General features: G+C 64.6%; 36 protein-coding genes. 13 read left to right on the top strand and 23 right to left on the bottom strand.

The window, feature by feature from the left end; genetic code table 11:
* Positions 1-1,265 (top strand): hypothetical protein (locus tag GXY33_14505; GenBank protein NLX06346.1); only part of this gene is annotated, 1,265 nt, incomplete at its 5' end.
* 93 nt (positions 1,266-1,358) lie between these two features.
* Here GXY33_14505 and GXY33_14510 read toward each other — a convergent pair.
* The 10 genes from GXY33_14510 to GXY33_14555 form a co-directional block, all read right to left on the bottom strand.
* Positions 1,359-4,238, bottom strand: coding sequence for a hypothetical protein (locus GXY33_14510; protein NLX06347.1), 2,880 nt, complete (start codon positions 4,236-4,238; stop codon positions 1,359-1,361).
* A gap of 28 nt (positions 4,239-4,266) precedes the next feature.
* Positions 4,267-4,914, bottom strand: a complete 648-nt coding sequence (locus GXY33_14515; protein ID NLX06348.1) for a prepilin-type N-terminal cleavage/methylation domain-containing protein — start codon at positions 4,912-4,914, stop codon at positions 4,267-4,269.
* Positions 4,915-4,931: 17 nt separating this feature from the next.
* Entirely contained in the window at positions 4,932-6,041 is a 1,110-nt protein-coding gene (locus GXY33_14520; GenBank protein ID NLX06349.1) for a substrate-binding domain-containing protein, read from the bottom strand.
* Between the two features lie 124 nt (positions 6,042-6,165).
* A complete protein-coding gene (locus GXY33_14525) occupies positions 6,166-8,364 on the bottom strand; it encodes a DUF1565 domain-containing protein (protein NLX06350.1) in 2,199 nt (732 codons plus the stop codon).
* A 37-nt stretch (positions 8,365-8,401) separates the two neighbouring features.
* The gene (locus GXY33_14530; protein NLX06351.1) at positions 8,402-9,145 is read right to left on the bottom strand and encodes a prepilin-type N-terminal cleavage/methylation domain-containing protein; all 744 of its coding nucleotides are present in this window, start codon (positions 9,143-9,145) and stop codon (positions 8,402-8,404) included.
* Complete coding sequence (locus GXY33_14535; protein ID NLX06352.1) at positions 9,142-10,251, bottom strand: LacI family transcriptional regulator; 1,110 nt, start codon at positions 10,249-10,251, stop codon at positions 9,142-9,144. The genes GXY33_14530 and GXY33_14535 overlap by 4 nt, the downstream gene beginning before the upstream one ends.
* Before the next feature lie 334 nt (positions 10,252-10,585).
* Positions 10,586-11,209 carry a hypothetical protein gene (locus tag GXY33_14540; protein NLX06353.1) on the bottom strand — a complete coding sequence of 208 codons (624 nt, stop codon included), beginning with the start codon at positions 11,207-11,209 and terminating at the stop codon, positions 10,586-10,588.
* Positions 11,210-11,212: 3 nt separating this feature from the next.
* Positions 11,213-11,863 (bottom strand): hypothetical protein, encoded by a 651-nt coding sequence (locus GXY33_14545; GenBank protein NLX06354.1) that lies wholly within the window; start codon positions 11,861-11,863, stop codon positions 11,213-11,215.
* A gap of 6 nt (positions 11,864-11,869) precedes the next feature.
* Positions 11,870-12,319 (bottom strand): DUF2752 domain-containing protein, encoded by a 450-nt coding sequence (locus GXY33_14550; GenBank protein NLX06355.1) that lies wholly within the window; start codon positions 12,317-12,319, stop codon positions 11,870-11,872.
* Positions 12,320-12,327: 8 nt separating this feature from the next.
* The gene (locus GXY33_14555) at positions 12,328-13,290 is read right to left on the bottom strand and encodes a radical SAM protein (GenBank protein NLX06356.1); all 963 of its coding nucleotides are present in this window, start codon (positions 13,288-13,290) and stop codon (positions 12,328-12,330) included.
* A gap of 383 nt (positions 13,291-13,673) precedes the next feature.
* On the opposite strand from GXY33_14555, the gene rpsD reads away from it, so the two are divergent.
* Together rpsD and hflX are read left to right on the top strand one after the other, a co-directional pair.
* Positions 13,674-14,282 carry a 30S ribosomal protein S4 gene (gene rpsD, locus GXY33_14560; protein ID NLX06357.1) on the top strand — a complete coding sequence of 203 codons (609 nt, stop codon included), beginning with the start codon at positions 13,674-13,676 and terminating at the stop codon, positions 14,280-14,282.
* 119 nt (positions 14,283-14,401) lie between these two features.
* Complete coding sequence (hflX, locus tag GXY33_14565) at positions 14,402-15,766, top strand: GTPase HflX (GenBank protein ID NLX06358.1); 1,365 nt, start codon at positions 14,402-14,404, stop codon at positions 15,764-15,766.
* A 46-nt stretch (positions 15,767-15,812) separates the two neighbouring features.
* Here the strand turns inward: hflX and GXY33_14570 are convergent, their stop codons facing one another.
* From GXY33_14570 to GXY33_14605, 8 genes are all read right to left on the bottom strand, one after another.
* Positions 15,813-16,169 (bottom strand): hypothetical protein, encoded by a 357-nt coding sequence (locus GXY33_14570; protein ID NLX06359.1) that lies wholly within the window; start codon positions 16,167-16,169, stop codon positions 15,813-15,815.
* A 253-nt stretch (positions 16,170-16,422) separates the two neighbouring features.
* Entirely contained in the window at positions 16,423-18,108 is a 1,686-nt protein-coding gene (locus tag GXY33_14575) for a diguanylate cyclase (GenBank protein NLX06360.1), read from the bottom strand.
* Positions 18,109-18,298: 190 nt separating this feature from the next.
* Positions 18,299-19,417: an iron-containing alcohol dehydrogenase gene (locus tag GXY33_14580; protein ID NLX06361.1), complete on the bottom strand. Its 1,119-nt coding sequence runs from the start codon at positions 19,415-19,417 to the stop codon at positions 18,299-18,301.
* A 16-nt stretch (positions 19,418-19,433) separates the two neighbouring features.
* A complete protein-coding gene (locus GXY33_14585; GenBank protein NLX06362.1) occupies positions 19,434-20,777 on the bottom strand; it encodes a 3-isopropylmalate dehydratase large subunit in 1,344 nt (447 codons plus the stop codon).
* A 6-nt stretch (positions 20,778-20,783) separates the two neighbouring features.
* Positions 20,784-21,704 (bottom strand): phosphoribosylaminoimidazolesuccinocarboxamide synthase, encoded by a 921-nt coding sequence (locus tag GXY33_14590; GenBank protein ID NLX06363.1) that lies wholly within the window; start codon positions 21,702-21,704, stop codon positions 20,784-20,786.
* A gap of 207 nt (positions 21,705-21,911) precedes the next feature.
* Positions 21,912-22,772, bottom strand: coding sequence for a sulfite exporter TauE/SafE family protein (locus GXY33_14595; GenBank protein NLX06364.1), 861 nt, complete (start codon positions 22,770-22,772; stop codon positions 21,912-21,914).
* A 323-nt stretch (positions 22,773-23,095) separates the two neighbouring features.
* Complete coding sequence (gnd, locus tag GXY33_14600) at positions 23,096-24,553, bottom strand: decarboxylating NADP(+)-dependent phosphogluconate dehydrogenase (GenBank protein ID NLX06365.1); 1,458 nt, start codon at positions 24,551-24,553, stop codon at positions 23,096-23,098.
* Between the two features lie 216 nt (positions 24,554-24,769).
* Entirely contained in the window at positions 24,770-25,462 is a 693-nt protein-coding gene (locus GXY33_14605; protein NLX06366.1) for a hypothetical protein, read from the bottom strand.
* A 557-nt stretch (positions 25,463-26,019) separates the two neighbouring features.
* On the opposite strand from GXY33_14605, the gene GXY33_14610 reads away from it, so the two are divergent.
* From GXY33_14610 to GXY33_14650, 9 genes are all read left to right on the top strand, one after another.
* Complete coding sequence (locus tag GXY33_14610) at positions 26,020-26,592, top strand: hypothetical protein (protein NLX06367.1); 573 nt, start codon at positions 26,020-26,022, stop codon at positions 26,590-26,592.
* An 80-nt stretch (positions 26,593-26,672) separates the two neighbouring features.
* Positions 26,673-26,963, top strand: coding sequence for a hypothetical protein (locus tag GXY33_14615; GenBank protein NLX06368.1), 291 nt, complete (start codon positions 26,673-26,675; stop codon positions 26,961-26,963).
* 24 nt (positions 26,964-26,987) lie between these two features.
* The gene (gene purH, locus GXY33_14620; protein ID NLX06369.1) at positions 26,988-28,637 is read left to right on the top strand and encodes a bifunctional phosphoribosylaminoimidazolecarboxamide formyltransferase/IMP cyclohydrolase; all 1,650 of its coding nucleotides are present in this window, start codon (positions 26,988-26,990) and stop codon (positions 28,635-28,637) included.
* Positions 28,638-28,809: 172 nt separating this feature from the next.
* A complete protein-coding gene (locus GXY33_14625; protein NLX06370.1) occupies positions 28,810-29,493 on the top strand; it encodes a GntR family transcriptional regulator in 684 nt (227 codons plus the stop codon).
* A 22-nt stretch (positions 29,494-29,515) separates the two neighbouring features.
* The gene (locus GXY33_14630) at positions 29,516-31,069 is read left to right on the top strand and encodes a hypothetical protein (protein ID NLX06371.1); all 1,554 of its coding nucleotides are present in this window, start codon (positions 29,516-29,518) and stop codon (positions 31,067-31,069) included.
* A gap of 47 nt (positions 31,070-31,116) precedes the next feature.
* A complete protein-coding gene (locus GXY33_14635) occupies positions 31,117-32,379 on the top strand; it encodes an FAD-dependent oxidoreductase (protein NLX06372.1) in 1,263 nt (420 codons plus the stop codon).
* A gap of 14 nt (positions 32,380-32,393) precedes the next feature.
* On the top strand, positions 32,394-33,848 hold the full coding sequence (locus GXY33_14640) for a hypothetical protein (GenBank protein NLX06373.1): 1,455 nt from the start codon (positions 32,394-32,396) through the stop codon (positions 33,846-33,848).
* A gap of 34 nt (positions 33,849-33,882) precedes the next feature.
* A complete protein-coding gene (locus GXY33_14645) occupies positions 33,883-34,980 on the top strand; it encodes a hypothetical protein (protein NLX06374.1) in 1,098 nt (365 codons plus the stop codon).
* Positions 34,977-35,345 (top strand): hypothetical protein, encoded by a 369-nt coding sequence (locus tag GXY33_14650; GenBank protein NLX06375.1) that lies wholly within the window; start codon positions 34,977-34,979, stop codon positions 35,343-35,345. The genes GXY33_14645 and GXY33_14650 overlap by 4 nt, the downstream gene beginning before the upstream one ends.
* A 374-nt stretch (positions 35,346-35,719) precedes the next feature.
* Here GXY33_14650 and GXY33_14655 read toward each other — a convergent pair whose 3' ends face one another.
* The 4 genes from GXY33_14655 to GXY33_14670 all read right to left on the bottom strand — a co-directional run bounded on the left by GXY33_14655 (position 35,720) and on the right by GXY33_14670 (position 42,652).
* A complete protein-coding gene (locus GXY33_14655; protein NLX06376.1) occupies positions 35,720-37,342 on the bottom strand; it encodes a glycoside hydrolase family 3 protein in 1,623 nt (540 codons plus the stop codon).
* Between the two features lie 54 nt (positions 37,343-37,396).
* A complete protein-coding gene (locus tag GXY33_14660) occupies positions 37,397-40,693 on the bottom strand; it encodes a hypothetical protein (GenBank protein NLX06377.1) in 3,297 nt (1,098 codons plus the stop codon).
* A gap of 3 nt (positions 40,694-40,696) precedes the next feature.
* The gene (locus GXY33_14665; GenBank protein ID NLX06378.1) at positions 40,697-41,434 is read right to left on the bottom strand and encodes a DUF1559 domain-containing protein; all 738 of its coding nucleotides are present in this window, start codon (positions 41,432-41,434) and stop codon (positions 40,697-40,699) included.
* A 78-nt stretch (positions 41,435-41,512) separates the two neighbouring features.
* A complete protein-coding gene (locus GXY33_14670; GenBank protein ID NLX06379.1) occupies positions 41,513-42,652 on the bottom strand; it encodes a substrate-binding domain-containing protein in 1,140 nt (379 codons plus the stop codon).
* A 217-nt stretch (positions 42,653-42,869) separates the two neighbouring features.
* Here GXY33_14670 and GXY33_14675 point away from each other — a divergent pair, with 217 nt between their 5' ends.
* Positions 42,870-44,006 carry a Gfo/Idh/MocA family oxidoreductase gene (locus GXY33_14675; GenBank protein NLX06380.1) on the top strand — a complete coding sequence of 379 codons (1,137 nt, stop codon included), beginning with the start codon at positions 42,870-42,872 and terminating at the stop codon, positions 44,004-44,006.
* Positions 44,007-44,052: 46 nt separating this feature from the next.
* On the opposite strand, the gene GXY33_14680 is transcribed toward GXY33_14675, so the two are convergent.
* Positions 44,053-45,414, bottom strand: coding sequence for a hypothetical protein (locus GXY33_14680; GenBank protein ID NLX06381.1), 1,362 nt, complete (start codon positions 45,412-45,414; stop codon positions 44,053-44,055).
* Positions 45,415-45,427: the final 13 nt, after the last annotated feature.

The raw sequence follows: 45,427 nt of genomic DNA on the forward strand, positions 1-45,427 counted from the left end.
ACGCGACCGTCGCCAAGCTGCTCGACGGGGCGACCCCGCTGCCGATCATCTCGGATTACGACATCAAGATCTACGCCTACAGGAAGGACGACCACGTCGTTCTCGCCGCGTGGGATTCGCTGGATGATGATACGCAGGACCCGCTGCGGGTCGAAGTCCCGCTGGCCGAGGCCGAGGTCTGGACGATGACCGGGGCGGCGGCGCCGCGCAAGCCCGGCGACGACGGCGTCGCTTTGATGACCATCAGCGCCAATCCATCCTACGCCATTCTCAATCCCGATGCGCTGCCTCGCCTGGTCGATCGGATCAACTCAGCCGTCATGAACCGCCGACCGGCGACGGTGGAGGTGGCGGCGCCAAGCCTGACCACGCTTTCGCTGTCGATCCGCAACCGCCTCAGCGCCCCGTACGACGGATCGGTGGACCTCTGGCTGACGACCGCCGACGGCCACCGGACCGATCTGGCCGCCGGTCTGCCGGTCCATATGCCGGCGGGCGGCAGCATGCCGCTGACGCTGACTCTTCAAGAGCCGCTGGGCCTTACCGGCAACGAGGTCGGAGTTGCGTTGACCGCGGCGGCGGGTGGATCTGCCGTCGAAATCCGAAAGCCCCTGGCCACGATCGCTCCCTGCCATCGCCGCCAAGCGACGCCGGGCGAATTCCTCGACGCGCCGCTGCCGCAAGACGCGGCCGACCTGATCGTCCTCGATCGTCGCGAACAGGTCCTCCCCGCCGACCCAACCATCGGCTGGAAATCGCCGGAAAACCTCAGCGCCCGCGCCCGCCTCTCGTGGGACGAGCAGTACCTCTACTTCGCCGCCGACGTGACCGACGACGTGCACGCCCAGCAGGCCGTCGATGGCGATATCTGGCGCGGCGACTCGGTTCAGCTCGCCATCGACACCCGCAACGACGCCCAGCCCGGCCGGAACTACGATAATAACGACTACGAATACGGCTTGGCCCTCGGGTCCGAGGGCCGGCCGATTGTCTGGTGTTGGCAAGCGCCTCCCGGTGCGGCTGCCGGTCCGATTGAGAACTGCCCCGTCAGGATCGAGCGGATTGACGACCGCACGGTGTATCGCGCGGCGCTGCCGTGGTCGCGCCTGGCTCCGCTTCAGCCGAAGGCCGGAACCGTCTTCAATCTCAACTTCATCGTCGCCGACAACGACGGCCTTGGCCGGCGCTACTGGATCGGCCTTTCGCCCGGTATCGCCGAAGCCAAACTGCCCGATTGCTTCAGACGATTCGTCCTCGTCGAGTGACGACCTGGTGGCCTGATGGAACGATATGGATAACGCGGTTAACGAAGAAGCCGCAGATCATCACGCTTCCGATGCCCGCGGTTTTCGTGTGGATCAGAGCGGTGAGGGCTCGCCGCCTTCCTCGAGTTGGCCGTCGGTCAGGTAGAGGGGAAAGACGCTCAGACCGACCTCGCCGTCCGGACCGATCCGCACCGGTCGACCGAGCATGTCGTAACCTCGCCACTGGGGACCGATCCCGGGCACGGTGACGCGGCGGTTCTGCTCGTCCCACAGCACGACGGCTTGGCTGCCCGAGGGACGCTTGAAGCGGTACGCAGCGATCCGGTCGCCCAGCTCGAAAGTCCCCTCGAACGCGGCGCCTTCCAAAATGTCCGCCGCTGTGCGATAGGCCAGGTAGCAGGCGTGCATGCCGTTCTCGGCGTCGGCGCACCACTCGAAGTGGGTCGGGAAGTGTGGGGCGATCCACCGCAGTTGATCGTAGGTGTGGGCGACGATCAGCCCGCGGGCCAGCATGGCCGCCTGCACCCGCGCTCCGTCCTTGTGGATCGAGCGGTAGCAGCCGAACTCGCCGTTGGCGATCGACGTGGTCACGCCGTACCTCTCGAAGATCGACAGCAGCAGCGGCAGTCCGCCCATGTCGGCGTAGGTCGGGTCCGGCTGCGGCCAGATGTAGTAGTGGTAGTCGTACACGTCGATCCAGCGGTCAAGGCCCAGCCGAAGCATTTCCTCCGCGTGAGGCAGGTCGAACGACGAGATCGACCCCATCCACAGCTTGGCCTCCGGGTCGGCCCGCCGCATCGCCCGGCTGACCAGTTCGTGAAGCCGCACGAGCTCCGCCGGCGTGAAGTCCCGCAGGTTCATTTCGTTGTCCAGCCGCCAGTAGCGGAAGTGCTCTTTGAATCGGCTGACCGTCTCGAAGACGTAGGTGTCGACGACCCGGTCGATCTCCGGGCTGTCGATCGGGCCGAAGTCGAAGTAGTCGTTGATGATCAGGTGATCGGCCAGGTTCGGGTCGCCCGCAAACGGCGGAACCTCGGAGCCCTTGGTGAAGGCTCCAAGCTGCCCGATGATCTCGATGCCGAGTTGCCGGGCCCGGTCCACGCTCTCGAGACGCGGGTGCCGCGGCCAGGTCCGCTGATCGGCGGGCAGGTCGGCCCACTGGCGCGGGTCCACGTCGATCCACCACTTGTGCGCGCTGCCGATGTTCCAGCGGACCTTGGCCAGCGCCAACAGGCGCAGCAGGCTTTCGTTCTCCCGCGGATCGCGGCTGTTAAAGATGTAGTAGAAGCTGTGGGCGAACTTCGAATGGACGCCCGCCCGCGGGAGTGTCGGCGGATCGACCACCACGATCATCTCCGGCTGCGGCTGGCAAACGAACCGCGTGCCCGAACGAATCTCGGTGTAGAGGGTATAGTGCCCGCGTGGCAGCTTGCCCAGGGGAACGCCGAAGCGGCCGGGCGAATCGGCGGTGAAGCTGACCTCCGTCCGGTCCCGCGCGATGCCGTTGCCGTCAAAATCGTGCAGCACCCAATGCACGGTCGCCGCGTTTTCCTGATCGTCGAACCGTCGCTCGTTAAAGCCGTAGCGTTCCAGCCGCCGCAGGCCGTCCGTCAAACCCAGCGTGCCCGTCAGGTTTACGTCCTGGCCGGTCAGGTACGTGCTCCATTCGGCCGTCTCGAAGTTCAACTCGACCAGATCGCCCAACCGCCGACCGGGCGGCAACTCGCCGTCGAGCATGTCGTGCGGGTTCATTGAGTAGAGCAGGTAACCGCTGGCGTTGGCTTGGGCGTACGCGCGGCCGGTGACCTGCCCGGTGATCACGTTGCCCTCGATATCCAGGATGCGGCACTTGAACCACGTGCTCTCCTCGCCCCGCTCCTCCGCCGTGCGGTACTTGTTCTGAGGGAAGTAGAGCTTGGCGGTCAGGCGGTTGACCCCCGGATGCAGCGTCATCGCCGTCCGCAGCGGCGGATCGGCATCCGTCCGCTGGAAGCCGCCGTCGGCGTTCACGCCGAGGATGGTCTGATCGGCGACCACTGGATCGCCGTCGTGGAAGAGGTCCGCCGGCTGAGAGGAGTCAAAGTCGATCAGCACGTCCATCTGGCTCGGCACCTTCACGTAGAGGCTGGCGTACGCGCAGCCGGGACGTCCGACGGGCCAGTCGAACCATCCGCGCTTCTCGAAGGTCTCCGGCAGGTCCATCCGCACCACGTCGGTGGGGCTGACGTAGGGCTTCCACTCGACATGCGGCTTGCCGTCCAAGGCGTATTGGTCCCACTCCAGGCCGTCGATGGGCAGAAAATACTTCTCGTAGAACGGGGCGATCGAGGCCAATCCGCCCATGCCGAACGTGCCCCCGACCAGCCAGCCGCGAATCCAGCCGTCTTCGCTGACCAGCGTCTTCGTCGCTTCAGTCGTCGAGGCCCCTTCGGCGGGTACGAACACCAGGCCCGCGATCAGGTACTGCACGGTCCGCGGCTGGCTGCCGGACACATGCCGCCAGGTCAGCGAATGCGTTCCCGGCTTGTCCACCGCCACCCGCTGAAGTTCGGTCCACTCCAGGTCCGAGGCCCCACCGGTGCCCTTCGCCGCCCAGATCGCCACCGGTTGGCCGTCCAGTCCGAGGACAAACCGGTCCTGTGTTTCGGCGCCTTTGGCCCATCCAGCCCCCACCCGCACCAGGACACGGTACTCACCCGCCTTGGCGAACTCGGCTGGAATGCCTTCAAGGCCTTCGCCCGACCCGTCCGTCATGAAGTTGACCCCGGCCTCCCAGTCCCAAAGCCGATCCACCGCCCCCTCGCCAAGCGCCTTGCGATCGATTTGCGAAACGAAAGGGACTTTGACCGCCGCCCCCCAGTCGGCAACGTCCGGTGGCATGCCGAGCCAATCCCTGGCCGGTTGGGTCTGGGCCGCTGTGAGTGACCCGCCCAGCAGAATGAGAACCGCCAACTCCGCCAGCAATCTACTCAAGGCACATCTCCTGGAGGAAGCACGCGTTCTACGGCAAGAACCATCGCGAGGCGTTGGCTTCGAACTCTTCCGGCGTGGTGGTCCACGCGTGGCCGTCGCCGAAGAGCATGTTGGTCTGCGCCGCCCCGGTCCCGTGCCGCCCGGTCATGTGGATATGTGATGAAGACGGATAGACGTATTCATACGCGTCGTTGCTCGGGTTGTAGAAATCGCAGAGCAGAAAGAAACTTGACGGGTCCGACAGTTCCGAGAAGCGAAGCTTGCGGACGCCCCAGCTTGCGCCGTCGCAGCCGCTGACCACGAAGGCGTTGTCGCCGTAGCTGCACGCTTGCCACCACGGAAGCGTCTTGAGCGGCGACACATGCTTGGGACACCCGTAGATCGCCAGCGGATCGTTGGTGTGGCCGTATCCGGGCATCATCAGCCCAGCGTACTCCAGCGACCGCTGCCAGCCCCGCGTGTGATGCTCCACCGAACCGGGAATGTGCTCGCCGTATTCCATGCCGTACTGGGCGAACCGCACGCCCAACTGCCGAAGCGACGAGAGGCACTGCGTCGTCTTGCCCGCCTCCCGCGCCGCCGACAGCGCCGGCAGCAAAATCGCCACCAGCACGGCAATGATCGCCACCACGACCAGAAGTTCGATGAGGGTGAACCCGGGCCTATCGCTACGCATTGTCTTTGTGTCTGCGATCATGACTTGTCCGGTATTACGAGCCGAGGGGGTATCAGCACGTGCTTCTGTGCTCGGTCCACGTTCGCATCGCAAAACAACAGCTCAGCCGCGGTGCGGGCCGCCTCGTCGTACGGCTGAAACGTGTGCGGGATGTGGGCCAGTTCGGGATTGTCGCCCATGTTGTTGCCGACCATCGCGATATCGCGCCCGACGGTCAGACCAAGCTCCCGCAACGCCCGGTAAATCCCGTAGGCGGTGGAGAAGGTCGGGGTCGCCACCGCGGTGAACCGATTCGGCGTTTCCCGCAGCATCCGCACGACCGCCTCGCGGGCCGGATCGGCTGAGGATTCCACCGGCACGTTCACCTCCAGCCGCTGGTCGCAGGCCACGCCATAGTCGGCCAGGGCCTGGAGATACCCGCGGTGCGACTCGTCGCCCGAGGTGCTGTAGGTGTGGGCTGAGACGTAGCAGATCCGCCGGTGGCCCGAGACGATCAGGTGCTCGGCGGCCAGGTAGCCCACCCTGAATTTGTCCACCATCGCCGCCGGAGCGTCGCAGCCGGCCACGTACTGGTCGATCAGCACCACCCTCCGGCCCGCTTCCATCAGTCGATTGATCGCCGCTGCGTACCTGCGGTCGTAGACGTTCCCGTACACCGGGCAGGTCAGGATGCCCGTCAACTCCTCCTGCCCGATCGCTTCCAGCATTTCCCGCTCGCGTTCCGCGCTGAGCAGGGCGTTGCGCACCCAGCACTGGAAGCCTCGCTGCGAAGCCGCCTGCTCGACCCCTCGCAGGATGGCCAGGTGCATCGGAATCTCCATGTCCGGCATGATCAGTCCGATCACCTTGGGTCCCACCATCCGCCGGCGGTCCAACTCCACCTGCCGGCGGATAAACGTGCCCCGGCCCTGGTGGCGGACCACGAACCCTTCCTTTTCCAGGTCCATCATCGCACGTCGGACGGTGATGCGATCCACCTGGAAGACCTCGGCGAGTTTGCGTTCGGGAGACAGGCGATCGCCCACCTTCATCCGTGCGATCTGGCGCTTCAGGTCCTCGCGAACCCGTTCGTAGAGCGGCAGATCCGCCTTCAGAGACGCTTCCGTGGTTTCCGGCAGATCAGTCATGGCGAATCCTGTGTGCCTGGGGCAACAACTACACCATCAATGTACTACCAATGTAGCCCATTTGCAAGAAAAAAACGCCGTACCGTCAGGGGTATCGGCGTTGGCCGGCCATGCGATCACCGGGTCAGAAGCTGGGCGGCCACAGCCAAAGACGCTGGGACTGAAGCGATGCGGTCCCAAAAGGTCCGGCGGGGACCTTTCCATCCGGCGGGGTTTGCCCAAAGAAATCTTCCGTGGCGTCGGCGACGGGGTCCACCAGTACGTCTTGCCAGCCCGGATCGCGGAACTCGATCTTGTACTGTGGATCGAGGCCCTCGACGGTGGAGCCCTGTTCTGGATACCGGGCGGGATCCTCGCTGGGAATGCGGGTGGTTACCTCCCAGAGCCGCGGAAGCCCCAACTCCATCGCGCGGGCCGCCGGGCCACCGAACGCGGCGGCGAACGTTTCGAGATTGCAGCACCCGCGAGGCCACGCATCCACGGTCCGCCACTGGTCGAAATCGGGCCACAGGGCCTTGGCGACGCCCGCCTCGTCCAGCCACGCCTTCGCCAGGTTGGCCATCTCTTCCGGAGAAGGGGCGTCGTTGGCATTACCGGAGAGCTGGAACAGTTGGCCCGGTTCGACCACGTTTCCGTCGATGCGGTTGGCTTTGCGCTCGGTCTCTTCCTTGGGTATGGGGAAACGAATCGCCCCCCGCTGATTGCCGACGAATACGTTGTTCCGCACTTCGCAGCCGGTCGGCCGGACGAACCGCCTGCCGAAGAACTGGCCGCGGGTGCCAGCGTAATCGACAATGCAGCCCCACCGGCCGTTGTACATCGAGAGGTTGTGGACGAACCGCACCGTCACCGAACAACGGCTTGAAAGCCCGTCGATCCGGTTGAACGCGACCACGTTGTGATCGATCAGGATCGGCGGACCGGCGTTGATCTCCAGGTCGATTCCAACGTCATTGCCGAGAACCAGGTTGCCGGTGATCCGTGCCGCTTCGTTGGTGTTGTCCAGCCAGATTCCCGAGCCGCTGCCGGCTTGGTCGCGGATCAGGTTGCGAGCGATCCTCGCCCGCCGTGTCACGTGCAGCTTGATCGCCGCCGCCTCCACCCACTCCAGGTCGGGATTCTCGCTGGGCGTCAGCCGCCGCCGGTTGTTCCGCTCAAATGTGTTGCCTTCGATGAGTAGGTCATCGGCCTTCACCGCGATCAGACCGCTCAGGCTGTTGTCGCAAATGCGGTTGTTACGCACCACGTGGCTGTGCGAAGGCGCGGGCGCCTCGACGTAGTTGTATTCCGGCGGCCACGGGCCCTCCGGCAGTTTCGTCTCGTGGACCGGTCTGGCTCGTTCATCGGCCCACGGCCCTTCGTCGATGTCCTGGTTCTGCAGAACCCGCCAATGGGCGACGACCTCGGACCCGACGTCGAGACCGGCCGTGGCGGCATGGCGGATGACGTTGTCCTCGATGATCCAGTGATGCCCGCTGCGGGTCGAGACCATCCCGGCCTGCGGGAACGGAGCTTGGTTGGCTGCATGCTCGATGATGAAACCTTCAAGGCGAATGTAACCCAGGCCGCGCCGTTCCGGAGCGAAGACCGCGGGACGCACCGTCACTTCCACCGGACCCTTGGTCCACGAGAGGAAGTTGACCACCAGCGTCTTACCGTCGTCCGCGGCGCACCAGGAGCCGGGAGTGGCTTTGACCTGGTCCGTGGTGCGGACCTGGCGCATCGGCCGGCCGCGGACGAACACCTCGCCGACCACCAGTTCCGGGAAACCCGCCCGATTGGGGTCGCGCGGGGCCATCCGTTCCTCGGCGGTCAAGTAGGGACCGATCCGGACCGGCGTGTTGAAGGGGTTGTATCGTTGCGGTTGGCCGTTATCGTCAGCCAGTCGCGGATGGGGCTCGAACAGATCCTCCGGCAGGTTCGCCCGCACCACGTGTTCCCACCGCGGCTGGTTCGGCTCGACCGGTTCCCACGGCGGATCGAAGACCTCGGAGCCCGAGATGACCACCCGCTCGCCCTCAGCGGCCTGGTAGGCGATCATCCGATCCGGCCCGTCGCCTCCGCGGGCCGGCTGGACCCACTCGCGGTATACGCCTTCATGCACCAGCACCGTATCGCCCGGCTGGGCGAGCTGGGCGGCCTGTCCGATAGTTCGCAGGGGTGTCTGCGCCGTGCCGTCGTTCTCGTCCGAGGCTTCGGCGGTCTGGGCGACGTGCCAGACCCGCCTCTGAGCGGTTTGCGTCGCGGCATCGCCGCAAGCCGTTCCGAATCCCGCCAGCACCATCGCCACAAACCGCACCGCCACAGCGTTGAAAGGTCTCATGCTCAGAGGGTCTCCCGTCCGCTTCGGACGACAGGGGTTACTTTTCGAATTGCCAGTAGTACGCGCTGTTGCTGTAGATGTCTTCCTGCGGCAGGCGGGCGACGTGCCCATCAAGCCAGAAGAAGCCCGCCGTCCCGGAATGCCGCGGCTGGGGAATGTAGAGCGGCGCCTGGGCGGGGCTCCAGTTGATCACGTAGGACGCGTCCCGGTCCGCTCCGCCGCTGTCGCCGAAGGCCAGCGTGTCCGACGGCAAGGCGCAACGGCTGAGCTTCTCGAATTGGTAGTAGTTGTTCCACCAGTGGCCGAGCCACACGTAGTTCCACCCATAGTGCGGCTGGTAGCGGTAGTTCGCCGGAACCGTTTCCGTCGGGCACTCCAGGATCGAGCCCTTGGCGCTGAGCGTCCCATCCGCAACGGTGTCCAGATAGCCGCGCTGAACCCACGTCTCGCACCAGGTGTACGGGCCGTCGTAGGGGCCGGCGGGCAGACTATAACCCGGTCCCACCGCGGCCGCGCCGTAGTTGCTGGGGATGCCGTCGCAGAGCATGTAGCCGCCGTATTCCTCCGTCCAGCGGAACAGCGTCACCCCGATCTGGCGAAGGTTGCTGCAGCATACCGCTGCCCGGGCCTGCTCCCGCGCCGAGGTCAGGGCCGGCAGCAGCATCGCCACCAGCACGGCGATGATCGCGACCACCACCAGCAGCTCGATGAGGGTAAACGCTCGAAACGCCGGCGCCGCCTTCCGAGGCACGATGACCGCGGATCTGTGACTGGTCTTCATAGGTTCTGCCCCATCACCATCGTCGGTTGGATCAGGACGTGCTTTCGATGCCCGTCCCGCGCGTCGTCCAGCAGAAGCTCCACCGCCGCCCTGGCCTCCTGGTCATGCGGCTGGTGGGTGTGCGGGATGTGGGCGAACTCCGGATTATCGGTCATGTTGTCGCCGACCAGGGCAATATCCCGGCCGACGGTCAGGCCCAGGTCGCGCAGGGCCAGGCAAATCCCGTAGGCCATCGCGAAATGCGGCGTGGCCACCGCCGTGAACGCCCGCGGCGACTCCCTGAGCAGATCCCGCACCGCCTCGCGGACCGGCTCAGCCGAACATCGCCCATCCACGTTGATCTCCAGTTCCGGATGAAACGCCACGCCGTAATCGTCCAAAGCCTGGCGGTAGCCCCGGTAGCACTTATCCCCAGCCGGTGAGTAGGTATGACTCGAAACATAGCCGATCCGGTGGTGCCCCTGCATGACCAGGTGCTCCGCGGCCAGGTAGCCCACCCGGAATTTATCGATGCACGCCGTCGGAGCGTCAATCTGCGGGATGTACTCGTCCATCAGCACGACCCGCTTGCCGTCGGCGATCAGCCGGCCCAGCAGCCTTACGTACTCGGGATCGGCGACGTTCTCAAAGAACGGGCAGGTGATGATGCCGGTCAGCTCCTCATGGCTGATGGCGTCGAGAATCGCCAGCCCCCGCCGGGCGTCCAGCATGGCGTTGCGAACCCAGCACTGATAGCCCCGCTGCGAAGCCGCCTCCTCAACCCCCCGCAGCATGGCCAGGTGCATCGGGATCTCCATGTCCGGCATGATCAATCCGATCACCTTCGGCCCCACCAGGCGGGTTTGGTCGATCGTCCGAAGCTTGCGGATAAACGTGCCCCGGCCCTGGTGACGGACCACGAAACCTTCCTGCTCCAGGTCCGTCATCGCCCGCCGAACGGTGGCCCGGTCCACCCCGTACCGCTCAGCCAGGGCCCGCTCGGGCTCCAGCTTCTCGCCGCCCCGCATCCGCGAGATCCGACGCCTCAGGTCTTCACGCACCCGCACGTGCAACAGCGGGCTGTCGCTTGCGGTATCCAGCACGTCACGACGGTCATTCTCGTTCATGCTCACCCTTCACACACACTTCATATCGCCCATACCCTACCATAGGCAACCATTAGAGTCAACCAATTAGTCGGACAACGCCCTTTGACTGGCGAATCCGCACTGCGACGACAGCCTTGGGTCGGGGATTTGCACGGAGCACGCGGATCACGCGGAGAAGGAATAAAAATGAAAATTGAAAATTCTAAATAGAAAAATGCAGAATGCAGACCCGCCGCCCCCTTCTTCACTCGGGATACTGACTTCCTTCCCTCCGCGTGGTCCGCGTGCTCCGTGCCGTCCCAAAGAGACCACCAATGGCGCTGCGGATGCGTTCCCCCGATCGGCTGAGTTCCTACTCCTCTCGGTACGCGTAGAACAGCCGGGCGACCTCGGCGCCGAGCATGTCGGCGAGTTGGTCGGTCCATTCCTGCCGCTTCTCGGGTTCCAGCATGTCGCCTTCGCGCCGACCGCGGACCTGGACCGAGCGGCCGGCAATGTCGATCGGCCAGAGCCGCTCGCCCGTCCCTACGTCCATCACCTTCACCTGGGCCCGACCGGCCGGCAGGATCAACGGGCTCTCCGGGTCGGCTTGCAGGTCGAATTGCGTCAGGTTTACGTAGATCACCAGATCGGCCCCGGTTTCGCGTCCGAGCTGCTGGATCGAGTACAGCCGCCCGTCGGCCCCCTGTTTCTTGAGGCTCTCGACCTGCGAATAGTCGATCGCGTTGTCGCGCCGGACCGCGCCGTTTTCCTGGAGCAGTTGCATGGTCCGCTGGGCGATGGCCTCGCGGGTGGCGGCGTCGGTCGAGCTGATCATGTAGTCGTCGATCAGGACAGCGGTCTTGCCCGCCGGCAGCTTGAACTCGGCCGGCACAGCCGGTTTCATGTCCGGCGTGAACATCAGGGCCATGTTGGCGCAGCCGCTCGAGAGCACGCCGATCAGCAAAGCGCCGAGGACCAGAGGAATGCGGATCATGGCCTAACCTCCTACCGGTTCGCGGTGGGTATAGAACTTCTTGGCCAGGGCCTGGCTGAACACCTGGATGGTGGCGGATCGGACGTAGAACACGTCGGCTTCGGTCGGGTTCAGTGGGTGCTTCTCGGGAAAGTCGACCTCGACCCGGCCGGACCACAACTCGCGATCGCGGCTTTGGACGGGCAGATCGCCGCGACAGTCGTACAGGGCGCACTGGGCCAGTATGTGGCCCTGCAGCAGCGAGTCGGACCCGTAGGGATGCGTGCGGAATTCCAGCAACTGGATGTGCATGACCATATCGGCGTCGAACTTCCGGCCGATCTCGACCATGGGCAGCCGGTCGGCTTCGTAGTCCGACCGCTGGAACTTGTGCACCGCCAGCGGATCGGTGAACGTGCAGTTGATGTGCTGGTTGATGGCGTGCCGCACGTGGTTGGCCACGTCCAGACGCACCTGCGGATAGCTGAACGAGACGGATTCGTCAGCCCAGACCCACAGACACACGTCCTTGCCCTCGAGGTCCTCGAACTCGGCTTGGATCTTCTGCGTTCGATCGGCGGCCAGGGCGTACATCGGCGAGGCCAGAAGGTTGCATCCGCCGGTGGCCAGGAGGATCAGCCCCAGCCCCGCCGCAAGGGGGAGTTTCTGCCGCATGTGTTCCTACCTTATTGGAAATTCACCGGTTACGAATGTACCAAAGAGGAGCTTGAAAATCCACGCCCCAAGGAAAAGGGCGGCGAAGCCGATCAGCACCCATCGGAACCGCCACCGGCTCCAGAACGGCTGCCAAGGTCGCCCGGTGACCAGTACCTGGACCGCCCCAACGCCCAGGTAGATTACGATCAGGCACAGCAGGGCCCCAAACGGCTGGGCGGCGAACGCCTTGATCGGATGGCCGTGCATCATGTACACGAACGAGCGGGTCATAAAGCACGTCGGGCACGGATAGCCGCTCTGGACGAGGAACCCGCACGGTTTGAGCAGTGGGTAGCCGCTGTTAAACCGCTCCAGCCGATCCGGCTGCAGGTAGACCGCCACGCCCAGCAGGGCGATCACGCCCGCCAGCACGACGGCGGCCCGAATGCGGTAGCTCAAGGCGGTGCTGTCCATCGGCGATCTTAAGTCCTTTTCTCCGCGGGCTTTTCACGCACGGCCAGGTAGTAAAGCCTTCCCTGCCGCTGCTCGCCGGCGATCCGCCCGGCCCGAAGGAGTTTTTCGAGCACCTTGGCGATCTCCGGACGGTGCATGTCCAAGCCGGCTGCCAGGTCGTCGAGCGTGCACGGCCGGCGGCGAAGGGTCTCCAGCACCGCCTCGACGCCGCCCTGGAACTGACCGGTGTACTCCTTCTCCGGGAAGTCGGCGACCACCTCCGCCCTGGGCTCAAAGCGATCGGCGATCTCGGCCAGGCGCTGCGGCGTGACGGCTTGGACGTCCGGCTCAGCCGGCGGCCGCACCGCCGTGTTGAGCTGAATTCTCGCCACCCCCAGATCGTTGGCGATGGCCGCGATCCGGTCCACCGCCTCATCCGAATCGTTGATGCCCTGGACGATGAAGACCTCCAGCCACACCTTCGATCCGTGCTGGCGGCAGAATTCGCGCAAGCCGTCGATGTATTGATCAAAGCCGATCGCCGGGGCTGGGCGGTTGATCCGCTCGAACGTCGCCGCGTCGCCCGCGTCCAGCGACGGGACGATCAGGTCGGCCCGGGCCACTTCGTCGCGGACCCGCGGGTCGAACAGCAGCGTCCCATTGGTCAGCACGTCCACGGGAACGTCGGTCAGGCTGTGGATCCGGTCGATCAGCTCGCCCAGACGGCTGTAGAGGGTCGGTTCGCCTGACCCAGCCAGCGTGATATAATCGGGCCGAACCCCGCCGGCCAGCACCCGCGCGATCTCAGCCGCCACCTCCTCCAGCGGCACAAACTCGCGCCGCTCGATGCTCTTTTCCGTAGTCCGGCCGATCTGACAGTAAACACAATCCAACGTGCACGTCTTGGGCGGGATCAAATCCACCCCCAACGACCGTCCAAGCCGCCGACTCGGCACCGGGCCAAATACGTATTTCGATGAAGACTGCGGCAACGCCAACTCCTTCCGGCAGATCCGCCATGCCCGCCGATCCGGAATTATATCGCCCCACCAACCGAACCACAAATGCAGCCGGCACGGAGCACGCGGAACACGCGGAGGGGAAGAAGTCAGAAGCCAGTAGCCAGAATGAAAAAGGCCGCCTGGGGCGTCCAGCTTGTACTTTGCATTTCGCCATTTGACATTTTCAATTCTCTTCTTCTCCGCGTGGTCCGCGTGTTCCGTGCTACTCTTCTAGGGAATTGATCTAAGTCATTACATTTTTGTGCATGGTGAGCCGTACCGAGCCCGCGAGCGTCCTATAATTGTCCAATTGGGGAGTTTCGTGGATCAGTGGTTACCGATTCATGGCTTAGTGCCATTTTGGGAAATATGATATGGCTAACTACACGGGACCAAAAATCAGGTTGAGCCGGAAGCTGGGGGCTCCGGTGGCTGAGACGCCGAAGCACACGCACCTTCGCCGTCCGTACCGGCCCGGGCAGCACGGCCATCGTCCTATTCGAAGGGAGTTGTACGGCCGGCAACTGGCGGAAAAGCAGAAGCTGGCCTACTACTACGACCTCGGCGAGCGGCAGTTGCACCACTATCTCCAGAAGGCCCAGCAGTCGCGGCAGGCGACGCTGGACGCATTCGCCGAGATGCTGGAAACGCGGCTGGACAACGCCCTCCGCCGGGCGGGATGGGCCCGGACCATCTGGCAGGCCCGCCAGATGGTGGTGCACGGCCACATCTTCGTCGACGAGGCCAAGGTGGACCGGCCGTCATACGGCGTATCGCCCGGCGAGGTCATCTCTGTCCGCCCGCGTAGTCGCAAGCTCGTCGAGCAGGCGGCGGCGAGTTCGGAGACCGGGCCGGTCGCCGACTGGCTGGAGCGGGACGAGACGGCAATGGAGGTCCGCGTGCTGCGCCGGCCGGCCCTCGAGGACGTCCGGCTCCCGTTCGAGATGGACTACAGCCTGGTGCTGGAGTTCTATACGCGATAATCACGGGATGCCCAGCCGCCCCGACCACGGAAAGTGGCGACGTGTTGGTGAAGGTGGCAGCGGGGCGGCGGGGTTGGTATAATGGCTCCTGTAACTTCAGGAGGACTCGACACTTCAGTATGAAAGAGAACAAACAGACGGTCGGCAAAGAGGCGGCGGTCCTGGTGGCGCTGGTTGGCCCGGGTCAGGACGACGGGTTTGACAGCTTCCGCGAACTGGAGGAACTGGCCAGAACGGCTGGGGCCAAGGTCGTGGCCAAACTGGTGCAAAAGCGGCCGCACATCGATCCGCAGCACTATATCGGCAAGGGCAAGGTCAACGAACTGGCCGAGACGGTCAAGTCGAAGGGGGCCGACCTGGTCGTCTTCGATAACGACCTGACGCCCGCGCAAATCCGCAACATCGAGAAGGTGATCGAGTGTAAGGTGCTCGATCGCAGTGAGTTGATTCTCGATATCTTCGCGACTCACGCCCGCACCGCCCAGGCCCGCAACCAGGTCGAACTGGCCCAGCTTCAGTACACCTATCCGCGCCTCACGCGGATGTGGGGCCACCTGGAGCGGATCGCCGGCGCGGGCGGCGGCGGCACGGCGGGGTCCGTCGGCGGCATCGGCACCCGCGGTCCGGGCGAAAAGCAGCTCGAGACCGACCGGCGGCTTGTCCGCAAGGCGATCGACCGCCTCAAGCGCGAGCTCGATCAGATCGACGAGCGCAAGATGCGCGAAGTCTCAAGCCGCGGCAGCCAGTTCACCGTGTGCCTCGTCGGCTACACCAACGCGGGCAAGAGCACGCTGATGAACGCCTTGACCGGGGCCGACGTCTACGTCGAGGACAAGCTCTTCGCGACGCTCGATACGCGGACCCGCCGGTGGAATCTCGGCCAGGGCCTGCACGCGTTGCTCTCCGATACCGTCGGTTTCATCCGCAACCTGCCGCACCACCTGATCGCGTCGTTTCGGGCGACGCTGGAAGAGGCCATCCACGCCGATCTGCTGCTGCACGTGGTGGACGCGTCGAACCCGCAGGCCGAGCGCCAGATCGAGACCGTCAACGCGGTGCTCAAGGATCTCGGCTGCGAAGAGAAGAACGTGGTGACCGTGCTCAACAAGATCGACAAGCTCGACGACCGCCACGAGGTCCAGGTTCTGCGGCGGCACCATCCGACCGCGTTGGCTGTCTCAGCCCGCAGCGGCGAGGGACTCGACCTGCTGACTGAACGGGCGCGATGGTACTACCTCAAGCCGGCTCTGCATCTGACTATCGAGGTCGGCTGCGACGCGGGCAAACTGCTGAGCTTCCTGAACCGCCACGCCCAGATCCACGAAACGCAGTACCTCGACAACCAGGCCCGGATGGAACTAACCCTCTCCGCCGACTGGCTCGGCCCGATGCGCCAGTTCGCCGGCCAGTACCATGTGCTCGCCGCCTCGGACGAAGAAGCCGCCGCCCTCCTCAACGCCGCTGCCGTCACAGCGGATTCCTGACCGCGGACGAGCGAACCGCAGCCAGACGAACCGAACATCGGCGAGTCTACGGCTCGTTCTTCCAGAGCACCTCGCCGTTTGTGCGGTCCTTGAAGAAGTCGGTGATCTTGCCCTCGCCCATTCCGGTGATCCCGCCCGAGGGATGGCCGATCAGGTTGCCGTCGGCGTCGTACAGGTCGGCGTAGTCATCGGGATATTCAGCCGGGATGTAGTAGACGGTCTGGCCGTGATACTCCCACCGGCTGATCTCCGGCGGCCGACGCTCCGCCGGCTGGGACTCGATCTGGGCGATCTTCTGTGTCAACCACGACGGCACGCCCGACTCCTTGCCCACCGGCTCATCGCAGCCGGCAAAACCGAACGCCACCGCCAACCCCAACGGCAACAGGACAAACTTCCTCATCGTCGGCTCCTTCCAAATCCGCCCAACGCAACGGCTCGTTCCCTTTCCGCCTATCTATCCCAACCGCCAACGAAAGTCAAAGCCGTTCTGGCCGCTCCATCTCCAGCCTCCGGGCCAGACGGCCCACACCGGCGACGATCGTCAAAGCCTCGCCGCCCGATGCGCCCGCTCCGGCATCTGATGGACCGCCTGTGGCTTCGAATTCCACGCAGGATAGTCCAACCGGGTCCGCCGGCTGCGACCTGTCGGCTTGCTACAGACCTTCGGTCTGCATGAAGAGTTCGGGCTGGGGCATGACGGGATTCTTGGTCCAGATGACGTCGAGAACCCCGCGCTGGATCAGTTGCAGGGCGATATCGGCGGCGGTCTGATCGAACTGGCTGCCGGCCATGCGGCGGAGCTGGTCGATGACGAATTCGAGGGGGAACGGCCGCTTATAGCTGCGGGCGGCGAGCATGGCCTCGACCGCGTCGGCGACGTGGATGATCCGGGCTCCGGCCGGGATGGCCTCGCCGATCAGCCCGTCGGGATACCCCCGTCCGTCGATCCGCTCGTGGTGGTGTTTGACCAGGGGCAGTTCGGCGGTGAAGAACCGCGTCTGCTGGAGGATGTTGTAGCCGATCAGCGGGTGCTGCTCGATCAACTCCCGCTCGTCGTCGGTCAGCCGTCCGGGTTTGATCAGCACGGCGTCGGGAATGCCGATCTTGCCGATGTCGTGCAGCAGGGCGGCGGAGTAGATAGTCTGAACCTGCCGGGCCGGAAGACCCATCTCGCCGGCGATCTCCTTGGAGAAGGCGGCGACCTTTATCGAATGGTCCCGAGTGTACGGGTCGCGGGCTTCGACCGCCGCCACCAACACCCGCAGCGATTCGTAGATGACGCTGCCGACCTGCCGGTTCAGCTCGCGGAACCGCCACATCATGATGTTGATCGACTCGACGTCCGGATCGGGCCGGACCGGCTCAGCCGAGAACTCCCACGACAGGTTCTGCTGGGTCAGTCCCGGACGCCACGTGACGATGGTCTCCGGACCGCTGAGCTTGGCGTGGTACACCGCCTCGATGACCCGATCGAGAAACTCGAAATCCTCGCCCGTGTCGTTTGGATGGATCTCGACCAGCCCCAGGCACACCGGGATCTTCACCGGCGATCCATCGATCGTCAGCGGTTCGTCCCGCAGGCAATCGATGATCCGTTCGGCGACCCTGCGGCCGGCCTTCTCGCCGCCGCCCGGCAGCACTACGAGAAACTCATCGCCGCCGTACCGCCCCACGATGTCGTCGGTGCGGACGCAGCGGGTCATCCGGTTGGCGAAATCGACCAACAACCGGTCGCATGCCGAGAACCCCCGGCTGGTATTGAGGTTACGGAAATCATCGATATCCACCAGCAGCAGGCTCATCGGCAAATCCTGCTGGGCGCAGTCCTTCCGCATCCGTCCGAGCCGTTCGACAATGAACCGATGCGAAGCCAGACCGGTCAGATCGTCGCGATAGCCGGGGACATTGGCCTCGGGCGACAGCCGGGGAACCAGACGCCGGCGGTCGCCGCCGCGCCCCGCGGCATGGCCCATCCCGCGACAAATCGCATCCCAGAGGACCTCGAACGCCACCGGTTTCTGATAGTATTCGAACGCCCCGGCCCGCAGGACTCGCTTGACCGTCTCGGTCTCACCCGAGTTGGCCAGGAAGATGACCGGGCAGGCCAGATGGAGGCTGCGGATCTTCTCGATCAGGTCCAGGCCGCCGCCGTCGGGCAGTTCGGCCTCGGAAATGACGACACAGACCGCGCCGGGATCCTCGGCCAAACGGGCCATGGCGCCGCCGATCCCGTCGGCGCAGACCAGCGTGATGTCCTGCTCGGCCAGATCCCTTTGCAGGCTTTCCCGCAGTTCCGGGTCGGCGTCGATCAGCAGTATGTTCCCATTCGTGTCCGACATGGTGCTCGGTCTGTCGCTCGCAAGGATGGTTCCTCACGGCTGTCAGGAGCGGTTATTAAGAGCCATTTCTCCCTGTGTGCTTATCGGTTGACACAAGTGCCCCCTTGATCTGCGGCCCTTTCCCCCACGCGCCAAATGACTGGACAAATCGAAAATGGCAGGAAGTTTGCTGCGAGTTCCAGCCGGGAGGCTAGAGCACCTTCTCCAGCAGGGCGGCCAGATCGTCGCGCGTGGCGGGTCGCGGGTTGGCCTTGGTGGATCCGGAGTCCATGCCCTCCTCAGCCAGTTCCGGGATCAGCGACCGGTCCACCGGCCACGTCCGAAAATCGCTGGGCAGGTCCAGTGACTTCAGCAGGTTCCAGGCGAACCGGACCGGATCGGTTCCGAGCAGCCCAGCCAGACGGGCGTACTTGCCGGACGCCTCCAGCACCTGCCGGTTATACTCCAGCACGTAGGGCAGCAGGACGGCGCAGGCCAGCCCGTGCGGAACGCCGAACCGGCCCCCGATCGGGTGGGCCAGGCCGTGCACCACCCCCAGCCGGGCGTTGGCCAGCGCCATGCCGGCCAGCAGGCTGCCCTCAGCCATCGCCTGGCGGGCCTCCAGGTCGCTCCCGTCGCGATACGCCCGCTCCAGATGACGGGCGGTCAAAACAATCGCCTTTTCGGAACAGGCGTCGGTGAGGCTGGTGGTGATCTTCGAGCAGAAGCTCTCGACGGCCTGGACGAAGGCGTCGGCCCCGGAAGCAGCGGTCACGCCGGGCGGGCACGAGAGCATCAGTTCCGGGTCCACGATCGCCACCTTGGGCATCATCAGTTCGGGATGGCGGATGGACTTCTTGCGGTCGATCGACTTGTCGGTCAGCACGGCGGTGGGCGTCGCCTCCGATCCGGTGCCGGCGGTGGTTGGTGCGGCGATCATGGGCAGGCTGCGGTCGGGCAGTCTCTGGCTGGCCACGTGCTCGGCGGTAGGGCGGTCGGAAAACGCCAGGATGGCGGCGGCTTTGGCGATGTCCATCACCGATCCGCCTCCGACCGCGACCAGCACGTCGCTGCCGTGGGTTTTGATCCGCTGGCGAAGGGTGTCGACGTCCTGGCAGGGGGGTTCGGGATGGACGTTCTCGAAGACTTCCACGGTCAAGCCGGCTGCGGTCAGTTGCCCGCGAAGTTTGTCTGTACCGCCGGCCGAGGCGACCGATTTGCACCCGATAACCAGCATGGCGGATCGGCCGAGGCGCGAGGCCTCCGTGCCCAGTTCGCCGATGCAGCCGGGTCCGGTAACGATCTTCGGCGGCACGATAAAGGCGTGCATCGGCCTCCCCTTGCGACTACTGGAGCATCTCCCGCGGATCGGTGATCCTGCCGGTCAACGCGCTGGCCGCTGCGGTCAGCGGGCTGGCCAGAAAGATGCCGGCCTGCTTGTGGCCCATGCGTCCGGGGAAATTGCGGTTGGTCGTGCTGACCACCTGCAGCGGTTCGTTGGCCCGGCCGAAGGTGTCGATCGGTCCGCCCAGGCACGCGGCGCACGAGGGCGGTCCGATGTGGCAGCCGGCGTCCTGGAACACCTGCCGGACGCTCTTGCCGTCGAGGTGAATCTGGTCCATCTGGCGGTCGACGGTTACTGTGGCGGGCACGATGAAGGTGTCGACCCGGACCTTGCGGCCCCGCAGGACCCTGGCTGCGGCCAGCAGGTCGGTCAGTTTGCCGCCCGTGCACGAGCCGATGTACGACCGGTCAATCTTCTGGCTGCTTAGTTCGCGGGCGGTGGCCCGGTTGCCCGGTGAATGCGGCTGGGCGATTGTCGGTTCGAGCTTTTCGGTGTCGAAATCGTGGGTGCTGAGGAACTCCGCGTCCTCATCGCTGCGGAAGACCCGGTAATCGATATCGGTCCGGTCGGACAGATACTCAGCCGTGCGGATGTCCGCGGCCATGATGCCGTTCTTGCCGCCGGCCTCGATGGCCATGTTGCAGACCGTCATCCGCTCCTCGATGCTCAGGGCGTCGATGGTCGAGCCGACGAACTCCATCGCCCGGTACGTCGCCCCATCCGTGCCGATCTCGCCGATCACCGCCAGGATCAGGTCCTTGGCCATCAGATACTCGGGCATGCGGCCTTCGAAACGGAAGCGCATGGTCGGCGGAACCTTAAGCCACAGCTTGCCCGTGCCCAGCACGAACGCGGCTTCGGTGTTGCCGATGCCGGTGGCGAACTGGCCGAACGCGCCGGCGGTGCACGTGTGGCTGTCGGTGCCGAGCATCACCTCGCCCGGCCGGCAGTGGCCCTTTTCAGCCAGCGTGCTGTGGCAGACCCCGCTGTAGCAGGTATCCCGCGTGCAGCGGTAGCCGGTCGGCACGCCGGGCTTATTGACGAAGTCGGCGTCGTAGAAGCTGACGAGGCCCTGCTCGGCGGCGAACTCGCGAAGCAGCGCAATATTGCGGTGGGCGTTCTCGTCGGCGGTGAAGATGTAGTGGTCCGGAATGATGACCACCCGCCGCGGATCGAACACCTTGGCCTTGCGGCCGAACTGCTCGCGGAAGATGCCGATCGTCGGCGGTCCGCACACGTCGTGCGTCATCAACGTATCGACGTTGACCCAGATGTTCTCGCCCGGTGAAACGGAATCCCGCCCGGCGTGGGCGGCCAGAATTCTCTCGGTGATGGTCATTCCCATGATCGGTCAGCCTTTGGCAATGGCAAGGGGGTCGAATTTCCGGCCGGTGAGGCGCTCGTAGGCCTCGGCGTAGCGCCGACTGGTGCCTTCGACCACCTCGGCCGGCAACTGGGGACCCGGAGGGGTCTTGTCCCAGTCCAGCGTTTCCAGATAGTTGCGGACGAACTGCTTGTCGAACGACGGCTGGTCGTGGCCCGGTTCGTACTGATCGGCGGGCCAGAACCGCGAGGAGTCCGGGGTCAGGACCTCGTCGACCAGCACGATCTGTCCGTCGCCGGCCAGTCCGAACTCGAATTTAGTGTCGGCGATGATGATGCCCTTCTCGCGGGCGTACTGAGCCGCCGCCTGGTACAGGTCGAGGCTGGTCTTCTTGAGCTGATCCAGGACGACCTGGTCCACGATTTCCGAGGCGGTCTCGAAGCTGATGTTCTCATCGTGGCCGGTGGCCGCCTTGGTGGCCGGCGTGAAGAGCGGCTCGGGCAGTTTGTCGCACTGCCGCAGGCCGGCGGGCAGCTTGATCCCGCAGACCGTGCCGCTGGTCTTGTATTCCTTCCAGCCGCTTCCGGTGATGTAGCCGCGGACCACGCACTCGATCGGGACCACCGGGTACTTGCGGACGAGCACCGACCGGCCGGCAAAGACCTGCGGCTGGGCCCGGAACGCCTCCGGCAGATCGGTGAGTTTCGTCCCGATCAGGTGGTTGCGGACGCGGTCCTTGAACCGTTCGAACCAGAAGTTGCTGATCTGGGTCAGCAGGACGCCCTTGTGGGAGATGCCGTTGGGCATCACCACGTCAAAGGCGCTGATCCGGTCGCTGGCCACCAGGACCAACTGATCGCCCAGGTCGTAGATGTCCCGCACCTTGCCCCGCTTGATCGGCAGGCCGCGAACTTCCGTCTTGAGTATGGCTTGTGCTTCCGTATTCATAGTAGGGGCATGTTACCGACCAGGCTGGGCAAAGTCAATTCCCGCGGCCCGGCGGCGCAACGGTTCCAGCGGTCCGTTCGCCTGCCGGTCCGCAGCCTATGGTCGTAAAAACTGATGCAAGGTGCGGCCTTGCGGACGCGCACCTTACACCATTGCCATGCCGCCCAAAGCTCTTCTTGCCCCGAGCAGCCGTCTCTCCAAATCGATCTAGTCGGCGCCCTGGCCCTGCGGGACGGGCTCGACTCGGGTCTTGCGGATGGCCATCAGAACCGACAGGAGCAACAGCGAGCCCACCATCGGCACCGCGAAGTACACCCAGTTGATCGAGTAGCCGGCCATGCCCAGCGTCGTCCGCACGCCGACCAGGACGATCAGCACGCCCACCAGCCCCATCAGCCCGCGACGGGGCAGAATGCGGCACATGTGAGCGGCCAGCGGCGCCGCCGCCACCCCGCCGACGATCAGTCCGATGATCGGCTTCCAGTTCTGAGCGAAGCCCAGGATGGTCACGAACGTGACCGCTTGGACGAATGTGACCAGGAACTCCGCGGCGTTGACCGAACCGATCGACCGGCGCGGGCAGTGGCCGGTAGCCACCAGCGTCGAGCTCACGATCGGCCCCCAGCCGCCGCCTCCGACCGCGTCGCAGAAGCCGCCCGCCAGACCCAGCGGGGTCATCCGTCCCCACGGCTTGCTCTCGTTGCGGCGAAGCGCCTTCCACAGGATCATCGCCCCCATCACCAGCAGATACGCCGTGATGAACGGCTTGATCGTATCCCCCGGCACCGAGGTCAGCACATAGGCGCCCACGAATCCGCCAATGGCGCCCGGAATCACCAGACGCTTGAAGAGCTGACGGTCGATATTGCCCAGCCGCCAGTGCGAAAACCCCGAAACCGCGGTGGTGAACACCTCAGCGGTGTGGACGCTGGCACTGGCCACCGCGGGCGGAACCCCCAGACTCAACAGAAAGCTGGTCGAGCTGACCCCATAGGCCATGCCCAACGCCCCGTCGATCAACTGGGCCAGAAACCCCACGACGATAAACGGTATGATCTCCTCAGCCATGTTGCGGCCTCCCAATAACCGATTTTTCCGTTCTGTTCATCGGACAGATACTCACTACACTCCAATTAGAGTGTAAGATACCTGTTTTGAGTGCAGAAGTCTACAGAAATCTTTCTGCTCTCTGTTAACTGATCATTCAGGGCGGTAATTTCCGGAACATCCCCCGCCGTCTAATTATGCATAATGTGGCGAATCCACTCCGCTATGCCAACATAAAGCATTGTATGTAAAATAGTTAAGCGTGAACTGGAGGGGCGGCGGTCTCCGGGCGCACCATCATCCCTTCCGGCATTCTGGAGCGCCCGGAGAATGCCCGCTGAAGGTTAGGCGTTGTAGGTCGAGGCCGAGGTCGTTCCGCCCAGCCCGGTCCAGTCGGTATGGAAGTACTGGCCGCGGGGCTTGTCCACCCGCTCGTAGGTGTGGGCCCCGAAGTAGTCCCGCTGGGCCTGGAGCAGGTTGGCGGGCAGCCGTTCGCTGCGGTATCCGTCGAAGTAGGTCAGCGCGGCGCACATGGCCGGGGTCGGAATGCCCAGCCGGACCGCCGTCGCCGCCACCCGCCGCCACGCGGCCTGGTTCTCATCCATCACGCCCTTGAAGAACGGATCGAGCAGCAGGTTGACCAGCTTGGGATTTCGCTGGAACGCGTCGCGGATCTTGCCGAGGAACACCGAGCGGATGATGCAGCCGCCGCGCCAGACCATGGCGATTCCGCCGTAGTTGAGGTTCCACTTGTATTCGCCGGCCGCCGCCCGCATGAGCTGGTAGCCCTGGGCGTACGAGACGATCTTCGAGGCGTACAGCGCCCGCCGCAGGTCGTCGACGAACTGCTTCTTGTCGCCGCTGAAGGCTTCGGTTCTGCCTTGGAGAATCCTGGCCGCCTCGACCCGCTCGTCCTTGATGGCCGAGAGGCAGCGGGCGAAGACCGCCTCGCCGATCAGAGTCAGCGGCATGCCCTGGTTGAGGGCCTCAATCGCCGTCCACTTGCCCGTGCCTTTCTGGCCCGCCCGGTCGACGATCAGGTCCACCACGTACTGGCCTTCTTCGTTCTTGTAGCCCAGAATATCGCGGGTGATCTCGATCAGGTACGAATCCAGTTCACCCTTGTTCCATTCCGCGAAGACCTCGTGCATCTCCTGATTGCCCATTCCCAACCCGCGTTTCATCAGGTCGTAGGTCTCGCAGATCATCTGCATGTCGCCGTACTCGATGCCGTTGTGCACCATCTTGACGAAGTGCCCGGCCCCGTCCTCGCCCATCCAGTCGCAGCAGGGTTCGCCCTGCGGGGTGTGGGCGCAGATGGTCTGGAAGATGTCCTTGACGTGCGGCCAGGCCTCGGGCGAGCCGCCGGGCATCATGGACGGGCCCTTGAGGGCTCCTTCCTCGCCGCCGGAAACGCCCGTGCCGATGTACAGCAGGCCCTTGCTCTCGACGTACTTGGTCCGCCGGATGGTGTCCGGGAAGTGCGAGTTGCCGCCGTCGATGATGATGTCGCCCTTTTCGAGGTGAGGGATCAGCTTCTCGATGAAGTCGTCCACCGCCTGGCCGGCTTTGACCAGCAGCATGACCTTGCGCGGGCGTTTGAGGGCGGCGACGAGTTCCTCGATGCTGCGCGCACCGATGATCTTCTTGCCCTTGGCCCGGCCGTTGACGAAGTCATCCACCTTGGAGACCGTCCGATTGAACACCGCCACCGCAAACCCGTGACTCTCGATGTTCAGGACGATGTTCTCGCCCATCACCGCCAGCCCGATCAGTCCGAAATCCGCCTGCGCCTGCGCCATGGTCTATTCTCCTGCTCCAAAAGCCTGGCTTCCGGGACCGCGTCGCCCCGATTTTTCATCGAGCCCGAAAACCCCGAGGATATCCCCGCCCATCCCGCCGGTCAAGCAAAGAAACCGCTTTAATGGCGATGGAAAGGCCGTATCGCGCCAAAAAAGAACTCCGCGACGATAGGTTCTCGTCGCGGAGCCCGTTGTGTGTGCTAAACCGCTGAGTGATCAGCATCTGCGCCGCGGCAGGGCCAGCCCGCCCAGCAACAGAATCGCCAGCGTCGCCGGTTCCGGCGTGATCACGAACGCCATGTCCAGCGAAGCCTGGGTCAGCGGATCCCGCAGTTCCTGCCAGACCGGAGGCTGGCCGTCCACGATTTCGCGGTAGACCGCATCATCGTTCCAGTGGTTCAGCGTCGTTTTCCAGCCGATGCGTTTGCCCATCTCGATGGCCGCCGGAGTCAGCTTGTAGCTGAACTCCAGCCAGTAAACCGTGCCTTCGATCTGGTAGAACGCCTCGGTCGGATCGATAAGGAAATTCCACTGGTAGACCCCGGTGTGATCCTCCTCGAGCACGAGGCTCGCCAGAGGATCATACCAGCCCTGAACGCCCTCGCCCCATGGCCGCACGCTGAACGTCCCGATTGCCGGGTCCAGTTGCCAGTCGTGGTGCCACAGCATCGCTCCGGGCATGCTGTAGAGGGGACCTGCGCCGTCCGGGTCCGGGATGTCCGCGTAAATCGCCGTGTGGATGAATTCAAGGTCGCTCGGCAACAGCGCCACGTCGCCCTTGTAGGACGTCCAGATGTGGAAGTCCGTGATCGGACCGGTTCCGCCGCAGAGGAAATCATCGGCCAGACCGGCGTAGTACGTGGCCCGCACATCCCAGCCGTTCATGTCCGGCATCTGAGGATAGTGCATTTTGTGACTCGATCGGATCCCAATCCGCGGCGGCGAAGCTCGCGGCCAGCAGCAGGCACACACCTGCCACCATCAAACGGTTCATGTGCCTCCTCCTAGAAAGGAAAACCCACACCCAACTCGACGCGTATCTCGGCTCTCGTCTCCCCGCCCTTCGACCGTCGCGGACCTCGGATCGGCCGCGTCAGGTACAAGCCCCGATGCCGCCAGTCGATCCTCGGTCCACGCCGTCGAAGAAGCAGTCAATCCGGTTGATGCGATCACTGCGCCGAAAGGCACCCTGATTGCGCAGTACGCGCCGGATCATGCCCACACAGGACCTTCCCTGGCCGTCGATTATCCTGAAAGCCCACCCTCAGGATGTTGTCGCCTCACGCTGTTTCCCCGCATAAAGAGATCGCAAATCAGATACAAACTACCGCGTCGGTCGGAGCTTGTCAATGGAAATCTCTGGCGCCCAACCCGCTTCGGCCGCCTGTTTTTTGTTGAACCCGCCCATGAGCAAGGGTATGATCTTGCCCATGAGAATAATCCTTGCGACTACAGTTGCATCATTTTTGCTGATAATCACGGGTTGCTCCCGCTGCGAGGGCACCGACTGGACGGCCGGCGTCGAGAAGCCGGAAGTCGTCATTCCCAAAGCCGAGATCGACCTGGTCTGGGACGAGGTGCTCGACGTGCTCCGCGAGCACTACTTCGAGCCGGACTTCCAGAACCGCCGGGCTGGGATCATCCTGAGCCATCCGGAGGTCTCCCAGCAGCCGTTCGAGTTCTGGCGGGCCGACGCCCGTGGATGGTGCCAGTGGGCTGAAAGCGCCCTGCACACCGTGCGCCGCCAGGTCGAGATCCAGTTCGTCCCAGCCGACGACCATTACGACCTGGACGTGCTGGTGCATGTCCAGCGAAAGAGTCAGTTGGAGCGGCAGGTCACCACCGCCTCGGGTACGCTGACGATCTTCCGGGACAACGTCCCGCTCTATACCGGCCAGCGTCTCAAGGAAGGGGACGGGGTGCACTGGGTCGATCTGGGGCGGGATGAGCGGCTGGAGCGGTATCTGCTGGAGCGGATCATCCGCCGGATCAGTTTCGAGCCGGAAAGCCTGAGCGCCGTCGACCAGACCGCCGACTGATCGGGTTCGTCGCAGCCGGTTGCTCGCTGTTCCGCCATCCAGGGTTCTGCCAGCTTTTCGATGCCGATGCCGACAAAATCATGGCCTTGGATGCCAGTGAACAACCAGCCCCCGACGCCGAACCGCCCGATGAACTCCGGCGGATCGTCGAGGCCCTGACCGAGCAGGACAAGGTCCTGATCGTCTGCAACGAGGAATTCTACGGTGGGCGGTGGGACCTGCTGCGGCAGGACCTGCGGGACCGGCTCGAGGGCCGGCCGTACGTGCTGTCGCTCGGGCAGCGGATCAACGACGATCTGCAGCGGGCTGGGCGGCTCGAGGAAATCGAAACCAAATTCAACGTCAAACTCGCGGACCTGATCTCGCTTTAGGCCGCGGAACACGGAGGCACAACCATGTCGCAAGTCCAGATCAAGACGGCCCTGCTCAGCGTGTACGACAAGACCGGCCTGATCGAGTTCGCCCGCGGGCTCGATCAACTCGGCATCCGGCTCCTGAGCACCGGCGGGACCTGCAAGGCCCTTCAGGACGCCGGCATTCCCGTCACGCCGGTCGAGGACGTCACGCAGTTTCCCGAAATGCTCGACGGCCGCGTCAAGACGCTGCACCCGCGCATCCACGCGGGCATTCTGGCCAAGCGCGACAAGGAAACCCACCGCCAGGATTTGGCCAGGCACGGGATCGACACGATCGACCTGGTGTGCGTGAACCTCTACCCGTTCGTGCAGGTGACCTCCGATCCGAACTGCACGTTCGAGAAGGCCATCGAGAATATCGACATCGGCGGCCCGACCATGGTGCGGGCCTCAGCCAAGAACCACAAGGACGTGCTGATCGTCACCTCGCCCGCCCAGTATCCGCTGGTGCTCCAGACGCTCAAGGAGAACGACCGGCGGGTCGATCCGACGATGCGGCTCGGCTTTGCCCATCGGGCGTTCCGCATGACCGCGGAATACGACATCTATATTCAGGAATACCTCGGCGGGCAGGATCGCCCGGAGGCCGGTGAAACTTCGCCGTTTCCCGGCAAGCTGCTGGCCTCGTTCACCAAGGCCGGTCCGGACCTGCGCTACGGCGAGAATCCGCATCAGAAGTCGGCTTTGTACATCGACGCCAGGGACGTGCCCACCGGCTGGGGCCATATCAAGCAGCTTGGCGGCAAGGAACTCTCGTACAACAACCTCGTCGACGCCAACGCCGCCCTCGAACTGGTCATGGAGTTCACCGAGCCGGGCGTGTGCGTCATCAAGCACACCAACCCCTGCGGAGCCGCCGTCGACGCCGATATCGTCGAAGCCTACCGCCGGGCCTACCTGGGCGATCCCAACGCCGCGATGGGCGGCATCATCGCGGTCAACCGTCCGGTCGACGCCAAGCTCGCCGACGCCATCGTCAACAGCCTCCAGTACTACGGCAAGGACGCCGGGGCCGGCGCGTTCTTCGCTGAGATCGTGATCGCTCCCGATTTCTCCGGCGACGCCTTCGAAGTGCTCACCACGAAAAAATCGTGGGGCAAGGACGTGCGGCTGCTGAAGGTCGAAGGCTGGGACGGCACGCCGCTCGCCGCCTTCGACGAAGCTGCGCTGGCCGGCTGGGACCTCAAGCGCCTTCGCGGCGCCCTGCTGGCCCAGACCCGCGACAACGAGAGCCTCAACGAATCGCAGTGGAAGGTGATGACCAAGACCAAGCCGACTGACGGTCAGATGCGCGATCTGCGGTTCGCCTGGCTGATCTGCAAGCACACCAAGAGCAACGCGATCGTCCTGGCCAAGGACGGCACGCTCGCCGGCACCGGCGCGGGCCAGATGTCGCGGGTCATGTCGACCAAGGTCGCAGCCGAGTTGGCCGGCGACCGTGCTGGCGGCTGCGTGCTGGCCTCCGACGCCTTCTTCCCCTTCCGCGACAGCATCGACCAGGCCGCCAAGGTCGGCGTCAAAGCCATCGTCGAACCCGGCGGCTCGAAGCGCGACGACGAAGTCATCGCCGCCGCTGACGAACACAAGATCCCCCTGATCTTCACCGGCACCCGGCATTTCCGGCATTAGAATCTCGGGCGATCTATCTCCCGCAGAGACGCTGAGACGCGGAGATAAGTAGGGTGCGTCGTTTCGACGCACCAGAAAAACTACCTGTGCTTCAGAACCCATTGACGGATGCCGTTCGTGCGGTTATAGTGGTTTACCAATTGGTTAACCACTTGCGCAACCAGGAGATCGCATGGTGGAAATGGCGATTGACAGCAGTGCTGAGCAGGCGTATCGGGCTGTTCTTAATCTGATTCACGCTGGAGATATCAGTTTTAATGATATTATCAGTGAGCGGCGGCTGGCGGATCGGTTGGCGGTTGGGCGGTTGGCGGTGCGGACGGCGCTCAAGCGTCTGGAGGCGGAGGGGGTGGTCCTCTCGCGGCCGGGGGTTGGCACGCAGCTTTGCCGGATCGACGCCCAGGAGATGTGGGGGTGGCTGCAGTGGCGGGTGGCGGTGGAGTGCCAGGCCGCCCGGCTGGCCTGCGAGTTCATGACCCCGGATCAGGCCAAGCGGTTGATCGAGGCGGGACGGGTTCTGGATGAGGCGGTGCGTCGCGGCGAACCGGGCACTTCGCGGACCGATGAGGGCTTTCACCTGCTGGTGGCCGAGTGCTCCGGCTGCGGACGGCTGCGCCACGAGTTGGGCCGGCTGGACATCTATCGGTTGAAGCTCTCGCGATGCGAAGCGGTGGAGGCGGCGGCCAAAACGCCGCCCGAGCCGCCGCCCGATCACCAGGCGGTGGCCCAAGCCGTCGCCTCGGGCGACGTGGCCGCAGCGGAACGGACCATGCGGGCCCACCTCGAATGCAGCGGGACGATGTACGGTTTTGTTACCTGGCTCCGGGCCAAGTACGGCAAGGGCGCGACGTCTTGATGGTTCTAAAGGACTGGTGCAAATGAGCGGACCAAAGGACTTCGCCCAGGGCGAACGGGCGGTATCGGTGCGGGAGAGTCAGGGCCAGTGGACCCCGCTGGTGGACTGGTCCATGGTCTACCCGGGCAACCGCGGAGTCGATCGGCAGGGGCACTACGATCTCTACGACGGACCGGTGGGCGTCGCTCTGCGGGTCGAAGAAGGTCTCAAGACCGAGCCGTTGCTGGTGGCTCAGGACGACTGGGAAGGCGGCGGCTGCATCGAGTCGCTGAAAGTCTGGCGGGCCGACGGGCGGTACCACCTGCTGTACGCAGCCCACCCGGCTTCGAACCAGACCGCAGCCTCGTTGGGAGGTACCCGCGAGCCCGGTCTGGGCGGGATGGGCTACGCGGTCAGTGACGATGGTTATCACTGGCAACGGCCGGAACTGGGCCAGGTGGAGTTCCGCGGCTCGCGCCAGAACAACAGGCTGGCCGACGCTCCGACCGGTGGGCCGTGCATCGACCCAGCGGGTCGGCCGGAGGAACGTTTCAAAGCCATCGGTCAGGAAGGGGCCAACTTCGATCCGGAGACCAACGAGCGCCTCAGCGGCGAAGAGGCCTATCGGCGATTTGAAGCCATGGAGTACGGCGGCCCTTCGTATGACGGCCCGAAGGTGGTCAGCCGGCACTGGATCTCCGGCTGGGTCTCGCCGGATGGCATTCATTGGCAAAAGCTGCCCGAACCCCTGGCCGACATGCCCGCCGACAGCTCCAATGCCGCCCATTACGATGAAAAGAGCGGCGAATACTTCGCCTATCTCCGTGTGGGCGGCATGGGCCGACGGGCCATCGGCTTGTCGAGAACGAAGGATTTCTGGCACTGGCCCGCCGCCAAAGTCATCTACACGCCCGATCCGCAGGACGAGCCGGACGTCTCGTTCTACGCGGGCGATTTTTTCCGCTATCCGGGTTGCGACGACTTGTTCGGCATGTTCGTTCAGATCTATCACCAGGTCACCGATCACTGCGACACCCAGATCGCTTTCAGCCGTGACGGCGAAATCTGGCACCGGCCGCAGCGCCGCGCCGTTATTCCCGTCGGTCCGCCCGAGGGCCGCGAGTCTTGTCAGGTTCGCGCGTTCGGCGGCCTGGTCGAACTACCCGACGGTTACTGGGCGGTGCCGTATCGCGGCGAGTCGTGGCTGCACAACTCGCGCGGCGTGATGCCCCAGCGGCCGGGCGAGATCCGCTTTGCCCGCTGGCGGCCGAACCGGTTCTGCGGGGTCGAGGCCGACGCGGAAGGGCGGTTCACCATCGCCACCGTCGGCCGCAGGCGCAATGAGCTGCGGTTGAACTACCGCTGCAAGCCCGGCGGCTGGGTCGCGGTGGAACTGATCCGGGCCATCCCGTCGCGCCTGCACCCGGACGCCGATCCGATCGCCGGTTTTTCCTTCGCCGAGTGCGATCGCCTGACCGGCGACAGCGAGGACCAGGTGGTCCGCTGGGCTGGGCGCAGCGACCTTTCCGGTGTCGGCGAGACGGAGGCGATCCGCATCCGGGCGTTTACCGCGAAGGTGTTCGCCTTTTCCGTCTGACCAATATGCGAGCGGCGTACATGACCATGACCGACCATGAATGTGATGTGATGGTAATTGGCGGCGGCATGGCCGGGACAGCCGCGGCGATCGCCGCGGCGCGAGGCGGGGCCCGCACGGTGCTGATCGAGTCCGCCTCGGCCCTGGGCGGGATGGGCACGTGCGGCCTGGTGCCTGCGCTCGCTCCGTACAACTACAACGACCCCCACGGCCCGCCGTGGATTCGCGGCTTGGCGTGGGAATTCGTCGAACGCCTCGACCGGGCCGACGCCCTGCTGGGGTTGGGCCCGAACCAGTGGTGGAAGCTGTTCGACAAGGAAAAGGCCAAGCTCGTGCTCGACCGGATGGCCCTTGAGGCGGGCGTACGGGTGCGGTTTTTCACCACGTTCTTCGAGGCCCAGGTACGCAGCCGCCGCGTCGAGTCGATCCTGACCGCGAGCAAGGCGGGTCCCGAACGGTGGAAGGCGAAGATCGTCATCGACGCCACCGGTGACGCGGACCTGTGCGCCGCAGCCGGGGCGGCGGTGGAGGTCGCCGAAACGCCCATGCCTCCCACCTACTGCTTCACCGTCGGCAACATCGACCGCGCCCGCCTCGGCGATCCCAAGCGAGTGAATGAGGCCCTGGTCCGCGGCAAACGCGAGGGACGCCTGCGCAACCCCGAGGACCATCGCGGCGAAAAGGACATCTTCGGCCCCGACGTGATGGTGTTCAATTACAACCACGTCTACGACGTGGACTGCCTCGACCCCGACGACCTGACGCGGGCGACCATCGAGGGACGCGAGACGGCATACGAACTGCTCGATTACCTCAAGGATACGGTACCGGGTTTCGAGCGGGCCCGGATCGTGAATCTGGCGTCGCTGCTGGGGGTGCGGGAAACGCGGCGGATAGTCGGCGACTTTCGCCTGACCGGCCGGGCCTACTTCGAGTCGCACCGCCACGAGGACGACGTGTGCGTCTACGACTACGCGATTGACCTTCACGCCTCACGTCCGACCGCTGAGGAACGCGAGGAATACTACGAGCTCTACTACAACCGCCGGACTCGGCCGGGCGAGGTCTACGGCATCCCCTTCCGGTCGTTGCGGCCGGCCGACCTTGACAACGTGCTGGCCGCCGGGCGGTGCATAAGCTGCGATCGTCAGATGCTGGCCTCGCTTCGCGTGATGCCGACGTGCCTGGCCACCGGCGAAGCGGCGGGCGCCGCGGCGGCGATCGCGACGACGGAAAACGAAGCCCTGCGGGACGTTTCATCCGCCAGGCTTCAGGACGCCTTACGATCGAACGGGGCCTACATTCCCTGACGGGAGCCAAGACGATGGCCAACTTCACCACCGACCACTGCGATCCGAACCTTCACCTGTTTGTCGACGATGTGGAGGTTCGACAGATCTGGGGCTTGCGTCGCCGTTTGGCTGCGGTCTCCAACTCGCCCGAACCGATCATGCATCCCGGCGGGCCCGAAGCCCCATGGGAGGATGGCCGGATGTTCTGCCCGTATGTCAGTTCGGTCGTACCCGATCCACGGACCGGGCGGCTGCGGATGTACTACTGGTGCTTCGGCAACCACACCGAGATGGACCCGCGCGACTATCCGTCGGCAGTCATGGCCTGCGTCGCTGAGTCCGACGACGGCCTGCACTGGCAACGCCCGAATCTGGGTTTGGTCGAGTGGCGCGGCTCGAAGGACAACAACATCTTCCTGACCGGCGATCTGCTGGCCCAGGGCGACCCGGACGCGATCCACGACCTTCGCGGCGCGGTGCTGCTCGATCCGTCCGACCCTCAGCGGCCGTACCGGATGTTCGCGTGGGGGCAGCATCTGGAGGTATGGAACGATCAGCTCCCAGCGGCGCGGCTCGAGAAGCTCCGTGCCCTGACCGGCTATTACCTGCTCGAGTCGTCGGATGGCCTGACGTGGTCGCCGCCGCGAAAGATCCGCGACGGCGGCGACACCTACTCGGTGGTCTGGGACGGCCGCCGCCGGCTGTGGATGTGGGCCAACCGCATGACCGGCGATGGCAACCGGCTCAACGAGTTTGTCCGGCTGATCGAAATCCTCGAAAGCCCGGACCTCGTTGGATGGACGCGCCACGGCCGCGCGATGGTGTTGGGCGAGGAGGCCAACTTCGGGCTCTCGTGGCAGCATTGGGGCATGTTGCCGTTCAACTATGGCGATCAATACCTGGCTTTTCTGGGTGTCTCCAACGAGCAGGCGCAAGGGATCGAGATCGTCCTGGCCGCCAGTCGCGATGGGCGCGACTATCACTTGCCGGTCGGCAAGCAGCGGTTCCTGCCGGTCGGCGAGTTGGGCGATTGGAACGGCGAAACGCTGAACGTCTCGCTGAACCCGCCGGTCCGCTGCGGCGACCGACTTTGCATCTACTACACCGCCCGCAACTCGGATCGGTACGGCCGGGCCACCGCCCACAACTACCTGGGCGTTGCCTCGTTGGCGGTCGACCGCTTCGTGGCCCTCTCCGCCCACCATCCGGGGTTCGTGCTGACCGAGCCGATCGAGGTGACCGCACCGCGGCTGCTGGTCAATATGCAGAACACCTACGGCTTTGTGCAGGTGGAGGTGCGCGACGAGGAGAACCGGCCGATCGACGGTTACACAGCCGCCGATTGTCCAAAGATGCAGGAACGTAGCGTGGCCGTTCCGGTGCGATGGAACCGCAAGGATGATCTGGGCGAACTGGTCGGGCGGCGCTGCTGCCTGAAGTTCAGCGTCGCCGACGCCGAGTTGTACAGCTTCCGTTTCGTCGGATGAACGTAGTCGCCGTCGGCACAGGAGAATCAACCACATGGCCCTTACAGATGATTTTGGCGTCTCGATGAGCGTGGAAGACTTCGAACGCCGGTTCCTGGCGTTTCACAAGCAACTCTTCGCCTCGACCGAGTTCGCCTTCGACGACGTGACCACGCACGTATTCAAGCCGCCGCCGGGTTTCTACCAGGTCGATCACTCGTTCATCCACGATGGAACCGACTGGCACCTCTACTACGTAACCGGCGACATCCGGAAGAGCGACCAGTACGTCCAATGCTTCTCCCAGCGCGACTGGGAAGGCGCAGCCAGACACACCGTCGAACCGGGCAACGGCCACGCCGTCGGACCCGACCTGCGCAGCCTGAAGTTCAAAGAGAACGTCTTCTTCGAGGCCCAGGGCCGCTTCGACATGGTCACTCGCGGCGTCTGTTCGCTCTTTCGCTGCGGCGGGCGCTACGGCATGCTCTACGACGTGCGCGGCGAGGACTACATCGGCATGTCGCTGGCCTGGTCGCACGACCTCTCGCACTGGGAACTCGGGCCGGACAACCCAGCCCTCAGCCCGCCCGCCTGGGCCTGTCCCGGCAGCACGTGCAAAGACCCGCACGTCATGCTGATCGACGGGGTCTACCTGATCTACTACATCGTGATGGACCAGGATGGCTACTGCTGCGTGGCTCTGGCCTCGACCACCGACTGGAAGCGCTTCGACGACGAGGGCTGCGTGTTCCGCTCGGCGCCGATGCTTCGCGGCACGATGGGAATCGAGTCACCCGCGGTGATCCTACGGGACGGCGTCTGGCACCTGTTCTTCACCTACGGACCGGGCCTGTGGCACTCCATCAGCCGCACGCCCACCGCGTTCGTCGCCTGCCGCGGCAAAAGCGCGTGGTTCGTCGGAAGGGGGCTCTACTGCATGGGTCCGTTCCACGCCACCGAAATCATTCAGGACCAGGACGGGCAGTGGTGGCTGACTACCGACCGCAAGGAAGAGACCCGGCGGCTCAACCGCCAAGCCGGACGCCTCTGCTACCGCGGGACTTTTGGAGACGAAAAGACCCTCGAGGAGGGCATCTACCTCTCGCGCATCCGCTGGCACGGCGATCAGCCGATCCTGGAGAAACCGCGATGAACGAGCACGTGTTGATGAAGATCGCCGAGGCCCCGGCCATGCTCAACATCCTGCCGATGCCCGCCGGCCCGGTCGCCGAGTACATGCGGGTGCTGGCGGAGGAGGGCTACCCGGCGATCGAAATCCTCGCCCGGCCTACCCGCGACTCTGTTCGCATGGCCGGGGCGATCTACTCGGGCATCACCTTCTGCCCGACCGGCACGATGACCCTCGAGACGCTGCCCGAGTGGCGCAAGGTCGTGTGCGTCGGTCCAGCCATGGAAAGCACGTTCGTGCCGCAAGAGTGGCTGACCGACGGCCGCTGGGACCTCATACGCGAGCGCCTCACCTTCATCCGTCGTCTGGCCAAAAGGAAGTCGCCATGAGCAAGCGGTTTCGCTTCGAGAGCGATCTTCGACCGTATCAGTTCGAGGTGGCGAAAAGCCATCTGGTGCACCTGTGATGTATGAAACCCTCAACTCGCGCAGCCGCTTCGTGCGCTACAGCCTGTTCGAGCCGGTGGGAACCGATGGTCATCCTCAAGCACTTCGGGCCCAACCACCCGAAGACGCCCAAAACCGTCGGCTGATCGGGTTGACGACACCCGAAAGAGTGGGACGGATCACGTGGAACACGCGGACAGGAGAGATTTGTTCGTGTAGGTCTGTCACCCTCAGCGGACTCCTCCGCTTCTCCCATTCTGGCTACTGACTTCTGACTCCTGGCTTATCTTCTTCCGTGTGCTCCGCGCCGCTCTTCTTCAGTCGTGCGCGATGATCTCGACCTTCGACGGATCGATGTGATCCGGTATGGTAACCGGCACTCGCCCCTGCGGCCGCAGCCGTCCGAAGACCGCATCCACCGCCGCCGCTACGCTCGTCTTGTTGGTCCCGTAGCACGCCAGGTGCGTGCCGATAGACGGCAGTTCCGCCACCACGTACGGGTTGCTGGTCACGCAGATCGTGTGCTTCGCCGCCGCCGCCACCTGCCTGAGCAGTGCGACCTGTCGGCTCGTCAGCAATCCCGTCTGTCCCGCCAGGCTGCGGAAAAACGTGCTGACCAGCACCAGGTCCGCCCCTCGGGCTTTCGCAGCCAGTGCGGCGATCTGCTCGTCCGCCGGCTGCGCGTCGAACAGGGCGTGCTCGCATCGGCTGTGATACTTGCCCGCGAACTCCAGCAGGCCGAAGATGCTGAACTGCAGGCCCCACTCGAGCGTGTGGCCGGGATGCCGCGGTTCCAGAACGAAGACGCGATTGCACGAACGCGGATCGACGGGAATCAGCTTCGCCTCGTCGCGGATGAGCGTGATCGACTTTTCCGCGATCTCGACCGCCAGTTGCCTCCGCTGCTCGATCGGCGTGGTCGGCTCGGGCATGTCGAGGGCGTTTTCGAACAGGCCGATGCGGGCCTTGGCCCGGAGAATCCGGCCGACCGCGGCGTCGATGGTCGCCGTCTCGATCCGCCCCTTTTTGATCGCCTTCCGGACCCATTCGACGAACCGGTGGCCCTCCGGCGGTTCGAGGATAAGGTCATTGCCCGCGTCGACCGCCAGAATGACCGCCTCTTCCGGGCCGAACCGGTTGGTGATCCCGTGCATCTCCATCGCGTCGGTCACCAGCAGGCCGTCGAACCCCATCTTCCGTCGAAGCAGATCGGTCATGATCTTTCTCGACAGCGTCGCCGGAAAGTCCGGATCGAACGCGGGGTAGATCGCGTGGTTGGTCATCATCGCCGGCACGCTGCCGCGGATCGCCTCCGCGAACGGATGCAGGTGGACCTCCTCCATCTCCTTCCGCGACGCCTCGATCACCTCCAAGCCCAGGTGCGGATCCTGCCGCTGACAGCCTTCGCCGGGAAAGTGTTTGGCCTGCGGCAGCAATCGGCTGCGGCTCATCATCCCTTTGGTGTACGCCAGCGCGATCCGCGCCACCCGCCGCGGGTCTTCGCCCACCGAACGCGTGTTGGAAATCGGGTTCTCCGGCACGGTATTGACGTCGAAGACCGGCGACGGGGTAGTCTGAACTCCCAGCCACGCCGCTTCCTCGGCCACGACGCATCCGGCGCGATACGCCAGATCCTCCGCTTCCCCGTCCGCCAGCGCTCCGAAGGCCATCATCGAGGGAAACTCGGTGCAGTTTCCATCCGTGATCCGCTGGCCGCAGCCGGTCTCGAAATCGGTGCAGATCAGAAGCGGTACGTCAGCCTGCGACTGAAGCTCGCGCATGATCCGCCGAAACGGCTCGGCCTGATCGCTGGGAATCCCGATCGGCCAGATTCCTCCCGCTCCGGCCCGCGCCATGGCCATCCCGTTCTCATGCGTCCGGTACGCCGCCAGCAGCATCTGGGCGATCTTCTGATCCAGCGACAGCTCGGCAAGGTCCATACCACGTCTCCTCTTGAACATCACGCGGCGAAGTTGCGGACCCATACCTTAGCGTCAGCGGAGGGTGATTTCCAGCAGCATCACGTCAAGAGGCTTCAATTCCAGGTCGCCTGCGAGCTCCTGCCGGCCGATCAGATCACGCACGGACTCGATCGGCCGCGGCGTCCGGATCGTGATCCGGCGAGCGGTGTTCGTGCGGTTCAGCACGAAGGCCAGCAAGCCGCCTTCGATCCGGACGGTCCGGCTCTCGATACCGGACGCCGGTTCACCGCCTTCATCCAGGAGTCGAACGGGACGCTCGATGCCCGCGCGGGCAAACACAGCGTCCCAATGCTCTTCATTCCTCGGATCGGCAAAGTCGTCGCCGCAGACCCACACGAACCCTTTTCCGAACGCGGCGGGCTCGGATAGGCCGCTGACGACCGGTCGCCGGCAGAGGGCCAGAAACTCATCCGGCTCGCGCACTCGGCCGTGCTCGTCGGCCTCCAGCGACGGCGGAACGATCAGCAGGCTGCCGCCCTTGCTCACGAACTCGCGCAGCGACGCGCAGACGGCCTCAGGCAGGTAGTTGGCCCGAGGAACGATGATGAGCTTCAGGTCGCCGCTAAGCCCCGCCGCCAACTGCCGCTCGGTCACAAACCCGATCGCCGCCCCGAGGTTATTGACCGCCATGTACACATCGTACATCGCGCCCTCAGCCGCGTTGGACCACGTGATCGACGTCTGCGAGTACAGCACCGCCGCCTGGCGTGGCGACGACCAGAACGGCACAATCTGCGGCGTCAGCCGCCGGATGTCCAGGCTCGTCCGGCCGACCGCGTCGATCATCTCCGGCCGCGAGGCGTACTGCGATATCGGCGTGTGCGGCAGGGCCTCCGACCAGATCCAGATGTCCGTCATCGCTTGGCCGCGGATCACCGACTCCCACAGCGCCAGCCGGTACGCCTCGGGCGGCACGAAGCTGTAGTTGTAATCGGCGCAGAGATTCTCGCCGTTCATGATCGGTTTGTCCGGCGCCAGCGACTTGAGCAGGTCGCAGAACAGGGCGTTGCGATACGCCCGCTCCGTCCGCCGGCCGATCAGGTCGGGATAGTACACCCCGAGGAAACAGCCGTCCATGCCGTTGATCTCGGTCAGCCCGGCCATCGCCTCCCGATCGATGCCCACACCGCAAAGCTGGTGTTCCTGATACGGCACTCCGATCATCATCAGCTTGGTCCAGGTCAGCGCGTCTTCATCGATCGCTTGGACCGTCCGGCGCATGAAGCCGAACCAGTCCATGAACCGCTGTTGGTTGAACGTCGCGTAGTCGAACCGCGCCGCCGCGTGCTCGCGATAGAATTCGCTGTAGACCGCCGGGCCATACGCGTGCGGCGGGAAATCGACCGCGTACGCGGGCGGCAGTTCCTCCAGCGACGCCAGCTTCGTTCCCCAGACCCGGTTGACCCCATCCAGGTCGCCGTAACGTTGGCGGAGCCACTGACGGAATAGCTCCATCCGCGCCCGACACGAACAGGCGTACTTCGACTCGTTGCCCAGGTCGTAACTCAGCAGGGCCGGCTTGTCCTTGATCCGCGGGATCAGCACCTCCAGGTACCGCCGCAGGATCTCGCGGTTGTTCGCGTTCTCCAGGCACCGCGGAGCGTATGTGCTGTGGCACCCGACCGGACAGCGATTCTCGTCGTATACATCGGGGAACTCATCCGAGAAGATGCCGTGGTAGTAGTGGTCCTGGAGATGCAGATCGACCGCCAGATGGTTGGCCGCCGCCGCGTCGAGCATGCGGCGAACCCACTCGCCGTTTTCCGCAATGACCTCGCCGCGGTGGGTCAAGTGCCGGTTCGGTCCCATCGGCTCAGTGATGTTGTGGAAGTTAAAGCCTAACCGCGGTGACCAGTCGATCACCTGCAAGTGGTGCTCAAACCGCCCAGCCGCCATCAATCCCAGCAGGATCACCGGCTGCTCGCCGTTGTAGAAACCACCGTCGCGGATCGTGATGCCTCGATCGAGGTCCAGCGGCGCCACCACCGGCGGCGCCAGCACGGGCCGCTCCGCCAGTTGCCGCACCTCGGTCAATGCCCGCGCGACGAGTTTGCCTGCCTGATCGAGCATCCGCGACGCCACGTCCGGACGCTTTCGCCCGTACTCCGCCGCCACGTACTGGGCGTATTCGCACGCGATCGCCACCGCTGCCGACGTTACCCGCGGATACTGCACGTTCACGCCCGCCGCCTCGGCCTCCGCCAATTGTGAATCCAGGTCGCGGTGTTGCTGGCGAAGCGATTCGATCCCGCGATGGATCGACGCCACGCTTTCCTTGACGAACGACAGCGTCCGCGTGCCGCCGCCCGGTTCCAGACGGGCATTCAGCGTGTACGTTCCTCGCGGATGGTCGCCCGTCGGCCAACTCGCCTCCACCGTATTGAGGCCCGGCTGCAACCGAACCGTGTGGGCGTAACCGTCGGGCATCCGGCCGTCCGGCGAGTCGATCCACCACGTCAGCGTCGCCGCCTCCACCACGCGATCCGAGTTGGTCGCGAACCGCAGCGCCGCCTGCTCGCCGTCGCCGTAAACGAGCTTGTCCGTCGCCGCGAACAGCTCCAGCGTCGAATCGCCGACGAACACCAGATCGCCGAACTCATCGGTCCCGCGGTCCTCGCCGATACCGGGCGTCCAGCCGATCCATCCCTTTCGTCCCTCTCCGTCGTTGTCGTTGACGATGATGCCGAAGCCGCACCGGCCCGGCGCGATCGGCATCAGCGGATTCAGCTCGTTCCACGGAATCGCCGCTTCAACCACGTACGAGCCCTCGGCGATCCTGGCTGCGACCTTCGCCCGATCCACCAGCCCGTGCGGACGCGGCGAAACCGGATCGTTGCGGGCCAGCCGCGGCTGCGGACGGTCGCTGCCCGTCACCACCAGTTCCATGAACATCTGCGGCTCAGCCACAAAACCAAACTGGTACCGGTAGTCGTCGCCGTCCCAACCGCCGCGATTGCCCGCCGTGTCGAAAACGAACTGAAGCGAATCCGCCATCCACATCGTCGAGAGGTTCGACGATGGCGTGACCGTCTGGTCGCTGACCTGGGCCGCCAGGTACAGGCACTGGCCGTCCCATTGCAGAAACACCCTCGCGCCGCAGTCGGCCGGTCCGCCCCAGTTACCCATCACCACCTGGCTCGGATCGTCCAGCACCAGCAGCGGAACGTCCCGCCATTCGGCCAGGTCGCCGTCGATCGTCACCGGCTGCGCCGCCCGTGGACAGCGATACTGCGGCCGGGCCGTCGCCGGCGAGGCGCAAAACAGGATGGTCGTCAACGTCACGATCGTGGCGGAGAGTGATTGCGGCATGATTTACCTGTACGGAGGGTGATAGAAGAGGGTGCAGGCTTCCTGCCATCGACCAACCTCGATCAGGCCCTGGACGTCCATCGTCTCCACGTGGCCATCGGTCATGGCGACATTCGCCGCGCCGTGATGCCGGCGGCTCGGCTGCTGATAGACCGGATTGTACTGCCAGGTCTCAGCCCAGCAGGCGACCGCCTTCCACGTCACGTCCGGCGGCCGGCACGCATCGCCGATCAGCCAGTACCGGCTCGGCTGCTCCAGTGTGCTGATCTGGATCGTGCCGGCGTAATTGTTGGTGTTCACGTAGCTCAACAGGTGCGACTCGTTGACGCCGTAGCCGCCGCCTTCGCCGATCTGCATCGCCGACGGACACCGCCACACCCCGTCCGTGACCAAACCCCATACCTGCATGTGATACTGCAGACCCCAGTCGCCGGTCGTCCAACACTCAGGCATCGGCAGGTAGTTCCCGTAAATCAACAGGTTCGTGTACCACTTGAACGCGTAGCTCGTTCCGGGGTTGGAACTCCACTCCGCGTTGCACATCGGCGGAAAATACTCCGCATTGTCGTTCGCATACGCCATCATCGCCAAGCCGATCTGCCGCAGATTCCCGCCGCACGCCGCGCCCTTGGCCGCCTCACGGGCCGCACCCAGCGCCGGCAGCAGCATCGCCACCAGCACCGCGATGATCGCCACCACGACCAGCAGCTCGATCAACGTAAAGGATTTCGAATGTCGAATTTCGAGCCTCGAATTTGAAGGAGCCGCAAACCCATACATGTTCGTGCTTTCCTCAAATCAGCAATCGGCAATCAACAATCAACAATTCCCCGTCGATCCTCTCACCACAAACTCCGCGGCAAGCCGTACGCTGATCGGCGGGTTCGCCTTCTTCTCGATGATCCGGTGCAACAGCCTGGCCGCCTCGAACCCGATCTGTTCCGTCGAGGCGTGCAGAGTGGTCAGCCGCGGATCCAGCATCTCCGCCAGCGGAAGATCGTCCGCCCCGACCACGCACACGTCCCGACCGATCGTCAGACCGCACCGCTCAGCCGCCTTGTACACGCCCAATGCCGTATAGTCGTTGACCGCGAAAATGCTCATCGGACAGGCCGCCTCCGCCAGCAACCTCTCCGCGACCTGGAAGCCAGGCAGCCACTTGTTGTCCATCGGCCAATACCGCGGATCGACGCTGCTGGTGTCCATCCGCCACGTATGCGACTCGACCAGATCGCCGAACCCGGCGTCCTCCATCGCGCCCCGATAGCCGGCATGCCGCTCGGGCGACGAATCGGCGTCCTGGACCTCGCCGATGTAATACACCGGCCGGCGATGCCGATCGATCAGAAAATGCACCGCCCGGTACACCGCTACGCTGTCATCCGAACCGACAGTGCTCAACGGCAGACCGCTCAGGCCGCGAAAGCTCACGATGGGAAAACCGCGATCGATCAGCCGCGCCAGCACAGCGACGTAGCGGGGATCCTTGTACGGGTACACCATGATCCCATCCACCCCGTAATCCGCGATCCGTTCCAACGCGTCCAGCGCCTCCTCGTTCGTGGCGAACAGGCAGTTCCCAAACTCCACCCCTCGCGGCTCACAGTACCGCCGGATGCCCTCGAGCCGCTTGGTGATCCCGTAATCCGGCGCCGCCGCCCACACCGTCGCCATCGACACCCGCCGCTCGGTCCGCTGCGACCGGTCACTTTCCACGCCGCCGCCCTCTTCAGGCACCAGAATCCCCCGGTGCGGCAGCTTGACCAGATGCCCCTCCTCCGCCAACGTCCCCAACGCCTTGCGAAGCGTCATCCGGGCCACGCCGTAGCGCTTCGCCAACTCGGTCTCCGGCGGCAAGAGTTGACCCGCAGCGAACGCTCCTTCACGGATGTGCTCGCGCAGCAGTTGGGCCAGTTGAGGGGCCTTGCGATAACTCGATGGTTCCAGTTGCGTATGCATTCGATTTCTCGTGTACAACTAGTCTAGATATAGTCTACAAACAATTAGATAATCGCGTCAAGGGTTTATTTATAATCATTATGCCTAATCGACGGTGGCATAGCAGTGCCGAATCTGCTTTGACATCACTATGACAAGAGGTTGGAAAGGCGGTACAATCACCCCCTTGTATCTGAAAGCAGAGACTACGAAACGCTCAGAGCGAAGGAAGCCATCAATGACCGAAGAGAAGAAGGTATACACCACCGCGTTGATAGGGGCTGGGGCCCGCGGCGTGGATCAACTGGCCGGACGGGCGGTGGCCACCGGGCGGTTTCGCTTTGTCGCCGTCTGCGATCCCAGCCAGGACGGCCGCGAATTCTTCAAGAGCCGCATCAGCCGCGACGTCCGCGAATTTGAATCGTTCGACGACCTGATGGCCTGGAACGACTTTGACGTCGCCGTCATCACCTCGCCCGACTTCGCCCACGAAGCACAAGCCGGTGCCTGCCTCGAAGCCGGCAAGGACCTGCTGCTGGAAAAACCCATCGCCATCAGCCACGCCGGCGGCACGCGGGTCGTCGAGGCGGCCGAGCGAAACAAGCGCGTGGTCGTCGTCGGTTTCGTCCTGCGGTACGCTCCGCTCTATGCCCGCGCCAAGGAACTCGTCGACCAGGGCTGGATCGGCAAGCTGACCACCATCTGGGTGCTGCATTCGGTCAAGAGCGGCTCGGACTGGTATTTCCACGACTGGCACGGCACCTTCGCCAACACCGGCGGCCTGCTGTTGCAGAAGGGCAGCCACGATTTCGACATCATCAACTGGTTCGCCGGTTCGCGGGTCCAACAGGTTTCCGCGATCGGCTCGCGCGACGTCTTCGGCGGCGATAAGCCCAACGGCCTGCGCTGTCCGCAGTGCGGCGAACGGCACGCGTGCCCCGAACGGATGCCCGACGACCACCCGCGGACCCAGTGCGCGTTCCGCCGCGAGATCGACTGCCTCGACAATCACATGGTCCTGATGGAGTTCGAGAACGGCGTGAAGGCCAGCTACGACGAATGCCACTACACGCCGGATGACAATCGCGAGTACATCTTCATCGGCACCAAGGGCAAGCTCAAGCTCGACGATCGGGCGGGCAAGCTGACCATGGAGCTGCGCCACAGCGGCGACGTGATGGAATACAGACCCTCAGCCGGTCGCGAAGGCCACGGCGGCGGCGACCCGCGACTCATCGAAGACCTGGCCCACGCCATCGACTCGCGAACCCAACCCCTGGCCGGCGTGAAGGCCGGTCTCGAGTCGATCCGCGTCGGTCTGATGGCTCACGAATCTATCCGCCGCGACGGGCAAGTGGTCCGCGATCTCGAATAGTGCGTCGTAGGGTCATCCGCCTCTGGTGGATGGCCTGGCGGCGTCCTTACCGCTTCCGGCACGCTTCGATTAGATCCAGGCATCCTTGGACGAACTTCTCGCCCGCGCCCTGGGCGTACGGCAGCGGTCGGTGGTCGTCGCCGAGGCTGTAGTAGCGGACCAGCGTATACATCTCGTAGCCGCCGCGACGCCGGTCCTCATCGGTTCCAAGATACCCGTCGGCGCCGTTGCCCATCGCCATGAGCAAAGTATCGGCGAGCGGGCTTCGCGCGGCCAGGTCCAGGCCCAGTTCCACGAACGGTTCGCCCGAGGCGAACACCAGGCCCAGATCGTCCACCACGATGCTGGTGATCCGCCGGGGCCAGCTCGTGGGAAACGCCCAGCCGTCGGCCAGCGCCTGGCGCACCTGGCGGGCCCACTCGGCCAGCGGACGGGCGTGCGACTTCTTCTTCTCCACCGGCCAGTCTTTCTTGCAGTTGACGCCCAGCACCCACTCGAGCCGCGGGTCGCGATCCAGATCGGCGATGAACCGCTCGACCTCCGCGATCTCGCGTTCCAGCGTCTGCGGATCCGGCGGCGGATCGAGGGGAAGATCGACCTCGCCCGACACCACCGCCATCCGATGCGGCGGCTTGGTGCGGATCGACTCGAACGTCTCAGCGACCAGGTTCGCCAGGTTCAGCCCCAGCCGCTGGGAGTCCGCCTCGGTCCCAAACATCGGCACGCAGTTGACGTCGCCCGACGACCCGAAACCAAACAGGACCGGCGCGCCGCGGCTGACGGTCTTTTCGAGCTGCTCGGTCATGTAGCCGGGATACTCAGCCGAGACCGGAGCGTCGAAGATCACGCACGCCGGATGCGCGGCGAACCGCACCCACCCGGCGATGGGCCTTCCGTCCGCGTCGTCGATGCGGACCACGCTCAGCCGCGGATCGATCGGCCGGCCGCTGGCCAGACCCTCACGAAAGTCGCGGGTGAATTTGACCCGACCATCCGGCAGAGGCACGCGCGTATTGAACGAGGCACCGACCACGTGAGTCACGCCATGCCCGAACCTCGCTGGTTGTCGGGAGGCCCACGCCTCCTTGGCCGTTTCAATACACCGTCCGGTGATCAAGTCGAGAAACGGATGCGGCCGGTCGAGCGGTTCGGCGAACGGCGTCGAATGGCTGTGCGAGCAATTCAGGACAATGTCCTTTGGGTCGAGCCCGAGTTCCTCGGCGACCGCTGCGCGAATGTGGTCCACGTGGGCGTTCTTGAGCACGGCCAGATCCAAAGCGATCAGAATCAGCCACCGTTCGCCGAACGAGAGGGCCAAAGCCTTGGCCCGCAACGGACTTCCCGGCTCATCGAACCGCACCGTCATGCACGAGTGGATCGAGTTGTCGATCATGTCGCGCTCGGGCATGATCGAGCCCGAG

The organism is Phycisphaerae bacterium (assembly GCA_012729815.1).
Classification (GTDB): domain Bacteria; phylum Planctomycetota; class Phycisphaerae; order JAAYCJ01; family JAAYCJ01; genus JAAYCJ01.

Excerpts from the sequence above, each read along its gene's own strand:
- GXY33_14515 (NLX06348.1), bottom strand. The coding sequence starts at position 4,914 with ATGCGTAGCGATAGGCCCGGGTTCACCCTCATCGAACTTCTGGTCGTG.
- GXY33_14520 (NLX06349.1), bottom strand. The coding sequence starts at position 6,041 with ATGACTGATCTGCCGGAAACCACGGAAGCGTCTCTGAAGGCGGATCTG.
- GXY33_14525 (NLX06350.1), bottom strand. The coding sequence starts at position 8,364 with ATGAGACCTTTCAACGCTGTGGCGGTGCGGTTTGTGGCGATGGTGCTG.
- GXY33_14530 (NLX06351.1), bottom strand. The coding sequence starts at position 9,145 with ATGAAGACCAGTCACAGATCCGCGGTCATCGTGCCTCGGAAGGCGGCG.
- GXY33_14535 (NLX06352.1), bottom strand. The coding sequence starts at position 10,251 with ATGAACGAGAATGACCGTCGTGACGTGCTGGATACCGCAAGCGACAGC.
- GXY33_14540 (NLX06353.1), bottom strand. The coding sequence starts at position 11,209 with ATGATCCGCATTCCTCTGGTCCTCGGCGCTTTGCTGATCGGCGTGCTC.
- GXY33_14545 (NLX06354.1), bottom strand. The coding sequence starts at position 11,863 with ATGCGGCAGAAACTCCCCCTTGCGGCGGGGCTGGGGCTGATCCTCCTG.
- GXY33_14550 (NLX06355.1), bottom strand. The coding sequence starts at position 12,319 with ATGGACAGCACCGCCTTGAGCTACCGCATTCGGGCCGCCGTCGTGCTG.
- rpsD (NLX06357.1), top strand. The coding sequence starts at position 13,674 with ATGGCTAACTACACGGGACCAAAAATCAGGTTGAGCCGGAAGCTGGGG.
- hflX (NLX06358.1), top strand. The coding sequence starts at position 14,402 with ATGAAAGAGAACAAACAGACGGTCGGCAAAGAGGCGGCGGTCCTGGTG.
- GXY33_14570 (NLX06359.1), bottom strand. The coding sequence starts at position 16,169 with ATGAGGAAGTTTGTCCTGTTGCCGTTGGGGTTGGCGGTGGCGTTCGGT.
- GXY33_14575 (NLX06360.1), bottom strand. The coding sequence starts at position 18,108 with ATGTCGGACACGAATGGGAACATACTGCTGATCGACGCCGACCCGGAA.
- GXY33_14580 (NLX06361.1), bottom strand. The coding sequence starts at position 19,417 with ATGCACGCCTTTATCGTGCCGCCGAAGATCGTTACCGGACCCGGCTGC.
- GXY33_14585 (NLX06362.1), bottom strand. The coding sequence starts at position 20,777 with ATGGGAATGACCATCACCGAGAGAATTCTGGCCGCCCACGCCGGGCGG.
- GXY33_14590 (NLX06363.1), bottom strand. The coding sequence starts at position 21,704 with ATGAATACGGAAGCACAAGCCATACTCAAGACGGAAGTTCGCGGCCTG.
- GXY33_14595 (NLX06364.1), bottom strand. The coding sequence starts at position 22,772 with ATGGCTGAGGAGATCATACCGTTTATCGTCGTGGGGTTTCTGGCCCAG.
- gnd (NLX06365.1), bottom strand. The coding sequence starts at position 24,553 with ATGGCGCAGGCGCAGGCGGATTTCGGACTGATCGGGCTGGCGGTGATG.
- GXY33_14605 (NLX06366.1), bottom strand. The coding sequence starts at position 25,462 with ATGCACTATCCTCAGATGCCGGACATGAACGGCTGGGATGTGCGGGCC.
- GXY33_14615 (NLX06368.1), top strand. The coding sequence starts at position 26,673 with ATGGCCTTGGATGCCAGTGAACAACCAGCCCCCGACGCCGAACCGCCC.
- purH (NLX06369.1), top strand. The coding sequence starts at position 26,988 with ATGTCGCAAGTCCAGATCAAGACGGCCCTGCTCAGCGTGTACGACAAG.
- GXY33_14625 (NLX06370.1), top strand. The coding sequence starts at position 28,810 with ATGGTGGAAATGGCGATTGACAGCAGTGCTGAGCAGGCGTATCGGGCT.
- GXY33_14630 (NLX06371.1), top strand. The coding sequence starts at position 29,516 with ATGAGCGGACCAAAGGACTTCGCCCAGGGCGAACGGGCGGTATCGGTG.
- GXY33_14640 (NLX06373.1), top strand. The coding sequence starts at position 32,394 with ATGGCCAACTTCACCACCGACCACTGCGATCCGAACCTTCACCTGTTT.
- GXY33_14645 (NLX06374.1), top strand. The coding sequence starts at position 33,883 with ATGGCCCTTACAGATGATTTTGGCGTCTCGATGAGCGTGGAAGACTTC.
- GXY33_14650 (NLX06375.1), top strand. The coding sequence starts at position 34,977 with ATGAACGAGCACGTGTTGATGAAGATCGCCGAGGCCCCGGCCATGCTC.
- GXY33_14655 (NLX06376.1), bottom strand. The coding sequence starts at position 37,342 with ATGGACCTTGCCGAGCTGTCGCTGGATCAGAAGATCGCCCAGATGCTG.
- GXY33_14660 (NLX06377.1), bottom strand. The coding sequence starts at position 40,693 with ATGCCGCAATCACTCTCCGCCACGATCGTGACGTTGACGACCATCCTG.
- GXY33_14670 (NLX06379.1), bottom strand. The coding sequence starts at position 42,652 with ATGCATACGCAACTGGAACCATCGAGTTATCGCAAGGCCCCTCAACTG.
- GXY33_14675 (NLX06380.1), top strand. The coding sequence starts at position 42,870 with ATGACCGAAGAGAAGAAGGTATACACCACCGCGTTGATAGGGGCTGGG.
- GXY33_14680 (NLX06381.1), bottom strand. The coding sequence starts at position 45,414 with ATGCCCGAGCGCGACATGATCGACAACTCGATCCACTCGTGCATGACG.